At 59.6% G+C, this 56,816-nt stretch carries 50 protein-coding genes and 4 pseudogenes (1 of these 54 running past the window's edge); 42 read left to right on the top strand and 12 right to left on the bottom strand.

Annotation, left to right across the window (positions count from 1 at the left end; genetic code table 11):
* Positions 1-483, bottom strand: partial view of a hypothetical protein gene (locus J2Y56_RS23100; RefSeq protein WP_007942610.1) — the 5' portion only. 165 nt of this gene lie to the left of the window's left edge; only the first 483 of its 648 coding nucleotides appear in the window; it begins with the start codon at positions 481-483; its stop codon lies off the left edge, out of view.
* A gap of 211 nt (positions 484-694) precedes the next feature.
* On the opposite strand from J2Y56_RS23100, the gene J2Y56_RS23095 reads away from it, so the two are divergent.
* From J2Y56_RS23095 to J2Y56_RS23025, 15 genes are all read left to right on the top strand, one after another.
* On the top strand, positions 695-1,366 hold the full coding sequence (locus tag J2Y56_RS23095) for a GntR family transcriptional regulator (protein ID WP_033048642.1): 672 nt from the start codon (positions 695-697) through the stop codon (positions 1,364-1,366).
* Positions 1,367-1,480: 114 nt separating this feature from the next.
* A complete protein-coding gene (locus J2Y56_RS23090; protein WP_007942613.1) occupies positions 1,481-2,413 on the top strand; it encodes a 4-hydroxyproline epimerase in 933 nt (310 codons plus the stop codon).
* Positions 2,410-3,525 (top strand): FAD-binding oxidoreductase, encoded by a 1,116-nt coding sequence (locus tag J2Y56_RS23085; RefSeq protein ID WP_007942614.1) that lies wholly within the window; start codon positions 2,410-2,412, stop codon positions 3,523-3,525. Before J2Y56_RS23090 ends, J2Y56_RS23085 begins: the two co-directional genes overlap by 4 nt.
* On the top strand, positions 3,518-3,754 hold the full coding sequence (locus J2Y56_RS23080; RefSeq protein WP_007942615.1) for a (2Fe-2S)-binding protein: 237 nt from the start codon (positions 3,518-3,520) through the stop codon (positions 3,752-3,754). The genes J2Y56_RS23085 and J2Y56_RS23080 overlap by 8 nt, the downstream gene beginning before the upstream one ends.
* Positions 3,751-5,007 carry an FAD/NAD(P)-binding oxidoreductase gene (locus J2Y56_RS23075; protein WP_007942616.1) on the top strand — a complete coding sequence of 419 codons (1,257 nt, stop codon included), beginning with the start codon at positions 3,751-3,753 and terminating at the stop codon, positions 5,005-5,007. The genes J2Y56_RS23080 and J2Y56_RS23075 overlap by 4 nt, the downstream gene beginning before the upstream one ends.
* A 74-nt stretch (positions 5,008-5,081) precedes the next feature.
* Complete coding sequence (locus tag J2Y56_RS23070; protein WP_310352925.1) at positions 5,082-5,831, top strand: AraC family transcriptional regulator; 750 nt, start codon at positions 5,082-5,084, stop codon at positions 5,829-5,831.
* Between the two features lie 230 nt (positions 5,832-6,061).
* Positions 6,062-6,880, top strand: coding sequence for a transporter substrate-binding domain-containing protein (locus tag J2Y56_RS23065; RefSeq protein WP_007942618.1), 819 nt, complete (start codon positions 6,062-6,064; stop codon positions 6,878-6,880).
* Between the two features lie 10 nt (positions 6,881-6,890).
* Positions 6,891-8,663 (top strand): aconitase X, encoded by a 1,773-nt coding sequence (locus tag J2Y56_RS23060; protein WP_007942619.1) that lies wholly within the window; start codon positions 6,891-6,893, stop codon positions 8,661-8,663.
* A complete protein-coding gene (locus J2Y56_RS23055; RefSeq protein WP_150780984.1) occupies positions 8,656-9,321 on the top strand; it encodes an amino acid ABC transporter permease in 666 nt (221 codons plus the stop codon). The genes J2Y56_RS23060 and J2Y56_RS23055 overlap by 8 nt, the downstream gene beginning before the upstream one ends.
* Positions 9,322-9,331: 10 nt before the next feature.
* The gene (locus J2Y56_RS23050) at positions 9,332-9,982 is read left to right on the top strand and encodes an amino acid ABC transporter permease (RefSeq protein ID WP_007944312.1); all 651 of its coding nucleotides are present in this window, start codon (positions 9,332-9,334) and stop codon (positions 9,980-9,982) included.
* Positions 9,975-10,697: an amino acid ABC transporter ATP-binding protein gene (locus J2Y56_RS23045; protein ID WP_007944311.1), complete on the top strand. Its 723-nt coding sequence runs from the start codon at positions 9,975-9,977 to the stop codon at positions 10,695-10,697. The genes J2Y56_RS23050 and J2Y56_RS23045 overlap by 8 nt, the downstream gene beginning before the upstream one ends.
* A gap of 117 nt (positions 10,698-10,814) precedes the next feature.
* Positions 10,815-11,843 (top strand): trans-3-hydroxy-L-proline dehydratase, encoded by a 1,029-nt coding sequence (locus J2Y56_RS23040; protein ID WP_007944310.1) that lies wholly within the window; start codon positions 10,815-10,817, stop codon positions 11,841-11,843.
* A gap of 120 nt (positions 11,844-11,963) precedes the next feature.
* A complete protein-coding gene (locus J2Y56_RS23035) occupies positions 11,964-12,881 on the top strand; it encodes a dihydrodipicolinate synthase family protein (protein ID WP_007944309.1) in 918 nt (305 codons plus the stop codon).
* A gap of 70 nt (positions 12,882-12,951) precedes the next feature.
* Positions 12,952-14,349 (top strand): fosfomycin efflux MFS transporter AbaF, encoded by a 1,398-nt coding sequence (gene abaF, locus J2Y56_RS23030; protein WP_007944307.1) that lies wholly within the window; start codon positions 12,952-12,954, stop codon positions 14,347-14,349.
* Positions 14,350-14,375: 26 nt separating this feature from the next.
* Positions 14,376-15,956: an aldehyde dehydrogenase (NADP(+)) gene (locus J2Y56_RS23025; RefSeq protein WP_007944305.1), complete on the top strand. Its 1,581-nt coding sequence runs from the start codon at positions 14,376-14,378 to the stop codon at positions 15,954-15,956.
* A gap of 114 nt (positions 15,957-16,070) precedes the next feature.
* Here J2Y56_RS23025 and J2Y56_RS23020 read toward each other — a convergent pair whose 3' ends face one another.
* From J2Y56_RS23020 to J2Y56_RS23010, 3 genes are all read right to left on the bottom strand, one after another.
* The gene (locus J2Y56_RS23020; RefSeq protein ID WP_310352915.1) at positions 16,071-17,078 is read right to left on the bottom strand and encodes an Ldh family oxidoreductase; all 1,008 of its coding nucleotides are present in this window, start codon (positions 17,076-17,078) and stop codon (positions 16,071-16,073) included.
* 152 nt (positions 17,079-17,230) lie between these two features.
* A complete protein-coding gene (locus J2Y56_RS23015; protein ID WP_310352913.1) occupies positions 17,231-18,643 on the bottom strand; it encodes a cytosine permease in 1,413 nt (470 codons plus the stop codon).
* Between the two features lie 311 nt (positions 18,644-18,954).
* Entirely contained in the window at positions 18,955-19,968 is a 1,014-nt protein-coding gene (locus tag J2Y56_RS23010; RefSeq protein WP_310352911.1) for a LuxR C-terminal-related transcriptional regulator, read from the bottom strand.
* Between the two features lie 261 nt (positions 19,969-20,229).
* Here J2Y56_RS23010 and J2Y56_RS23005 point away from each other — a divergent pair, with 261 nt between their 5' ends.
* The 4 genes from J2Y56_RS23005 (at position 20,230) to J2Y56_RS22990 (ending at position 25,864) form a co-directional block, all read left to right on the top strand.
* Positions 20,230-21,603 carry a glutamine synthetase family protein gene (locus J2Y56_RS23005; RefSeq protein WP_310352909.1) on the top strand — a complete coding sequence of 458 codons (1,374 nt, stop codon included), beginning with the start codon at positions 20,230-20,232 and terminating at the stop codon, positions 21,601-21,603.
* Between the two features lie 7 nt (positions 21,604-21,610).
* A complete protein-coding gene (locus J2Y56_RS23000) occupies positions 21,611-23,002 on the top strand; it encodes an aldehyde dehydrogenase family protein (RefSeq protein WP_310352907.1) in 1,392 nt (463 codons plus the stop codon).
* Positions 23,003-23,005: 3 nt separating this feature from the next.
* Positions 23,006-24,166, top strand: coding sequence for an iron-containing alcohol dehydrogenase (locus tag J2Y56_RS22995; protein WP_310352905.1), 1,161 nt, complete (start codon positions 23,006-23,008; stop codon positions 24,164-24,166).
* A gap of 138 nt (positions 24,167-24,304) precedes the next feature.
* The gene (locus J2Y56_RS22990; protein ID WP_310352902.1) at positions 24,305-25,864 is read left to right on the top strand and encodes an amino acid permease; all 1,560 of its coding nucleotides are present in this window, start codon (positions 24,305-24,307) and stop codon (positions 25,862-25,864) included.
* 278 nt (positions 25,865-26,142) lie between these two features.
* On the opposite strand, the pseudogene J2Y56_RS28550 reads toward J2Y56_RS22990, so the two are convergent.
* Positions 26,143-26,304: pseudogene (locus J2Y56_RS28550) on the bottom strand (SWIM zinc finger family protein); the annotation flags it as partial.
* Positions 26,305-26,593: 289 nt separating this feature from the next.
* Entirely contained in the window at positions 26,594-27,196 is a 603-nt protein-coding gene (locus tag J2Y56_RS22985; protein WP_050550248.1) for a hypothetical protein, read from the bottom strand.
* 430 nt (positions 27,197-27,626) lie between these two features.
* Here J2Y56_RS22985 and J2Y56_RS28545 point away from each other — a divergent pair.
* The 6 genes and pseudogenes from J2Y56_RS28545 to J2Y56_RS22960 all read left to right on the top strand — a co-directional run.
* A pseudogene (locus J2Y56_RS28545) lies at positions 27,627-28,412 on the top strand (MCP four helix bundle domain-containing protein); the annotation flags it as partial.
* A complete protein-coding gene (locus J2Y56_RS28540) occupies positions 28,407-29,270 on the top strand; it encodes a methyl-accepting chemotaxis protein (protein ID WP_405046880.1) in 864 nt (287 codons plus the stop codon). The pseudogene J2Y56_RS28545 and the gene J2Y56_RS28540, both read left to right, overlap by 6 nt.
* Positions 29,271-29,461: 191 nt before the next feature.
* On the top strand, positions 29,462-29,857 hold the full coding sequence (locus tag J2Y56_RS22975; RefSeq protein ID WP_310338536.1) for a hypothetical protein: 396 nt from the start codon (positions 29,462-29,464) through the stop codon (positions 29,855-29,857).
* Positions 29,858-30,096: 239 nt separating this feature from the next.
* Positions 30,097-31,602, top strand: coding sequence for a PLP-dependent aminotransferase family protein (locus J2Y56_RS22970; RefSeq protein ID WP_310352899.1), 1,506 nt, complete (start codon positions 30,097-30,099; stop codon positions 31,600-31,602).
* A 112-nt stretch (positions 31,603-31,714) separates the two neighbouring features.
* Positions 31,715-32,785, top strand: a complete 1,071-nt coding sequence (locus tag J2Y56_RS22965) for a sugar phosphate isomerase/epimerase (protein ID WP_007949541.1) — start codon at positions 31,715-31,717, stop codon at positions 32,783-32,785.
* 33 nt (positions 32,786-32,818) lie between these two features.
* On the top strand, positions 32,819-34,084 hold the full coding sequence (locus J2Y56_RS22960) for an MFS transporter (RefSeq protein WP_007949539.1): 1,266 nt from the start codon (positions 32,819-32,821) through the stop codon (positions 34,082-34,084).
* Between the two features lie 153 nt (positions 34,085-34,237).
* On the opposite strand, the gene J2Y56_RS22955 is transcribed toward J2Y56_RS22960, so the two are convergent.
* Positions 34,238-35,428: a sodium:proton antiporter gene (locus J2Y56_RS22955; RefSeq protein WP_007949538.1), complete on the bottom strand. Its 1,191-nt coding sequence runs from the start codon at positions 35,426-35,428 to the stop codon at positions 34,238-34,240.
* A 450-nt stretch (positions 35,429-35,878) separates the two neighbouring features.
* Here J2Y56_RS22955 and phaC point away from each other — a divergent pair, with 450 nt between their 5' ends.
* A complete protein-coding gene (phaC, locus tag J2Y56_RS22950; protein WP_007949536.1) occupies positions 35,879-37,555 on the top strand; it encodes a class II poly(R)-hydroxyalkanoic acid synthase in 1,677 nt (558 codons plus the stop codon).
* Positions 37,556-37,647: 92 nt separating this feature from the next.
* Here the strand turns inward: phaC and J2Y56_RS22945 are convergent, their stop codons facing one another.
* Positions 37,648-38,295, bottom strand: a complete 648-nt coding sequence (locus J2Y56_RS22945) for a TetR/AcrR family transcriptional regulator (RefSeq protein ID WP_007949535.1) — start codon at positions 38,293-38,295, stop codon at positions 37,648-37,650.
* Positions 38,296-38,462: 167 nt separating this feature from the next.
* On the opposite strand from J2Y56_RS22945, the gene J2Y56_RS22940 reads away from it, so the two are divergent.
* On the top strand, positions 38,463-38,888 hold the full coding sequence (locus J2Y56_RS22940) for a hypothetical protein (protein ID WP_007949534.1): 426 nt from the start codon (positions 38,463-38,465) through the stop codon (positions 38,886-38,888).
* A gap of 176 nt (positions 38,889-39,064) precedes the next feature.
* Here the strand turns inward: J2Y56_RS22940 and J2Y56_RS22935 are convergent, their stop codons facing one another.
* Positions 39,065-39,922: an alpha/beta hydrolase gene (locus J2Y56_RS22935; protein WP_310352894.1), complete on the bottom strand. Its 858-nt coding sequence runs from the start codon at positions 39,920-39,922 to the stop codon at positions 39,065-39,067.
* A gap of 280 nt (positions 39,923-40,202) precedes the next feature.
* Between J2Y56_RS22935 and J2Y56_RS22930 the strand changes: the two genes are divergently transcribed.
* From J2Y56_RS22930 to J2Y56_RS22900, 7 genes and pseudogenes are all read left to right on the top strand, one after another.
* Positions 40,203-41,054: a putative selenate ABC transporter substrate-binding protein gene (locus tag J2Y56_RS22930; RefSeq protein ID WP_007949532.1), complete on the top strand. Its 852-nt coding sequence runs from the start codon at positions 40,203-40,205 to the stop codon at positions 41,052-41,054.
* Entirely contained in the window at positions 41,051-41,848 is a 798-nt protein-coding gene (locus J2Y56_RS22925; RefSeq protein ID WP_007949531.1) for a phosphonate ABC transporter ATP-binding protein, read from the top strand. Before J2Y56_RS22930 ends, J2Y56_RS22925 begins: the two co-directional genes overlap by 4 nt.
* Positions 41,842-42,669, top strand: coding sequence for an ABC transporter permease subunit (locus tag J2Y56_RS22920; protein ID WP_310352889.1), 828 nt, complete (start codon positions 41,842-41,844; stop codon positions 42,667-42,669). The genes J2Y56_RS22925 and J2Y56_RS22920 overlap by 7 nt, the downstream gene beginning before the upstream one ends.
* Entirely contained in the window at positions 42,666-43,433 is a 768-nt protein-coding gene (gene phnE, locus J2Y56_RS22915) for a phosphonate ABC transporter, permease protein PhnE (RefSeq protein ID WP_150780947.1), read from the top strand. The genes J2Y56_RS22920 and phnE (J2Y56_RS22915) overlap by 4 nt, the downstream gene beginning before the upstream one ends.
* Before the next feature lie 314 nt (positions 43,434-43,747).
* Positions 43,748-44,554, top strand: coding sequence for a lytic transglycosylase domain-containing protein (locus J2Y56_RS22910; RefSeq protein ID WP_007949528.1), 807 nt, complete (start codon positions 43,748-43,750; stop codon positions 44,552-44,554).
* Between the two features lie 166 nt (positions 44,555-44,720).
* Positions 44,721-44,972, top strand: a pseudogene (locus tag J2Y56_RS22905) (AAA family ATPase); the annotation flags it as partial.
* Positions 44,973-45,141: 169 nt separating this feature from the next.
* On the top strand, positions 45,142-45,492 hold the full coding sequence (locus tag J2Y56_RS22900; RefSeq protein ID WP_310352886.1) for a DUF2200 domain-containing protein: 351 nt from the start codon (positions 45,142-45,144) through the stop codon (positions 45,490-45,492).
* Positions 45,493-45,770: 278 nt separating this feature from the next.
* Here the strand turns inward: J2Y56_RS22900 and J2Y56_RS22895 are convergent.
* The 3 genes and pseudogenes from J2Y56_RS22895 to J2Y56_RS22885 all read right to left on the bottom strand — a co-directional run.
* Positions 45,771-45,989: pseudogene (locus tag J2Y56_RS22895) on the bottom strand (DUF6124 family protein); the annotation flags it as partial.
* Between the two features lie 339 nt (positions 45,990-46,328).
* The gene (locus J2Y56_RS22890) at positions 46,329-47,705 is read right to left on the bottom strand and encodes a GGDEF domain-containing protein (protein ID WP_310352884.1); all 1,377 of its coding nucleotides are present in this window, start codon (positions 47,703-47,705) and stop codon (positions 46,329-46,331) included.
* A gap of 925 nt (positions 47,706-48,630) precedes the next feature.
* Positions 48,631-49,503, bottom strand: a complete 873-nt coding sequence (locus J2Y56_RS22885) for a LysR substrate-binding domain-containing protein (protein ID WP_310338500.1) — start codon at positions 49,501-49,503, stop codon at positions 48,631-48,633.
* A gap of 109 nt (positions 49,504-49,612) precedes the next feature.
* Between J2Y56_RS22885 and phnD the strand changes: the two genes are divergently transcribed.
* From phnD to J2Y56_RS22845, 8 genes are all read left to right on the top strand, one after another.
* Positions 49,613-50,482, top strand: coding sequence for a phosphonate ABC transporter substrate-binding protein (phnD, locus tag J2Y56_RS22880; RefSeq protein WP_310338495.1), 870 nt, complete (start codon positions 49,613-49,615; stop codon positions 50,480-50,482).
* Positions 50,479-51,276, top strand: a complete 798-nt coding sequence (gene phnC, locus J2Y56_RS22875; RefSeq protein WP_109786203.1) for a phosphonate ABC transporter ATP-binding protein — start codon at positions 50,479-50,481, stop codon at positions 51,274-51,276. Before phnD ends, phnC begins: the two co-directional genes overlap by 4 nt.
* 2 nt (positions 51,277-51,278) lie before the next feature.
* Positions 51,279-52,097, top strand: coding sequence for a phosphonate ABC transporter, permease protein PhnE (phnE, locus tag J2Y56_RS22870; RefSeq protein WP_310338489.1), 819 nt, complete (start codon positions 51,279-51,281; stop codon positions 52,095-52,097).
* Between the two features lie 136 nt (positions 52,098-52,233).
* Positions 52,234-53,325, top strand: a complete 1,092-nt coding sequence (psrA, locus tag J2Y56_RS22865; protein ID WP_310338488.1) for an iron-containing alcohol dehydrogenase PsrA — start codon at positions 52,234-52,236, stop codon at positions 53,323-53,325.
* 127 nt (positions 53,326-53,452) lie between these two features.
* Complete coding sequence (locus J2Y56_RS22860; RefSeq protein ID WP_310352878.1) at positions 53,453-54,748, top strand: MFS transporter; 1,296 nt, start codon at positions 53,453-53,455, stop codon at positions 54,746-54,748.
* 54 nt (positions 54,749-54,802) lie between these two features.
* Entirely contained in the window at positions 54,803-55,675 is an 873-nt protein-coding gene (locus tag J2Y56_RS22855; protein ID WP_109786207.1) for a LysR substrate-binding domain-containing protein, read from the top strand.
* 87 nt (positions 55,676-55,762) lie between these two features.
* Positions 55,763-56,590, top strand: a complete 828-nt coding sequence (gene phnX, locus J2Y56_RS22850) for a phosphonoacetaldehyde hydrolase (protein ID WP_310352874.1) — start codon at positions 55,763-55,765, stop codon at positions 56,588-56,590.
* A gap of 77 nt (positions 56,591-56,667) precedes the next feature.
* Positions 56,668-56,816: hypothetical protein (locus J2Y56_RS22845; RefSeq protein ID WP_310352940.1), on the top strand; the 149-nt coding region annotated here is incomplete at its 3' end.

Raw genomic sequence — 56,816 nt, 5'->3', positions numbered from 1 at the left:
ACCTGACGTCGGCATTGAGTGGCCCGCTGCCGGATCGCTGGCATCCGGGAATGTCGCCGCTGGCGCGGCACCGGCCTTGAGAAAGCGCGACAGGCCAAAGCCCAGCGCAATGCTGCCGGCTATGAACAAGGCAGGATTGTTGCGAGCCAGATCGGCGCCGTCATGGAGCAACTGTTCGGCACTCTTGCCACGCAGGTTCCCGGCCAGGCCGCTCATGGACTCGGCCATGTCCGACAGGTAGTCGGACATGCCCAGTGTGTCCTTGTCCTGCAACTCAGCAACGAACGATTTCGCCCCGTGGGCCAGTGCCTCCATCTGGTCGGCTGCCGTATCCCGGTATTGACCAAATTGCGCATCAGCCTGCTCTCTTGCGCCGCCCAGTGCCTCTGTCACGTTTTCCTTCAAGTGTTCAAAGCCCTGCTCTGCCCCTCCGGTGTCGGGTTTATCGGGCTGACTCCCGGTTGTGCTGTCTGAAGTAATCATGTCGTCCCTCGCCTTCTGAATGAAAAAGCGTAATCAGGGTTCGCCACGAAATACCCGCAGCCCCCCTTATTCCAGATGACGGGGCGGCGGTACGGGGAGTTCCAACGGATTGATGAGCGATGCGCTCGGGTTGACACCTGAAAGGGGCGAGGGAGATCCGTTAAAGAATTTCGTATACCCTAGCGCTATCTCACTCCAAACGACCGCCGACGTGAATCTACCCAAACTCAACGCCCCCGACCTTGGCAATACGCCTTCGACCTCGGAAATCATCACCCGCCATCTGCGGGACGCGATCGTCGCCGGTCATTTTGCCGAGGATGAACCGATTCGCCAGGACGATATTGCCCGTCAGTTCAACGTCAGCAAAATTCCGGTGCGCGAGGCCCTAAAGCGACTGGAGGCCGAAGGGCTGGTGATGTTCCAGCGCAATCGCGGGGCGATGGTCACGCGGATTTCCGACGCAGAACTGGCGCAGATGTTTGAAGTACGCATGTTGCTGGAAGACAAGGTGCTGCGCCTGGCCATTCCCAACATGACCGAACAGACCTTCGCCCGTGCCGAGAGCATCTGCCAGGAATTCATCGGCGAAGACGACGTCGGGCGCTGGGCCGAGCTCAACTGGGAGTTGCATTCCTGCCTGTACGAGCCGGCGCAGCGACCGTTTCTGGTCAGCCTGATTCGTTCGGTCAACGACAAACTGGAACGCTACCTGCGCATGCAGATGAGCCTGTCCGCCGGCAAGGAGCGCGCCGATCACGAGCACCGCGAGATCCTTGCAGCCTGCCGTGCCAAGGATGTGGAACTGGCGGTGAAGCTGTTGGATGAGCACATTGCCGGCGTCTGCAAGACCCTCTTCGAGCATCTGCCCCACGCCCACTGACGGCTGCGGACACTGTGCCGATTTCGTCATCGGCACCGGTTAAATCCATCAAGCCGACACCCGCCCGCACGGGCCACTCTAGCGTTCACTCAACCGAATGGACGTGGCCCCCCCATGAAAAGCATCTCCGTCATCGACTCCCACACCGGCGGCGAACCGACCCGTCTGGTGACCGCCGGTTTTCCTGAAGTGGGTCGCGGCAGCATGGCGCAACGGCGCAAAATCCTCGCCGATCAACATGACCAATGGCGTGCGGCGTGCGTGCTGGAACCACGGGGTAGTGATGTGCTGGTGGGTGCCCTGCTCTGCGAACCCGTAGACCCGAGCGCCTGTGCCGGGGTGATTTTCTTCAACAACAGCGGTTACCTGGGCATGTGCGGCCACGGCACCATCGGCCTGGTGGCGTCTTTGGCGCACATGGGCAAGATCGGGCCCGGCGTGCACAGCATCGAGACACCGGTGGGCACGGTGCAAGCCACCCTGCATGCCGACCATTCGGTCAGCGTGCGCAATGTGCCCGCTTATCGTTACCGCAAGGATTTGGCATTGCAGGTGCCGGGGATCGGTCAGGTGATCGGCGATGTCGCCTGGGGCGGCAACTGGTTTTTCCTGATCGCCGACCACGGCCTGCGGGTGTCAGGCGACAACCTTGAGACGCTGACCGCTTATACCTACGCAGTGCAGCAGGCACTGGAAACCCAGGGTATTCGCGGTGAAGACGGCGGCCTGATCGACCACGTCGAACTGTTCGCCGATGACGATCGCGCCGATAGCCGCAACTTCGTACTCTGCCCGGGCAAGGCCTACGACCGTTCACCGTGCGGCACCGGCACCAGTGCCAAACTGGCGTGCATGGCGGCTGACGATAAGTTGCAGCCAGGGCAGATCTGGCGCCAGGCCAGTGTCATCGGCAGCGAGTTCGAAGGCTCCTTCGAATGGCAGGGTGAGCGCATCATCCCGACCATTCGAGGCCGCGCCTTCATCAGTGCCGAAGCCCGTCTGATCATTGAACAGGACGATCCTTTCGCTTGGGGCATTCGCCCATGAGCCAGGGCCGTGTGGCCGATGTGATCGTCATCGGCGCCGGCATCATCGGCGCGGCCTGTGCCCAGGGCTTGGCGCGTCGCGGCTTGCAGGTGCTGGTGCTCGATGCCGGTCTGCACAACGCGACGGCCGCGGGCATGGGCCACCTGCTGGTGCTCGACGACAACCCGGCAGAACTGGCCCTGAGTGACTATTCCCTGCAGCGCTGGCGCGAGCATGCGCCGGACTTGCCCGACGGCTGCGCTTACCGCAACAACGGCACGCTCTGGCTGGCCGCCAACCCCGAGGAAATGGCGGTGGCCCACAGCAAATACCTGAACCTGCAAGCTCAGGGAATCGCCTGTGAGCGGGTTGGTGCCAGTACCTTGCGCCAGCGTGAACCGGAGTTGCGCGAGGACCTTGAAGGGGGACTGCTGATCAAGGGTGACGGCATTCTCTATGCGCCCGCCACGGCCAACTGGATGCTCGACACGCCGAACATCCACCAGCGCCGGGCACGGGTCACGGAGGTCGATGGCCATCGGGTACGCCTCGATGACGGCCACTGGTTGAGTGCCGAAGCGGTGGTGCTGGCCAACGGTGTCCAGGCCAGTGAACTGTGCCCTGAGTTACCCATCGAGCCGAAAAAAGGTCACTTGCTGATCACCGACCGCTACCCCGCCACCGTCACCCACACGCTCGTGGAACTGGGTTACGTCACCAGCGCCCACAACGCCAAGGGCCCGTCCGTGGCCTGCAATATTCAACCGCGTCCGACCGGGCAATTGTTCATTGGTGCCTCGCGGCAATTCGGCACGACCGATCCGCAGGTCGAAGGCTGGATGCTGGCGAAAATGCTCAAGCGTGCAGCCCACTACATGCCGGGGTTGGCACGGCTCAATGGCATCCGCGCCTGGACCGGTTTTCGTGCCGCCAGCCCCGACGGCTTGCCGCTGGTGGGCCAGCACCCACAACGCCAAGGCTTATGGCTGGCGGTCGGTCATGAAGGATTGGGGGTGACCACCGCCCCAGGCACGGCGGATTTGCTGGTCGCGCAACTGTTCAACGAAACCCCGCCACTGGCCGCTCAACCCTACCTGCCCCAGCGTTTCCTCGGAGAACCTGTGTATGCCTGAATTGATGCTCGACGGTCAGGCCCTGAGGGTCGCCGACGGTACCAGCGTCGCCGCGGCCCTGGCGTTGGGTGGCAACGGTTGCAGTCGCACCTCGGTCAGTGGACAACGGCGCGCACCGCTGTGCGGCATGGGCATCTGCCAGGAATGCCGGGTGACCATCGACGGTCGCCGTCGCCTCGCTTGCCAGACCCTCTGCCGTGACGGCATGCAAGTGGAGACACAGGCATGAACGAATACGCCGACATCTTGATCATCGGTGCCGGCCCCGCCGGCATGGCCGCCGCACTGGCAGCGGCCCCCAGTGGCGCCCGCGTTGTCATGCTCGACGACAACCCGCTGGCGGGCGGCCAGATCTGGCGCGACGGCCCGCAAGCCAGCCTCCCCGCTCAGGCCCGTCAGCTGCGTGAGCGCTTGCAGTCCCACGCCAATATCCGACATCACAGCGGCACTCGGGTGATCGCCAATCCCGGCACGAAACAACTGCTAGTCGAAGACGACGATCGCGGCTGGCTGATCAGCTATGAAAAATTGATCCTGTGCACCGGTGCCCGAGAGTTGCTGCTGCCCTTCCCCGGCTGGACACTGCCTGGGGTGACAGGGGCCGGGGGTTTGCAGGCACTGATCAAAGCTGGCCTTGCGGTGCGTGACGAGCGCGTGGTGATTGCCGGAAGCGGCCCCCTCTTGTTGGCCAGTGCGGCTACCGCCAAAAAACACGGTGCCACAGTGCTACGCATCGCCGAGCAAGCTTCACTCGCGTCTGTCGCCGGTTTTGCCGCGCAACTGCCGCGCTGGCCTGAGAAATGGCTACAGTCGTTCAGCTTGTTCAACCGTCATTACCGTGCAAGCACTCATGTCATCGCAGCCCTTGGCACTGACCGACTGGAAGGCGTGCGCCTGCAACAGCAAGGCAAAATCAACGAACTGGAATGTGAGTGGCTGGCCTGTGGGTTCGGCTTGATCCCGAATATCCAATTGGGCCAGGCACTGGGTTACGCCATCGAAGGACAAGCGTTGGCGGTGGATATCTGGCAGGCCAGCCACCGCGCCGATCATTACGCAGCGGGCGAATGCACCGGGTTCGGCGGCAGTGAACTGGCCTTGGCCGAAGGTTCGATTGCCGGATACAGCGCTGTGGGAGATCTGGAAAAGGCCCGCCAATGGTGGCCACGCCGGGCACGCTGGCAAGGTTTCGCCAAGGCACTGAACCGGGCCTTCGCCCTCGACCCGCACCTCAAGTCCCTGGCCCGCCCCGACACCCTGGTCTGTCGCTGCGAAGACGTGCACTACGCCACACTGACTGAACACAGCGACTGGCGCGAGGCCAAGCTGGCCAGCCGTTGCGGCATGGGTGCCTGTCAGGGCCGTGTGTGTGGCGCCGCCGCTCAGCATTTATTTGGCTGGCAACCCTCGGCGTCGCGCCCACCGTACAGCCCGGCGCGGATCGAGACGTTGATGAGCCTGGACGACACCCCGCCAGGGTGATGCCCGTGCCTGGGGTTTCGGTCATGCGGCCGAGCCTCTATGATCCGCAGGTCGCCCTCGGACCTCCCAGCGCTATGTACCCCTCACTCACCACCTTCAAACCCTGCGACCTGCCGACACTGCTCAGCAACCTTCAGCCCATCGCGCCGTTGCTCGACACCCTTTCGGACGTGGTGTTTTTCATCAAGGATTGCGAAGCTCGTTACGCCTTCGTCAACCAGACGCTGGCGCGGCGTTGCGGTTTTAAACACAGCGAACAATTGCTGGGACTGACCGCCGAGCATGTCTTCCCGGAAAACTTCGGCCCCCTGTACACCGAACAGGATCGGCGGGTGTTATCCAGCGGCCGTATGCTGGCCGACCAACTGGAACTGCACCTGTATTTCGGTAACCAGCCGATCTGGTGCCTGACCCACAAACTGGCCCTTCACGACGAACAGGGTCGCATTGTCGGCCTGGCCGGTATCTCCCGGGATTTGCCAACACCCCAGTCCACGCACCCGGCGTACCTGAAGCTCGCCGCCGTGGATGCGCATATCCGCAGTCATTTCGCGCGTCCCATCAGCCTCGCTGAATTGACGGCCATTGGCGGTTATTCTGTCGCGCAACTGGAGCGTCACTGCAAACGGGTGTTCCAGCTCACACCGCGGCAGATGATTCACAAGGCGCGACTGGAAGAAGGCTCGCGCCTGTTATTGCACACCGACCTGCCCGTCACCGAAATCGCCCTGCGCTGCGGTTACACCGACCACAGTGCCTTCAGCCGGCAGTTCCGTTCACTGACCAGTTTGTCGCCAAGTCAGTATCGCGATAATCAGCGCTAGGCCGGTCACCGGTGTTCCCTAAAGGGGCGCCCGCACAACCACTGCTCCCATCTGTAACACCGACCTGCATCACACCGAACCGGCGTTGCGCCGCTGCAACACTTCTACTTCAAGGGCTGACGGTCATTTCACCGTTCTGACTGGAAAACGGCACGTTGATTGCTATTGTTAATATCGTATACGAAATCCCCAATACGATATTCAACAGCACTTCACTCACCGAGGCCTCTATGAAAAACCCCGCATTTGCCGTAGCCCTCAGCGCTGTTCTCAGTACCCTCGTTGTCGCCAACGCCCAGGCTGACAAGCTCGACGACATCATCGGTGCAGGCAAGCTGCGCTGCGCCGTGACCCTGGACTTCCCGCCCATGGGTTTTCGTGATGCCGCCAACAACCCGGCCGGCTTTGACGTGGATTACTGCCGCGACCTGGCGAAGATCCTCGGGGTCGAGGCTGAAGTGGTCGAGACGCCATTCCCGGACCGCATTCCGGCGCTGGTCTCCGGGCGCGCCGATGTGATCGTCGCCTCTACGTCCGACACCCTGGAACGGGCCAAGACCGTCGGCCTCACCGTGCCCTACTTCGCATTCCAGATGGTGGTGCTGACCCGCGACGATACGGGCATCAACGGCTTCGACGACCTCAAAGGCAAACCCGTGGGCAACACCAGCGGCACCTATGAGGCCATCGCCCTTGAGAAAAACGTGAAGAATTGGGGCACTGGCAGCTTCCGTGCCTATCAGTCGCAGAACGACACCCTTCTGGCCGTTGCCCAAGGCCACATCGACGCCACCGTGGTCACCAACACCGTCGCCGCCGCCACCCTCAAATCGGGTAAATACAAAAACCTCAAAGTCGCCGGTAACGCCCCGTACGTGATCGACTACGTTTCCCTCGGCGCCAAGCGCAACGAGTACGGCCTGCTCAACTACCTCAACCTGTTCGTCAACCAGCAGGTACGCACCGGTCGTTATCAGGAGCTGTTCGTCAAATGGGTCGGCACCGATATCTCGCCGGCCAACCTGACCGTGCCACAGGTTTACTACTGAGATGTCCGGCATGCCTGGGTCCGTTTCTCTGACCGGTCGCAGCCTGGTCGCGGGCGCCGCTCAAGGTGCCCTGCTGTTCGCCGATGTCGGGCTGAGTTTCTGGGGTGGGGTTGACGCCAGCAGTGGCGAAGTCATCGATCGCCACCACTCGCTCAGCGGCGAATATCTGTCGGGGTGTGTGCTGGCGATTCCCAGCGGGCGCGGTTCGTGTACCGGCAGCAGTGTGTTGATGGAGCTGATCAGCAACGGCCATGCACCGGCGGCACTGGTGCTGGCCGAACCGGATGAGATCCTGACCCTGGGCGTGCTGGTGGCGCAGACCATATTTGCCCGTTCCCTGCCGGTGCTCTGCATCGGCCGGGAGGCGTTCGCGACCTTGGGCGATCACGCTTTCGCCCGGGTCGATGGCGCCACGCTGAGCCTGTTCGAGTACCTGCCCGGTGATACCTGGCAGGCGCTCGACAAACCTTGCACCGACAGGCGTGCTTCCATCGAGCTCACCGAGTTTGATCAGGCGTTGCTCGACGGTCAGCACGGTCAAGCCGCGCAAATGGCCATGCACATTGTTCTGCGCATGGCCGAGCTGCAAGGGGCGCGAAGTCTGGTGGACGTCACCCAGGCGCACATTGATGGTTGCATCTACACGGGGCCTGCCAGCCTGCGCTTTGCCCAACAGTTGGTGCAATGGGGCGCGAAAGTGCGGGTGCCCACCACCCTCAATTCGATTTCCGTGGACCAGCGCCGCTGGCGCGAATTGGGCATCGACCCGGCCCTCGGCGAGCCGGCCAGTGCCTTGGGCGATGCCTATATGGCGATGGGTGCGCATCTGAGCTACACCTGCGCGCCTTACCTGCTCGACACTGCGCCCAAGGCAGGCGAGCAGATTGTCTGGGCCGAATCCAATGCCGTGGTGTACGCCAACAGCGTGCTCGGCGCACGCACCCTGAAGTACCCGGATTACCTCGACATCTGCATCGCCCTCACCGGCCGCGCCCCATTGATCGGCTGCCATCTGGACGAGCAACGCAAGGCCCGCTTGCAGATCGAGTTGCCCGTACTCGGTGAACTGGACGATGCCTTTTACCCGCTGCTCGGATATCACATCGGTGCCCTGGCCGGCAGCCGCGTGCCGCTGGTACTGGGCCTGGAAAACCGTCAACCGAGCCTCGACGATCTCAAAGCCTTCGGTGCGGCCTTCGCCACCACCTCGGCGGCGCCGCTGTTTCATATCGCCGGGGTTACACCGGAAGCCCTCGACCCGACACAGGTACTGGAAGCGGATGCATTCATACCCGTGGAAAAAATCCGCCTCAAAGACCTGCTGAAAAGCTGGCGCGAGCTCAACACTGCCCGTGACCACCGGGTGGATGTGGTGTCGCTGGGCAACCCGCACTTTTCCCTCAGCGAATTTGCACATCTGGCGCGGCTGTGCCGGGGCCGGCACAAACACCCGAACGTGGTACTCGCCATCACCTGCGGTCGCGCGGTGCTGGAGCAGGCACGCCAGGCCGGGCATATCGCGGTGATCGAAGTCTTCGGCGCCACCCTGGTCACCGACACCTGCTGGTGCATGCTCGGCGAGCCGGTGATTCCACCGGCCGCCACCACCCTGATGACCAACTCCGGCAAGTACGCCCACTACGCCCCTGGGCTGGTGGGTCGCAAGGTGCATTTCGCCAGTCTTGCCGAGTGCGTCGATACCGCGTGCAACGCCATCGCCAGCGGGCGTCTGCCGGCCTGGCTGCAACCCGCCGCCCAACTGGAGAGCCCCGCGCATGTTTGACTACACCTTCCAATGGCGCTCAGCCCTGCGCGCCTTGCCGGACATGCTCGCCGGCGCCGTGGTCACCTTCGAGACCGCGGCCCTGTCGATGATCTTCGGGGTGCTCATCGCCCTGGCCCTGACGGTCATGCGCGAAAGCAAAAACCCGCTGTTGCGCGGTATCGGCAACGGCTGGGTATCGATTGCCCGTAACACGCCGTCGTTGTTCCAGATCTACATCCTTTACTTCGGCCTCGGCTCGCTCGGATTGCATGTCAGCTCGTGGCTCGCATTGCTGGCCGGGATCACCTTCAACAACGCGGGCTACCTGGCGGAAAACTTTCGCGGCGGGCTCAAGGCCGTGCCCCAGACCCAGGTGCGCGCCGCCCGCTCATTGGGCATGACTGCCTTTCAGACCTACCGCATGATCATCGTCCCGCAGCTGTTGCGCATCGTGTTCTACCCGCTGACCAACCAAATGGTCTGGGCGGTGTTGATGACGTCGCTGGGGGTCATCGTGGGGCTGAACAATGACCTGACCGGGGTGACCCAGGACTACAACGTCAAAACGTTCCGCACCTTCGAGTACTTCGCGATTGCGGCGGTGCTGTATTACGCGATTGCCAAGGCGATTGTCGCGAGCGCCCGGTTGATGGCCTGGCGGTTGTTTCGTTACTGAGGAGCTGTCCATGTTCGCCACCGGTTTTTCCTCCAATGACCTGCTGTTCCTGCTCAATGGCGCCTGGGTCACGCTGCAATTGACGTTCTGGTCGATCATCCTCGGCTCCATCGCCGGGCTGCTGTTCGGCTTGCTGCGGGCTCTGTTGCCACGGGCCAGTTTGCCGCTGGCCTGGGTGCTGGACGTGTTTCGCAGCGTGCCGTTGTTGATCCAGTTCGTGCTGTTCAACTCCCTCAAAAGCATCGTCGGCCTGAACATCAGCGCCTTCAGCGTCGGTTGCATCGTGCTCGGTGTGTACACCGCCGCCTACTTCACCGAGATCGTGCGCGGCGGCGTGCTGGCGGTGCCCTTCACGGTGCGCCGGGCCAGCCGCTCACTGGGCCTGAGTTTCTTGCAGGACCTGCGCTGGATCGTCCTGCCGATGGCCACGCGAGTCGCCTTCCCCGGCTGGCTGAACCTGGTGCTCGGCGTGATGAAAGACACCGCGCTGGTGATGTGGATCGGCATCGTCGAACTGCTGCGCGCCTCGCAAACCATCGTCACCCGCATCCAGGAACCGTTGCTGGTGCTGTGCATCGCGGGCCTTATCTACTACGTCATGAGCCTGGTGGTTGCACGCCTCGGCGCTCGTCTGGAAAGAAGGTGGCAGGAAAATGATTGAGATCGATAACGTACACAAATCCTTCGGCAACCTCGAAGTGGTCAAGGGCGTAAACCTGACCGTGAACAAGGGTGAGGTGGTGTCGATCATCGGCGGCTCCGGCTCCGGCAAATCCACGCTGTTGATGTGCATCAACGGCCTGGAGCCGATCCAGAAAGGCAACATCCGAGTCGACGGGGTCGAAGTTCATCACAGCACCACCGACCTCAACCGCCTGCGCCAGAAGATCGGCATCGTGTTCCAGCAATGGAACGCCTTTCCGCACCTGACGGTGCTGGAAAACGTCATGCTCGCCCCGCGCAAAGTGCTGGGCAAAACCAAGGCCGAAGCCGAAGAACTGGCCGTGCAACAACTGACCCACGTCGGTTTGGGCGACAAGCTCAAGACCTTCCCCGGCAAGCTGTCCGGCGGTCAACAGCAACGCATGGCCATCGCCCGCGCCCTGGCGATGTCACCGGAATACATGCTGTTCGACGAAGCCACTTCAGCCCTCGACCCGCAACTGGTGGGCGAGGTACTGGACACCATGCGCATGCTCGCCGAAGACGGCATGACCATGGTGCTGGTGACCCACGAGATCCGCTTCGCCCGCGATGTGTCCGACCGGGTGGCGTTCTTTCGCAATGGGTTGGTGCATGAGATTGGGTCACCGGATCAGGTGATTGGTAATCCGGTGCATGCGGAGACTGCGGCGTTTTTGAAATCGGTGAAATGACAAATGGCCCCATCGCCAGCAGGCTGGCTCCCACAGTGGATCTGAGTTGGACACTGAACCCTGTAGGAGTGAGCCTGCTCGCGATGAGGCCCCAACAGACACAACAAGGATCAAACCATGCGCTCATCAAAAGTAATCCACGTCGTCAGCTGCCACGCCGAAGGCGAAGTCGGTGACGTGATCGTCGGCGGTGTCGCCCCGCCGCCCGGTGCCACCGTGTGGGAACAGTCGCGCTGGATCGCCAAGGATGAAACCCTGCGCAACTTTGTGCTCAACGAGCCGCGCGGTGGCGTGTTTCGCCACGTCAACCTGCTGGTGCCGGCCAAGGACCCGCGGGCGCAGATGGCCTGGATCATCATGGAGCCTGCGGACACGCCACCGATGTCCGGTTCAAACTCACTGTGCGTGGCCACCGTGCTGCTCGACAGCGGCATCCTGCCGATGACCGAACCGCAAACCCGAATGGTGCTGGAGGCTCCCGGCGGGCTGATTGAGGTGGTTGCCGATTGCCGTGACGGCAAGGTTGAACGGGTCGAAATCAAGAACGTGCCGTCCTTCGCCGATCGCCTCGATGCGTGGATCGAAGTCGAAGGTCTCGGCTCGCTCAAGGTGGATACCGCCTATGGCGGTGACAGTTTCGTGATCGCCGATGCCAAGGGTCTGGGTTTTTCAATCAGTCCGGACGAGGCTGCCGATCTGGTGAACGTCGGACTGAAAATCACTCGGGCGGCCAATGAGCAGTTAGGGTTTGTGCATCCGCTGAACCCCGAGTGGTCGCACATCTCCTTTTGCCAGATCGCGGCGCCTATCGTCCATGAGAACGGTATCGCCACAGGCGCCAACGCGGTGGTGATTCAACCCGGCAAAATCGACCGCTCACCCACTGGCACTGGCTGCTCGGCGCGCATGGCGGTGTTGCAGGCCAAGGGCTTGATGCATGTTGGCGAACGTTTTATCGGTCGTTCGATCATCGGTTCCGAGTTCCACTGCCGCATTGATTCAATAACCGAAGTAGCCGGCCGCGCCGCTATTTACCCGTGCATTTCCGGGCGGGCCTGGATTACCGGCACCCACCAATTGCTACTCGATCCGAGCGATCCATGGCCACAGGGCTATCGCCTGTCCGACACCTGGCCGGGTGCTTAATCCCTTAACACCCAGACCAACGGCTACTAAATCTCCCCAAAAACCCGAAAAAAACACTGGCCGAAACTTTTCATTTTAAATATCGTATACGAAATACAATTAACGATCCGGAGGCAACAAATGAGCAAGCGTATCAACTGGAGTGGCGTCTTCCCTGCGGTAACCACTCAATTCAACGATGACTTCAGCATCAACCTGGATAAAACCCACCAGGTGATCTCCAACGTGATCCGCGACGGTGTGTCAGGCCTGGTGGTGTGTGGTTCCGTCGGCGAAAACACCTCGCTGACCGCCGAAGAAAAAATCGCCGTCACCGAAGTCGCTGTCGATGCTTCTCGCGGCCGGGTGCCGGTGATTTGTGGCGTGGCTGAATTCACCAGTGTGCAAGCGGCCAAGGTCGCCAACGCAGTACGCAAGGTCGGCGTCGATGGCGTGATGCTGATGCCGGCTCTGGTCTACGGCTCCAAGCCGTTTGAAACCGCCGAGCACTATCGCTACGTGGCCAAGAATGCCGACGTGCCGCTGATGGTCTACAACAACCCGCCGATCTACAAAAACGACGTGACCCCGGACATCCTGATTTCCCTGGCCGACTGCGACAACGTGGTGTGCTTCAAGGATTCCTCCGGCGATACCCGCCGTTTCATCGACGTGCGCAATGAAGTCGGCGACCGCTTCGTACTGTTCGCCGGCCTCGATGATGTGGTGCTGGAAAGCATCGCCGTGGGTGCCGAAGGCTGGGTCTCGGGCATGTCCAACGTGTTCCCGAAAGAAGGCGAAACCATTTTCCGTCTGGCCAAGGCCGGGCGCTTCGCCGAAGCCATGCCGATTTACGAATGGCTGATGCCAATCCTGCACCTGGATGCCCGTGCCGACCTGGTGCAGTGCATCAAGCTGTGTGAAGCCATCGCCGGTCGCGGCAGCGCGCTGACCCGTCCGCCACGCCTGGCCTTGCCGGAAGCGGATCGGGTGTTCGTCGAACAAATCATGGCCAAAGCCCTGGCGAACCGTCCGCAACTGCCGGACGTCGGTCTCTGAGTGATTGCCGGGCGGGCCTTCACGGCCCGACCCGGCTGCCTGTTTTTGCGCCTCTACAGGAAACGTCAGCATGCCAAATCTTCAAGACACTCAACGCGCAACCACCCCCTCCGGACTCAAACGTGTCGTGGCCGCCGCCATGGCCGGCACTGTCGCCGAGTGGTATGAATTCTTTCTCTACGGTACCGCTTCGGCATTGGTCTTCGGCCAACTGTTCTTTCGACAGACCGACAGCCCCATCGACGGCATCATTGCCGCGTTCGCGCTCTACGCTGTAGGCTTTCTCGCCCGCCCGCTGGGTGGCTTGGTGTTCGGTCACTACGGTGACAAATTTGGCCGCAAGCGCCTGCTGCAACTGAGCCTGGTGGTGGTCGGCATTACGACATTCCTGATGGGTTGCCTGCCCGGATTCGACCAGATCGGTTACGCGGCGCCGGTGTTACTGGTGCTGTTGCGGCTGATCCAGGGTTTCGCCTTTGGCGGTGAATGGGGTGGCGCGATTCTGCTGGTGTCCGAACACTGCCCGGATAATCGCCGTGGCTTCTGGGCCAGTTGGCCGCAAGCCGGTGTGCCGGCCGGGAATCTGGTCGCGACGGTCGCCCTGCTGCTGTTGTCATCGAACCTGTCGGAACAAGACTTCCTCGCCTGGGGCTGGCGCGTAGCGTTCTGGTTCTCGGCGGTGGTGGTATTGATCGGCTACTGGATTCGCACCAGTGTCGATGATGCGCCGATTTTCAAGGAGGCTCAGGCTCGTCAGGCTCACACCAAGCAGCAACAACTGGGCGTGGTCGAAGTGCTGCGTCACCACTGGCGTTCGGTGCTGGTGGGTATCGGTGCGCGCTTTGCCGAAAACATTCTCTACTACACCGTGGTGACGTTCTCGATTACCTACCTCAAGTTGGTGGTACACAAGGACACCTCAGAGATTCTGTTTCTGATGTTCGGTGCACACTTGCTGCATTTCTTCATGATCCCGCTGATGGGTTATCTGTCCGATCTTGTCGGGCGCAAACCGGTCTACCTGGTTGGCGCGGTACTTACCGCATTTTGGGGGTTCGTCGGCTTCCCAATGATGGACACCGGGAACAACTGGCTGATCATGGCGGCCATCACCCTGGGCCTGGCCATCGAATCGATGACCTATGCACCGTATTCTGCGTTGATGGCCGAGATGTTCCCGACTCACGTGCGCTACACCGCCCTCTCGCTGTGCTACCAGGTGGCGCCGATTTTCGCCGGTTCCCTGGCCCCGCTGATTGCGATCACGCTGCTCAACAAGTACCACAGCTCAACGCCCATCGCCTGGTACCTGGTCGGCGCTTCGCTGATCTCTGTCGTTGCCGTCGGGCTGACCCGGGAAACCCGTGGCAAGTCGCTGCACGCGGTGGATGCCGAGTCCGCCGCGCGGATCGCGGCGCAGGGCAACGCCGCTCCCGCGTCCCCGCAACGAGGCGATTCGCTGGCCTGAGCCCACTATCCCGACAGGAGTTTTTCATGCCCCAGATCCTCGGCCACAACTACATCGGCGGTACACGCAGCGCCGCCGGCAGCATCGTTCTGCAAAGCCATGACGCCAGCACCGGCGAGGCGCTGCCCTTCTCTTTCATACAAGCCACCGAAGCCGAAGTGCACGCCGCCGCACAGGCCGCTGCCGCGGCGTTCCCGGCCTTTCGCTCTATGCCAGCAACACGCCGTGCGGATTTTCTTGAAGCCATCGCCGCACAACTCGATGCCCTCGATAACGAGTTCGTCGCCCTGGTCACCCGCGAAACCGCTTTACCGAGCGCACGTATACAGGGTGAACGCGCACGCACCAGCGGCCAGATGCGCCTGTTCGCCCAAATCCTGCGTCGTGGTGACTTTTATGGAGCACGCATCGATCGTGCCCTGCCCGAACGTCAACCGCTCCCCCGCAGCGACCTGCGTCAGTACCGGATTGGCGTCGGCCCGGTGGCGGTGTTCGGCGCCAGCAACTTCCCGCTGGCGTTCTCCACGGCCGGCGGCGATACCGCTGCGGCCCTGGCCGCCGGTTGTCCAGTGGTGTTCAAGGCGCACAGCGGACACATGGCGACCGCCGAACGGGTGGCCGATGCCATCATCCGCGCCGCCGAGCAGACCGGTATGCCCAAGGGTGTGTTCAACATGATCTACGGGGCGGGCGTGGGGGAAGTCTTGGTCAAGCATCCCGCGATCCAGGCCGTCGGCTTCACCGGCTCACTCAAAGGTGGACGGGCGCTGTGCGACATGGCGGCTGCAAGACCACAACCGATTCCCGTGTTCGCCGAAATGAGCAGCATCAATCCGGTCGTGGTATTGCCTGAAGCCCTTCACGTTCGCGGCGAGAATATTGCCCGGGAACTGGCCGCCTCTGTCGTGCTTGGCTGTGGCCAGTTCTGTACCAACCCGGGGTTGGTCATCGGCCTGCGCTCGGCGCAATTCAGTGCCTTCACCGAGTCCCTCACTGCGCTGCTGGCTGAACAACCGGCGCAAACCATGCTTAATGCCGGCACCCTGGGCAGCTATGAAAAAGGCGTGCAGGCCTTGCTCGACCACCCCGGCGTGACCCACCTGACCGGCCTTGGCCAACACGGCAATCAGGCGCGCGCGCATCTGTTCAAGGCCGACGTCAGCCTGCTGCTCGACGGTGATCCCTTGCTACAGGAAGAAGTGTTCGGCCCGACCACCCTCATCGTCGAAGTGGGCGATACAGCCGAACTGCGCCAGGCGCTGAACAGTCTGCACGGTCAACTCACCGCGACCCTGATTGGCGAACCCCAGGAGCTGCATGAACACGCAGAGCTGCTGGCCCTGCTGGAACAAAAGGTCGGTCGGGTACTGTTCAATGGCTACCCTACCGGCGTCGAGGTCTGTGATGCGATGGTGCATGGCGGCCCCTACCCGGCCACCTCCGATGCCCGGGGCACCTCAGTCGGCAGCCTGGCCATCGAACGTTTCCTGCGCCCGGTGTGCTACCAGAATTGCCCGGACGCGCTGTTGCCCGAGCCACTGAAAAATGCCAATCCACTGGGTATTGCCCGACTTGTCGACGGCAACAGTCACCGAAATCCGATCTGAAAAACACCGAAAACCCCTGTAGGAGCGAGCCTGCTCGCGATAGCGGCAGTACATTCAACATCCCTGTTGGCAGACCCACCGCTATCGCGAGCAGGCTCGCCCACAATTATTCAATCAAGCCAGCAATGCCTTGAGGTCGTTATACAAAGCCTCGGGTATCTGCACCCCTTCCACCAGGCTGCGCGCCCGCGCTTCATAGCGGCGTTGGGAGGGCAACCGTGCACCCTGCCCTTCGATCCCCTGAAACAACGCTTCGGCCCTGGCCAGATGGTTTTCCATCGAGTCCCCCAAAAAGCGTCGTGGATCAAGAGCAATGATCAATTCGCCATGGTAGGGCGAGGACTTGCTGCCCGCGTCGTAAGCCAGTGACTCGGCGCTGGTGAGGTCACCGATCAACGGCCCGGCAATCAACTCCACCATGGCCGCCAGCGCCGATCCCTTGTGGCCGCCGAACGTCAGCATCGCGCCGCTGTCGAGCACGACGTTGGCATCGGTACTCGGCTGCCCCTGCGCGTCGACGCCCCAGCCCTCAGGGATCGCTTTGCCGGCACGTCGGTGCAGTTCGATGTCACCACGGGCAATGGCGCTGGTGGCGAAGTCGAACACAAAAGGATCACGTCCCTGACGGGGCCAGCCAAAGGCAATGGGGTTAGTGCCGAACACTGGCAAACGCCCACCGGCCGGTGCCACCCAGGCATGACTCGGATTACATGCCAGCGCCACCAGGCCGGCAGCGGTCAACTGCTCGATTTCCACCCACAGCGCCGAGAAATGCACGCAGTGATTGATCGCCAGTGCCGCAATCCCGTTGGCCCGGGTTTTCTCCGTCAACAGCGGCAAACCTGCCTGAAACGCCAGCTGGGAAAAACCTCCGCCGGCATCCACTCGCACGATCGAGGGTGCCTGATTGATCACCTCGGGTTCAGCCGTGGCCGACACCTTGCCGGCGCGCAGGGAATTGACACACCCCAGAATCCGGTACAAGCCGTGAGAGGCACAGCCGTCACGCTCGCCGGCAATCACCGTCGCCGCCACCGCACGCGCATGGGCCAGGTTAAAACCGTTGTGCAGCAGGATCGATTCGGCCAACGCGTGGGCTTCGATCAGGGTCAGTCGGATCATGGTCATCTCCTTGAACAGACCGGTCAGGGTGGTCTATTCAAGGCGATAGGGCTTGATGGGTTTGCACGGAGGGAGTGACGAAATCAGCACAGGCGCTTCATCAACGACCAGCGACAGTGCAATGACGAACAATGCACTGTCGCCCCTCTCGGTCAGGCCTTCGTGCTTCGTGCAACCGGCACCGTCAGCGCTGACTTCTTGGCCAGCAGGTAATAAAGAGCGCCCGGCACTACCAACCCGACAATCCAGGAAATATCCACGCCGCCGAGCTGCGCGACCATCGGCCCGGAGTAGAAGCTCGTATCGACAAAAGGCAGCTGGATCAACACGCCGCTGACGTACACGCTGATCCCCAACACGTTCCAGCGACCGTAACGCCCCGCCGGGTCGGACAAGGCCGGGATGTCATAACGCTCCTTGTTGATGAAGTAGTAGTCCACCAGGTTGATCGCGCTCCACGGGGTAAAGAACGTCAGCAAAAACAGAATGAAGTACTTGAACGAGTTCAGGAACGAGTACTGCCCCAGCAACGCGAGCGTGGTCGATGCCGCGACTATCAACATCACAAACAGCATGCGCTGGCGGGCGGTGATTTCCAGGCGACTGCGGAAGCCGCTGATGATGGTGGCCACGCACATGAAGCTGCCATAAGCGTTAAGCGTCGACACCGTGACCTTGCCGAAGACCACGCTCAAGTACAGCAGCGACGCCATCACTCCGGTACTGCCTAGGCCGACGATGGTCGCCACTTCGTGACCGCGAAAGGTGGCGCCGGCCAGTGCGGCGACGAACACCCCCAACACCATGGAAGCCTGGGCGCCAAGCACGGTCCCCAGGCCAACAGCGGTGAAGGTTTTCCACGACGAAGTTTTGCTCGGCAAATAACGCGAGTAGTCGGCCACATACGGGCCAAACGCAATCTGCCACGACGCCGACAGCGACACCGCCAGCAGGAACGTGCTCCAGGTAAAGTGGCGGTTTTCCAGGAGCAGGCCAATGTCGTTGAGGGTCATCAAGCGGGTAAACAGGTAGGCGAAGGCGATGATGCCCAGCACGCTGGCCACACGCCCCACCAGGTGAATCACCCGATAGCCGAAGATCGTCAGGAACGCGATGCACGCGGCGAAAATCAGGATGCCGGTGCTGTCGCTGACGCTGATCAACTGGGCAATAGCCTGCCCCGACAACACCGCGCCGGTGGCACTGAAACCGAGGTACATCAGGCACACCAGGACTATCGGGATAGCCGCGCCGTAGACCCCGAACTGCACACGACTGGAGATCATCTGCGGCAGACCCAGTTTCGGTCCCTGTGCAGCGTGCAACGCGACGACCGCGCCGCCGAGCAACTGACCGATCAGCAAGCCAATCAATGACCAGAACACATCACCGCCCAACACCACGGCCAACGCGCCGGTGACGATTGCAGTGATTTGCAGGTTGGCACCCAGCCACAGGGTGAACTGACTGTAGAGGCTGCCATGACGCTCGGACTCGGGGATGTAATCGATGGAACGGGTCTCGATCAGGGGACTTCGTTGTTGATAATCTCGGAGCTCAGTCATTATTTTTTTCTCTTCCAAGGTAGAACGGATTCACGCAATCCCCTGTGGGAGCGAGCTTGCTCGCGATGGCGGACTGGCAGGCGACGCAAGTGTTGACTGTGCCGCCGTCATCGCGAGCAGGCTCGCACCCTGGGTTTGCGCAATGGCGACAAAAAGCCTGGAAAATTTCAACTACCCACCTCTGTTTTTATAGTTTTGGAAGAGGCCCGAACAGCCTGCGCGCAAGCCCCTGATATGCAAGGCATACCCTATCGCGCGCGGCCGCTGGATGGACCTCTACAAATGAGGAGGGGTCAGTGAATGAGTGGGCGTCACCGGGATTCGCGGCGGGTTGTCTGCGCAGACAAAACAGAACCCAACTCGACCTTGCTCTTCACGCCAAGCTGCAAGTAGCAGTTGCGCAGATAGGTGCGCACGGTCGCGGGGCTCAAGGTGAGGATTTTCGCGATCTCTTTATACGAGTGACCGGCCGCGAACAGCATCGCTGCCGTCCGCTCCCTTGGCGCCAGCACGGCACCGCGTGACTGGGTTTCGAGGGACAGAATGACGTGCCTGGCATTCAGACTAAGGGTCAGCGCACAGCGTCCCAGGCGCATGACGCTCGGCGCTTTTGGCAGTTGGGCGATTACCTGCGCCGGCAATATCGAACCGTCCCACCCCGGCACTTCGCGCTGTATCGCCGCGCACAGGCTGGCGCCCACGTACAACAACGTGCCGTCCATGCGCGCGACCCCGAAGTCGCTGGCGCCGTTACCGGTGTCGAACCGAATCATGTCTTGCACCTGGAATCGCCACAGCTGCAACAGGTGATCACAGAACGCCGAAAACAACGCGGCCTCGCTGTCGTTGAAGGCCAGTGCTTGTTCGCCGCGATAGAGGCAGACAAAGAACATCAAACCGCTTTCGGGCAGCTCGAAGGTGATGCACATCGGGTGGTAGAGGTCATGACGACGAGCGAAGGCGTCGACCTCTTCATGGGGGTCAGTGAAACCGCTGTCGCGCACCACTTCACCGGGTTGGCTCAAGGTGTCGTGGGAGAACCGGTCGCTGCCCGCGCTCTTGTGCCATTCGGCGGCAAACGATTCGGGCAGGTCGATGCGCCCGTGCATCCAGCTTTTCGGCGCTACCTGGGCGTCTGACGTAGACATCTCGCCCCACCACGCCGAAGCAAACGGCACCAGTGGGCGAAAGGCTTGCAGCCCGTCTTCGATGAACTGCGAGGCACCACGTTCCCGAGCCAGTCGCCCGAGGTGCAACACGCAATGATTGAATGCCTTGAGCGTCGCCATCGACGGTGTGCCGCAGAGATGATCCCCCTCCTCCATTTGCTGAATCCTGTTGGCTGCGTGGTATTTTTTCGACCATGCCATAGGGGCAGCGACGGCGTCCAGAAACACGTTGAATCGCCAAATTCCAGGCTGATTTATCAGGCAGCAAGCAGCAAAACTTGCACAAAGCCGCATTAGGCTAAGCTAAGGATCAGCTTATTGCGCACGATGCTCGCTCCGGCAGGGTTTGGGTTTTTCTGAAGAGCGTCTGCAACAGCTATTTCAGACTGGCCCACACTTTCACGCAGGACTGACGTGATGACCGAGCCCCTCCTCAGCTTTGATGAATTGAAGCGTGCCGCCGTGTCCGGCGAAATCGATACCGTACTGGTCTGCATGGTCGACATGCAGGGACGTCTGGTCGGCAAGCGATTCCAGGTCGAGTTTTTTATCGACAGCGGCCATGAAGAAACCCACTGCTGCAACTACCTGCTGGCCGACGACATCGACATGGAACCCGTACCGGGTTACGCCGCCGCCAGTTGGAGCAAAGGCTATGGCGACTTTGTGCTCAAGCCCGACATGTCCACCCTGCGGCGGGTGCCGTGGCTGGAATGCACGGCGCTGGTGCTCTGCGATGTGCTCGATCACCACCATCGCCGCGACTTGCCGCACAGCCCCCGGGCCATCCTGAAAAAACAGATCGAACGCCTGCGCGAGCGTGGCTATACCGGCATGTTCGCCTCGGAACTGGAGTTCTATCTGTTCGACGAGAGCTACGAGGCCATCCACGAGCGCAACTACCAAAAGCCCAAAACCGCCGGCCATTACATCGAGGACTACAACATCCTGCAGACCACCCGCGAAGAGCCGGTGCTGCGGGCGATTCGCAAGCATCTGCAGGCCAGCGGCATTCCCGTGGAAAACTCCAAGGGTGAATGGGGGCCGGGACAGGAAGAGATCAACATCCGCTATGCGGATGCGCTGACCATGGCCGACCACCACGTCATCATCAAGCACGCCTGCAAAGAGATCGCGCAACTGCAAGGCAAGGCGATCACCTTCATGGCCAAGTGGCGCTATGACGCCGCAGGTTCCAGCAGCCACATCCACAATTCGCTGTGGGACAAGAACGGCAAGAAGCCGTTGTTCTTCGACGCCAAGGCTGAATTCGGCATGTCGACACTGATGCGCTCATGGGTCGCCGGGCAGCTCAAGTACGCCAACGACATCACCTGTTTTCTCGCACCCTACATCAACTCGTACAAGCGCTTTCAGGCCGGCACCTTTGCGCCGACGCGTGCGGTGTGGAGCCGGGACAACCGCACCGCAGGCTTTCGCTTGTGCGCAGAAGAGAGCAAATCCATCCGCATCGAATGCCGCATCGGCGGTGCCGACCTCAACCCGTATCTGGCCTTCGCGGCCCTGATCGCGGCGGGCCTGGCCGGGATCGACGAGAAGCTCGCCCTCGCGCCGCCCTTTGAAGGCGACGCCTACCTCGACGAACACTTGCCGGAAGTTTCCAAGACCTTGCGCGAAGCCTGCGCCGCACTCCAGACCTCCGGCATGTTGCGCGAAGCGTTCGGGGATGAAGTGATCGACCACTACGTGCACACCGCCGAATGGGAGCAGAAGGAGTACGACCGGCGCGTCACCGACTGGGAACTGCAACGCGGCTTTGAACGCTATTGAGGTCACCATGACGGCAACCATTCAACTCATCTCCCCGGTCGATGGCCGGGTTTACGCTGAGCGCAGCTACTCCGACTCGACGCAGATCGAACAGGCACTGACGGCTGCCACCACCGCCCAGGCGCAATGGAAACGCCGGCCACTGAGCGAACGCGCGGCTTTTTGCAGTGCGGTGGTGGACGCGATGCTAGCGATGAAGACTGACATAGTGCGAGAGCTGGCTTGGCAAATGGGTCGCCCGGTACGGTTTGGTGCGGGCGAATTGCGCGGTTTTGAAGAGCGTGCGCGGCACATGATAGCCATTGCGCCTGAAGCGCTGGCAGCGATTGAACCCACGCCAGTCAGCGGTTTCCGCCGGCACATTCAACGTGATCCATTGGGGACAGTGCTGGTCATTGCGCCATGGAACTACCCGTACCTGACCGCCGTGAACACGATCATTCCGGCGCTGATGGCCGGCAATAGCGTCCTCCTCAAACACGCGTCACAAACGCTGCTGGTGGGTGAACGATTCGCCGAGGCCATGGCCCACGCCAACCTCCCGGCCGGACTGTTCCATAACCTGCTGCTCGATCACAGCCAGACCGCCGCAATCATTGGCTCCGGACGTATCCATCAAGTCAATTTCACGGGTTCCGTCGGCGCGGGCAAGGTCATGGAAACCGCCGCCACCGGACGTTTCCTTGGCATCGGCCTGGAGCTCGGCGGCAAAGACCCGGCCTATGTGCGCGCAGATGCCAATCTCGACCATGCGGTAGAAAACCTGGTCGACGGCAGCTTCTTCAACTCCGGGCAAAGTTGCTGCGCCATCGAACGCATTTACGTCGACAAAAAAATCTACCCGGCCTTCATCGAGCGCTTCGCGGCCCTGACCCGCCAATACGTACTGGGCAATCCGCTGGACGAAGCCACCACGCTCGGCCCAATGGTCACCCCGGCCGCCGCTGATTTCGTACGCGGCCAGATCGCCGCAGCGCTGGCCCAAGGCGCCAAGGCACTGATCGACCCGCAGGCGTTTCCCGCTGATGTACCGGGCAGCGCCTACCTCGCGCCGCAAGTGTTGGTCGACGTTACCCATCAAATGTCAGTCATGCGCGAGGAAAGCTTTGGCCCCGTGGTCGGCATCATGCCGGTGGAAGACGACGACATAGCCCTCGCCTTGATGAATGACAGCGAGTTCGGGCTCAGCGCCTCTATCTGGACCCAGGACCTGGCCGCCGCCGAACGCCTGGGCAATGACATCGACACCGGCACTGTCTTCATGAACCGTTGCGACTACCTCGACCCGGCCCTGGCCTGGACCGGGGTGAAGAACAGCGGGCGCGGCGTCACCCTGTCACGCCTCGGTTATGAACACCTGACCCGCGCCAAATCCTTCCATTTGCGCCACGAGATTTGAGCCATGAGCCTGACCGCGAACTGGAACTACCCCACGAGCATCCGCTTCGGTGTCGGCCGCATCGCCGAACTCGCCGACACCTGCCGCAGCCAGGGCATCGAGCGCCCTCTGCTGGTCACCGACAGTGGCCTGGCGCGTGCGCCAATGACCATCGCCACCCTGGAAGCCCTGCGCGCCGCCGGCCTGCGCGTCGAATTGTTTTGCGACCTCAAGCCCAACCCGGTCGAAGCCAACCTGGCTGGCGGCCTTGATGCCTGGCGCGCCGGCAACCACGATGGCGTGATCGCCTTCGGTGGCGGCAGCGGCCTGGACATGGGCAAACTCATCGCCTTCATGAGCGGCCAGACGCGTCCCGTCTGGGATTTCGAAGACATCGGCGACTACTGGACCCGCGCCGACGAAAGCCGCATCGCCCCGGTGATTGCGGTGCCGACTACCGCAGGCACGGGCTCTGAGGTGGGCCGTGCAGCGGTGATCATCGACGAGGCCACCCACACCAAACGCATCATCTTCCACCCGAAAATGATGCCGCGCGTGGTCATCAGCGACCCGGTCCTGAGCGTCGGCATGCCGGCCAAAGTCACCGCCGGCACCGGCATGGACGCCTTGGCCCATTGCCTGGAAGCCTACTGCGCCCCCGGTTTTCACCCCTTGGCCGACGGCATCGCCGTGGAAGGCATGCGCCTGGTGGCCAACGCACTGGTGCGCGCCGTGCACACACCGTCCGACCTTGATGCCCGCGCGCACATGCTCGCGGCGGCGGCGATGGGCGCCACTGCGTTCCAGAAAGGCCTGGGCGGGATGCATGCCCTTTCCCACCCGGTGGGCGCGCTGTACGACACCCATCACGGCATGACCAATGCGACCTTCATGCCCTACGTCCTGAAATTCAATCGTCCGGCCATCGAAGAACGCATCACGCGCCTGGCTGCGTATTTACGGCTGCCCTCCCCCGGCTTCGAGAGTTTCCTGGCCTTCATCCTCAAGCTGCGCAAAGACATCGGCGTGCCACACACGCTCGTGCAGCTGGGGGTGGATGACCAACAGGCCGACCTGATCGCGGACATGGCCGTGGTCGACCCTTCTGCCGGCGGCAATCCGCTGCCACTGACCAAGGCCGGTGCGGCAGAGATTTTCGACGCGGCGTACCACGGTCGCCTGTAGAGCAGTTGCCTGCCTGTGCTCAGCGCACGGGCAGGTTGTACCGGTTGAAGACAGGAGCAGTACGACATGGGGTTGAAAGCCAGCCCGTCCGGGCCTTCCGGATGGATGCGTATCAAAACCTGATGGGGCACACACAACATGAATCCAGCAAGCCAGCCCGGCGCCGACGCGTCGCATGACGACGACGTCAAGGCGCTGCACAGCATGGGCTACGCCCAGCAGCTCTCGCGACGAATGGGCGTTTTTTCCAACTTCGCCATTTCCTTTTCAATCATCTGCATCCTCTCCGGGGGCATCAACTCCCTTGCACAGGGCACCTCGGGTGCGGGCGGCGCCTCCATCGGCATCGGCTGGCCGATTGGCTGCCTGATCTCCGGGGTGTTCGCCATGGCCATGGCGCAGATTTCCTCGGCCTACCCCACCGCTGGTGGCCTGTATCACTGGGGTTCGATTCTCGGCAACCGCTTCACCGGCTGGCTGACCGCATGGTTCAACCTGTTGGGGTTGGTCACCGTGCTGGGGGCGATCAACGTCGGTACTTACTACTTCTTTTTCGGTGCCTTCGGCCCGGCTCTGGGCATGGAAGACACCACCACGGTCCGGGTGATTTTCCTTGCGGTGCTGACTGGCCTCCAGGCTTTGTGTAACCACTTAGGGATCGGCCTGACCGCCAAGCTCACCGACTTCTCCGGTTACCTGATTTTCGCCACGGCGCTGGCGCTGACCATCGTCTGCCTGATCTCGGCACCCAGTTATGAATTTGCGCGGTTGTGGACTTTCAGCAACTACTCCGGTGAGGCGGGTGGCAGCGTCTGGCCGCAGGTGTCGAACGGCTGGATTTTCATGCTCGGCCTGCTGTTGCCGATCTATACCATTACCGGCTATGACGCCTCCGCACACACCTCCGAAGAAACGCGCAATGCGGCTATGTCCGTGCCGCGTGGCATGGTCATGTCGGTGGTCTGGTCGTTGCTGTTTGGCTGGGTGATGCTCAGCTCGTTTGTGCTGATGCTGCCCAACATGGACGAAGCCGCGTCACATGGCTGGACGGTGTTTTTCTGGGCGATGGACACCCAAGTCAATCCCACCGTGAAACTCGCGCTGTACGTGGCGATTTTCATCTCGCAGTTTCTCTGCGGGCTGGCGACCGTGACCTCGGTGTCACGCATGATCTTCGCCTTCTCCCGCGACGGCGGCCTGCCCTGCTCCAAAGCGCTGGCCTCGGTCTCACCGACCTTTCGCAGCCCGGTGGCCGCGATCTGGACCGGCGCCACCCTCGCGGTGTTGTTCGTCTGGGGCTCGTCGGTGATCTCGATCGGTGAAACGCCGGTCTACACCATCGTGGTGTCCTGCACGGTGATCTTCCTGTTCTTTTCTTTCGTCATTCCCATTGTGCTGGGCCTGTTTACCTTCGGGACCGCGAAATGGCCGACCATGGGGCCGTGGAACATGGGGCGCTTCTGGTACACCGTGTTTGCCCTCCTCTCGGTCCTCTCGATGGTGATCATCTTCATCATCGGCATCCAGCCACCGAACGATTGGGCGCTGTACATCACCATCGGATTCCTGGTGCTGACGGCCATCGTCTGGTTCGGCTTTGAAGCGCGACGCTTTCAGGGGCCGCCGGTGGGCGATGTGATTGCTCAGCGTCAGGCGCAAATTGCGGCGGCTGAGGCGGCGTTGGATAAGCGGGTTTGAAAAAGATCGCGGGACGCTGAGCGTACTGCCGATCAGTTAAGGAGCAAAAACCTGTGGGAGCGAGCCTGCTCGCGATGGCGGACTGTCAGGCAATGCAAGTGTTGACGGTGCCACCCTTATCGCGAGCAGGCTCGCTCCCACAAAGTCGGCATTCGACGGGAAATGGAAGTTGAGGGCGCGTTCGGCGGCCTCGTTGAGTTTTTTTGAATCGGGTTCGTACGGGGACACTGGATCGGTGTCTGGTGGGTTGGGTGTTACTTTGAACATTGGCTCAGACCTCATATGAGTGAGGCTGCAACCCGCTCGCGACTAAACGAAATGGAGGCAGCTGTGCACAGGTTAGTCGACCGATGAGCCAAGAAATCGGCGCGCCGAAGCGCCCTGCGCACAACCGCCATCAAGTGCAGGCATGGGATACCTGACTGACAGAGACATTGTGCGTCTTGACATCAACGGGCGACTAAACCCGATCACTGATGGGCAGTGACGGGAATCAAGTTACCGAGCAGCCCCAAGGCGCACAAGCCGGCGGATTCTGGCGTAGCGGTAGGCAACGGCGCAAGGTCTTGTAGCTTTCAGGACGTAACCTTGAAGGTGTTTAAACACGAACCCTCAAGAGTTGTTGAATGAGCCGACATGCGCTTCCTACAGACGATGAAACCGGGAAAGCCTCCAGGAAACCACCATAAATAAACGATGTTGACTCCTTATTGAGTGCAGCCAACAAATTTAATCCTGATCAACAGTCAGATCGCGAGTGGTAACGAAGCCGACGGCCGCCAACGGGACCTGGATCGTGACCGTGTCTGTGGATGCCTTGAGCTCATAGCCGGGAGAATCGATATACAACGGTACGCCTGGCCATGTGGCTGGCATCTTCGGCTTCATATCCTTGGGAATGTCTCGAACCTTGAGGCCGCTGGGCCCGCAACTGGCTTCCTTGGTCAGAACGACCCAATGGGAATGCCATAACCCACCATCGTTGTCTTTTTTACCGTCCTTGTTTTCATCCAGCTGGGGGGTGTCGTCGAAATCGGGGTGGGAGGTCAATGCCAGGGCCAGGATGCCGGACTTGGGCTCGAACCCGACGACGTCACTGTCCAGACTGGTTGGCCAGACATAGCTATAGACGTCTGAGCCTGCGAATTTGCCCGTGGGTTTGGGCGTATTGACGCCCGCTGTGCCAGCGACGATTTGTTGAAAGACCAGCTTGTTGCCATCACGATAAATGTGCGTATGAACCAGATCAAACGCGGCATCTGTCTGACTTTTAGCGCTGTTGATTCCTCCGGGCTCATGGGCTAATGAAGGAAAGCTCACCGCCGAGGTCATGACCAAACACATTAAACGTCGCATGCCCCGCCCCTCGAACAAAATGGTCAAAAGTTCAGTGCACGTGGGGCTTACGCGTCAGTTTCGCCAGCGTTATCGAGTCGATTAACCACTGGCGGCGCTCAGCCGTTGGGCACCTTCCGAATCATGTGAAGGAACGCATAATCCAGAAATGCCAACACGCGGGCTACGTAAAATCGGCAAATTGCGAGCCGGTGCTGTGTTGTGACGGACAAGTCACTGGGCCTTGCTGAAATGCTGGAACTCTGCGACGCGGACCAGCGCGCAAGAGACGTAGCACCATCGATGAATTTTTATAAGGTTAGCTTATGAAAATGCCCTGATATCGATAATTATTTTGTAGGCAAAAGCTCTTAAAGTCGACTCTGTAATACGATTGCCCCCAGTGCGGGCGTTTCCCAGAACAATAATGAATGGACAAATTATGTTGCTTCGCAAATTAAGCCTTGCCCCTCGTTCCGCTTTTTGCTTTGGTTTCTTTTGCCTTCTTATAGTGGGACTTGGTTTTCTTTCCGCCCGACAAGCATCAATACTGAATCAGGCTGAACAAAAAGTTGAGCTGAATATAGTCCCCAACATTTCACTCTGGGGCTCAATTCAACTTGACCTGATGAGTTTGCGTAACAGCAACTCGAAACTGCGAAACCCTGTAGAGCCCGAAACAGTTAAAACTGAAAGCTTGAAAAATGTTCGCCTGGTTATAGAGAGCCTGCATGGAACCCTGGCGAGCATGACCCCGCTGGCCGTCACTCCAGACGGCAAAGCTGCCTTGGACTCGATTAAAGAGAATGTTTTGGCCTATGAAGCAGTAGAAGAAAAATATTTGGCCATCGTCGCCTCAAAAGACTTCCCTGCCGCCACAGTCTTTTCCGACGTAGAAATACGAGCTGTTAATGTGAAAGTCATGTCCTCCCTCCAGGCACTGAAAGAGATTAACGAACGAAACGCCAGAGAGATCGGAAATGAGGCTGCCGAGGCATACAGTCGGGCGTTAACCCTGGTGTTCACTGTGGTCATCGTGGCTCTGATTACTTCAGTTCTGTTTGCCTGGTTGTTTACTCGAAGCCTGATTGTTCCCGTCAATCATTCGCTGAACATTGCGGGGCGCATTGCCAATAACGACCTCAGCGAAGAAATCAAAGCTGACGGAAAAGATGAAATGGGCCGTCTTGTAGTGTCATTAAGCGTGATGCAAGCCAATTTACGCACCGCAATGACGAAAATCAGTGACTCAGCCATTCAATTGGCGGCAACGTCGGAAGAAATGCATGCGGTCACCGAGGACGCTTCCAGAGGGCTGCTGCGACAAAGCGATGAAATCGAAATGGCAGCGGCGGCAGTCACACAGATGAGCTCTGCCGTCGACGGAATGGCCAGCAACGCTGCACAGGCCTTCAATGCAGCAACGCAAGCAAACACGACAGCCCTGGATGGACGGAACAAGGTAGATGCCACGGTAGAGGCAATCAGCCTGATGGTGTGCAATGTTCAATCGACTTCTGACGACGTCAAAGGGCTGGCAGCAATGGCCTTCGACATTAGCAAGGTACTTGATGTCATACGCTCCATTGCCGAGCAAACAAATCTCCTGGCGCTCAACGCTGCTATTGAGGCCGCCCGAGTAGGTGAAGCGGGTCGAGGCTTCGCCGTGGTTGCAGACGAAGTTCGCGCATTGGCCCACCGTACTCACGAGTCGACGAGGGAGATCGAGCAAATGATCTCCGATATACAGTCGGGTACCACTGACGCGCTCAGATCGATGGACCAAAGCAGCCTGCAAGCTGGAAAAACCCTGACATTGGCGCAAGAAGCAGGGGCTTCACTTGTCGAAATTACGGAGTCAATCAAGCAAGTGAACGATCGCAACATGTTGATCGCTTCGGCAGCAGAGGAGCAATCACACGCGGCTCGAAAAGTAGACCAAAGCCTGGTAAGCATCCGAGATCTGGCGACCCAGACAGCCGCTGGCTCGCATCAGACAGCTTCCTCCAGCGGTGAGCTGTCGATGCTGGCGGTGGATCTCACTCAGTTAGTCAAGTCCTTCAAGATGTAGCACTGGCAGCCTGCCGAAAACGTCCATTCGGCAGGCTCGGTTAGTCAGCAAATTCGAGGAAACCAAATGACGGACCTACGTACGACCATCGGTCGCATTCACTGAGCACAGGTAGCAAACGATCAGAAACCCGCTATTACGTTAGTAACGGCCACTTCATTCATTGCTGATCGTCACAGGAACGTCCCACGATGGGAAATCAACTTAAGCATTCGAGACTTCGTTTTGGTTTTTTACTGAGTGTTATTTCATTGGGATTGATCGCCTGTTCCAGTGATAAAACAACTAAAGAAATTACTCAGCCCCCTATCGATGACAGCAAAACTTCGTCTGTGCGTGTAACGACTAGTTGGATCCGACACTCGCTTAGCCAAACAGACTGCCTGAAGCACGCTAGAACGGCTCTTACAAAAGCGAGATACTTTGTTGATGCAGGAGACCGATCAGTCTTTGGATTTCGTGAAGGCATGACTGTCTCGATTCGCTGCGACTACGAAGGCGTTGCTTTTTTCGCAGTGGCGTATCGCAACAGACCCAGTGCTCAAATGCAGGATCGGATTTTGAACGAAGTCACCCGACTATTTTAAAAGGAAGAACAAATCGAAAAATAAATCCATCTCCTTTTTCTCTTTTTGCTCTAATTTCTGCGGTGCATTGCGTGGTCCCCGGCAGATTGGCGCTTTTCTCGACAGCTTGCCCGCAACGTCTGAAACCCGTCCTGAATTAACCTCAACCCCAGACAGATGACTTATCGGGCATCGATCGATACCCTTCCCTCTCCGTTACGGTTCCCAGATAAACCCCATTCCCCCCAAACGAGCATGTCATGAAATCCCCCGCAGGTTTGCTGCTGTCGGCTATCGAGCTGGACCGTGCCAGTGCCATCCCCCTGTACCGCCAACTGTATCTGCAGATTCGCAAACAGATACTCAACGGTCGAATCCAGGGGGGCGTGCGTCTGCCGTCGACCCGGACCTTGAGCAACGAGTTGGGGTTGTCGCGGATCACCATTCTCAATGCGTTCGATCAGCTGATTGCCGAAGGTTTCCTGGCCTCACGCACGGGCGCCGGTACGTATGTCGGCACAGAGTGGGAAAGCCGGGGTAGCGAGGACGAGCAACCGCGCCAGCCACCGCGCCTGTCCGACCTGAGCCAGTCGATGCTGTCACTGCGCAGCGATCATTTTCGCGGGGTGTCCTATGCCGACTGGGACCCCGCGACCCCGACGTCCTTTCTGCCCAGCCACAGCACCTATGACGCCTTCCCGCAGGCGATCTGGCGGCGCCTGATGAACCGTCACCTGCTCAAGCCCACCAAGGCCATTCTGGGTTATGGCGAGTTGCAGGGCTTGCAGGCGTTTCGCACCGCGATTGCCGAGTACGTCTTCGATGCGCGTGGCATCGACTGCGATGCCGGGCAAGTGGTGATCGTTTCCGGCGCGCAGCAGGCGTTCAATCTACTGGGCATGCTGCTGCTCAATCCGCAGGACAGTGTCTGGATGGAGGACCCGGGGCACATCGCCGCGCGTATTGCGTTGCAGGCTCAGGGGGCTCAGGTAATTCCGTTGCGTATCGATGAACAGGGGATCGATGTCCAGCAAGGCCTGACCGAATGCCCTGATGCCCGCCTGGTGTTTTGCACGCCTTCGCGCCAGCATCCGTTGGGCGTTACCCTGAGTTATGCGCGGCGCCAGGCACTCATCGACTGGGCTGCAAAGCATCAGAGCTGGATCATCGAGGACGATTGCGACAGTGAGTTTCGCTACAGTGGCCGCCTCCTCCCGGCACTGTATGCCATGGATCAGATGGCCCGGGTGATCTACGTCGGCACGTTCAGCAAAGTGCTCTTCCCGTCACTGAGACTGGGTTACGTGATTCTGCCCCAGGCCCTGATCGAACCCTTCTGCACCCTGCGCGCGGTCATGGATCGCAGCCCACCCACGCTGCTTCAGGCGACAACCGCGGACTTCATGAGCGAAGGCCACTTTCTGGGGCACATCCGCCGCATGCGTGCGCTGTACAAGGCGCGCCAGCAGGCATTGATCGAACAGCTTGAAAAGCAGATTGGCGGCTTCTTCAGGATCACCCCGGCGGATGCCGGCATGCACCTGATCGCCTGGTTGCCCCCCGAACTCAGTGACACTGACATCGCCCGGCAACTGGCCCAACACAACATCCACACCTACGCCTTGAGCGACTACCGCATCAAGCATGCCCTGCCGCCAGCCCTGTTGATCGGCTTTGCCGGCACGCCGGAAAACCTGGCCCGGGAGCGGGTCGAGGCGTTGGCCAATGCCTTGCGCAATTTGGGTTATCTGCCGTCGCCCCCTTGATGCGAGGCAAGTGGTCTTATCAAATAACTGATAGTGGATCTATCGAGAGTTCCTGACTGGCGCGATAAAGGCTGCGCCGGTAGACCCGGTGTCTGAACCAGGAACGACTCTAATGAACAATAAGATCCAGGAACGATTCAACGCCTTGCTGAGCCATAAGGTGGTCGAACACGGGGCTGTTCCCGTGCTGACGGACGCACTGGCCCGGCGGTTGCTTGAGCGTCTGGGGCAATTGCGCCTGTTTGCCCACGCCTACCCACTACTGACTAACCTCACCCACGGTCGTGTCACCCCGGCCGACCTGCTGGACTTCGCCTATCGCCACGAACTGCAAGGCCTGAGCCTGCATTTGCTCGACGGCGAAGAAAACAGCCTGAGCCAGATGTCACCCGCGCAGCTCCAGGCGTTTGCCGCCAAGGCCAAAGCGCTGGGGCTGGATGTGCACCTGGAAATCAGCAGCACGCTGAAAAAGGATGTCGATCAGGTGATCGCCATCGCCCTCGCCCTGGGCGTGCGCAACATCCGTGTTTACTCACGTTACGAGGGCACGCTGTCGCGGGTCATGGACGTGATCGAGACCGACCTGCACTACCTCGCGCAACAGGCTGACGCACACGATCTGTACTTCGATTTCGAGCAGCATGAAGAACTCAAGAGCGGGGAAATTGCGCAACTGCTCAACCGTCTCAACCACCCTCGCCTGCATGCCCTGTTCGACTTCGGCAACATGATCAACGCCTGCGAACAGCCGCTTCAGGCCCTGCGCAACCTGGCACCGCACATTCGCCAGACTCACCTCAAGGGCGTGCGCATCGTCCCCGAACACAACGGCTTCGGTCATTACGGCGTCTTGCAAGGCAGCGACGAAGACGACCTGCCCAGCGCCCGCATGCTGTTCGAACTGTTGATGCTGGGTGAAGCAACCCCACAGGTGATCGCCTTCATTCTTGAGCAGGAAAACCACTACGTGGCCCCGGCCTTCCGCCAGAGCCTTGAGGCGGCTGACCCCTTCATTGCTTACCGGGAGATGAGCGACACGCCGCTTCCGAACGGCTACTCGCTTGAGCAAATGCTGGCCGATGAACACCGCTGGGCGAACAACCAGGTCGCCTATGTCCGCAGCCTGCTGGCCGAGTTTCGCACCCTGGCCGAACTGACCCTGGCCAACCCTTCCAACGCCTGATCCTGACGACCCGATTACGCCCGGAGAACAATAATGACAATTCAAAACAAGGCCAAATGGCTCAGATTCCTGATCCTCATCCTCGGTGGCGGCACCATCTACAAGCTGGCGAACCTGAAAGACGCCTTCTATGTCCCCATGCAGGAATTCATGGGCCTGAGCCACACTGAAATCGGCATGCTGCTGAGCGCCAACGCGATCATCGCGACCGCGCTGTTTGTGCTTGGCGGGCTGCTCGCCGATCGCTACGACACACGTAAACTGATCCCCCTCGGCCTGATCGGAACTGGTGGCCTGGGGTTGTACCTGGCAACCTTTCCGCCCTTCAGCAGCTTGCTGATCGTGTTCAGTCTGTTGGCCGTCTGTGCCGACTGCCTGTTCTGGCCATCGCTGCTCAAAGCGATCCGCAACCTGGGTGACGATCAGGAACAAGGCCGGTTGTTCGGCCTGCTCGAAGGCGGTCGTGGCGTGGTGGATACACTGGTGGCCTTTTCCGCCTTGGGCGTGTTCGTCGCCATGGGTTCGGGCGAAACCGGCCTTAAGTCGGCAATCCTGTTTTATTCGGTCATCGATATTCTGGCCGGCACCCTGACCTGGTTCCTGCTCAAGGGTGGCAACACGCAATCGGCGGCCAAACCGAAGAACGGTCTGGCGAACCTGATGGAAGCGATCAAGGTTCCGGGCATCTGGCTGGTCAGCCTCAACGTGTTTATGGTCTACATCGTCTATTGCGGCCTGACCTATTTCATTCCCTACCTCAAGGAAATGTACGGGCTGCCCGTGGCATTGGTGGGCGCCTACGGCATCATCAACCAGTACTTCCTGAAGATCCTCGGCGGGCCTGCCGGCGGTTTCATTGCCGACAAGCAGTTCAAGAGCACCAGCCGCTACTTGAAGTGGGCATTCCTGGCGCTGTTGCCGCTGATGGGCGTGATCATGCTGATTCCGAAAAGCCCGGACTTCATCTACGCGGGCATGGCCGCCACACTGTCCTTCGCCCTGATCGTGTTCTCCATGCGCGGCGTGTTCTGGGCCCCCATGGGTGAAGTCGGCATTCCCCAGCACATCACCGGCTCGGCCTTCGGCATCGGTTGCCTGATCGGCTATGCCCCCGGCATGTTTGCCTACGTCATCTATGGCGCGATCCTCGACCACTTCCCCGGTGAACAGGGTTACAACTATGTCTTCACCTTGATGAGCCTGCTGGCCATTGCGGGCTTCATGGTGTCCAGCCTGCTCTATCAAGCGGTGCGCAAAAAATCCACGGCCACGGGCGGGATGAGCGCGGCTCAAGCCTGATCATCGGTATGGAATCCATGGAGCAATCCCCGCAGCAAAACCTGTGGGAGCGAGCCTGCTCGCGATGAAGGTGGCACAGCCAACACTTGCGTTGCGTGACAGTCCGTCATCGCGAACAGGCTCACTCCCACAGGGAACGTATCCAGGTAAATATCAATGACCACGACTGGCCAGCCGTGCAACCCATGGATTGGCACTCAGACCATGTAATAGCACGCTGAGTAAAACGGTACAGACAACAGTAGCCACCAAGGTACGACTTGCTTCCAGAGGGGAGGCCAATATCATGACGGCGAAGACAATGCTGGCCAGACCTCGCGGGCCGAACCAACCGATGAACAGGCGGGTTTCGAAATCGAAGCGGGTTCCCACCAGACTGATCAGCACGGGCAGTATGCGAATCACGGTCAGACTGAGCACCGAGTAAAGCCAGATGTTCAGGGTGAGACTGCTCCAGGCCCAAGGGATCACCAGTGCGCCAAATACGAGCCAGGTAATGACCGATAACAGGCTGGCGAACTCTTCGCTGGCCTTGAGCATCTGGTGCTTTTGCTCGGTAAACAGAAAACTTGCGAGCAACCCACCGACGAACGCGGCGATAAACCCGCTACCACCTAGTGTTTGCGCTGTGGCAAAGCACAGAATGGCGAGCCCGGGCAGGGTCAACTGTGACCACATGGGTGTTTGCCACTTGTGCTTTGCGGAGTAGCGCTGCAACTGCCAGGCGATGAACGTAAAAGTAATACCGATCAATGCACCGATGCCCAGCTCCTCGATAACCAACTCTAATGCCAGTGAGATAGGGGACTGTGTCGGCTGTTCGACCAGCAATGCCAAAAACAAAAGCAACACTGGAACGCAGATTCCATCATTCAACCCACTCTCAACGTTTAACCCTTCACGCACAGGCGCGGGAACTTTGGGATTGCTCACAACAGCTTTACCGAGCGCAGCATCAGTGGGAGCCAGAAGGGTTGCCAGTATTGCCAATTCCAACGGTGGGACCTGTGGGAACAGCCAGATGCCGACTAGCCAACCACCTGCGATGGTCAGTGGTAGCCCTATCATCAGCAAGCGCAGCGGTAGTCCTTCATTAGCCCGCAGGACCTTCAGGCTGGCGTTGGCCGCATCGCTGAACAGAACAATCGCCAACGTCAGCTCCGCCAGGAGCTTGAGGCCATCCTTGTCAATCCGGGGTTGCAGAATGCCCAGAAATGCCGGGCCGAGAAACAGACCGGCAAGCATGAACATAAGCGGGCCATTGAGCAGACGTGACTCGAAGCGCCCCGCAAATATGCTGTAGGTAAGGAGAAAGGCGGCAAGCAGCGCTAAGTTCTGATACATCGATGACCTGCCTGATCAGGGTGGGCACCTGGAACACGCAGCCTTGATGCAGGCAACTTGAAGGGGGCGGGTTTCAGGCATGGGAGGTGACGTCTAATGAGAGGTGCGCTAAGCATAGGTGGTGTCCTTTGGGTGCGCCTCTCCTTCAGGTGTTTACCGGTAGCACCGACAAAAAAGGGGACACCCATTAGCCGGTCTCGAGTCAGCACCGCCTCATCTTCACAGCATCTTCGACAGGCAATCCCGGACCAAAGGTCATGGATTGTCATGAAGTGAAAAAGCGTTGTCGTCAAATGAAATGTTGGCCGCCCTCCCTTCTATATGCTCCTCAAGATCTGCGTGGCAAGCCCCGCCTTTCTGGTGCTCGCCCGACCGCGCTATTCCCGGTCGCATGCCCTCAGCCATATAACTACCGAGCGCCTGTCTTGGTTGCCTTACCGGAACATCACAATGAACAAGAAAGATAAAGAGATCTCCCAACAAGCGGCGATGCACACGTTGAGCCTGAACCCGGCGTTCGGTCCTCGCGGGCGCGACCTGCTCGGCAGCGCCCGCATGGTCCTGCGACAAGTGTTGAAGCAACCCGTGCATAGCGCTCGGCATATGGCTGCATTCGGCCTTGAGCTGAAAAATGTCCTGCTCAACCGCTCGCAGCTCGAGCCAGCGGCGGGAGACAAGCGCTTCGACGAGCAGACCTGGCAGAACAACCCGCTATACCGTCGCTACAAGCAGACTTACCTGGCCTGGTGCCAGGAGATGAACGACTGGATCAGCACCAGCAACCTAAGCGAACAGGACGCTCAACGTGGTCAGTTTGTCATCAGCCTGCTGACCGAGGCGATGGCGCCGACCAACACCCTGGCCAACCCGCTAGCGCTCAAGCGCTTCTTTGAAACCGGCGGCAAGAGCGTTCTGAATGGCTTCTCGCAGCTGACCCGGGACCTGATCGAAAACGGCGGCATGCCCAGCCAGGTGAACAAGAAGGCTTTCGGGGTCGGCCACAATCTGGGCATCACCGAAGGTGCGGTGGTGTTTCGCAATGAGGTGCTGGAGTTGATCCAGTACAAGCCGCGTACCGAGCAGGTGCATGTGCGTCCGTTGTTGGTGGTGCCGCCACAGATCAACAAGTTCTACCTGTTTGATTTGACGCCGGAGAAGAGCCTGATCCGTTTTCTCCTCGACAGCGGTATCCAGACCTTCGCTATCAGCTGGCGCAATCCGGGCAAGGCACAGCGTGAATGGGGTTTTTCCAGTTACATTGAAGCCCTGAAGGAAGCAATCGACGCGGTTCTTGCAATAACCGGCAGCGCCGACCTGAACACCTTCGGCGCCTGTTCTGGAGGCTGCACCATGTCCTCGCTGCTGGGTCACTACGCCGCCCTGGACGAGAAAAAGATCAATGCCTTTACCCTGGCGGTCAGCATGTTGGACATACGCCCCGACACCCAGGTCGGGCTGTTCGCCGACGAGAAGACCCTGGAGGCGGCCAAGCGCCGTTCCTATCAGAACGGCGTGCTGGAGGGCCGCGAGCTGGCCAAAGTCTTCGCCTGGATGCGCCCCAATGACTTGATCTGGAGTTACTGGATCAACAACTACCTGCTCGGCAAAGAGCCCCCGGCATTCGATGTCCTCTACTGGAACAACGACACCACCAACCTGCCCGCCACGCTGCACGGCGAATTCATTGATATGTACCAGACCAATCCGTTCGCCCGCGCCGGTGCCATGGAGGTCTGCGGCACACCGATAGACCTCAGTCAGGTCACCAGTGACTTCTACTGCATCGCAGGCCTGACCGACCACATCACCCCGTGGGACGCCTGCTACCGTTCCATGCATCTGTTTGGCGGACAGGGCGAGTTCGTGGTGTCCAACAGCGGGCATATCCAGAGCATCCTCAACCCGCCGGGCAACCCCAAGGCGCGTTTCATGACCGGCAGCAACCTGCCTGTCGAAGCTCAGGAATGGATGGAAGCTGCCAGTAAACAGGCGGGCTCCTGGTGGCCCCACTGGCTGGCCTGGCTGCAGACACGCTCGGGCGATCACAAAAAGGCTCCCCGTAAACTGGGCAACAGGGCTTATCCCGCTGCTGAGGCTGCACCGGGTACCTACGTGCACATGCGCTGAACCTGCAGTCATTAAAAAAGGACTAAAAAAGGGGACAGATTTATTTTTCTGGAAAATAAATCCGTCCCCTTTCCTTGCCTTTCCTTTTCAGCCTAGCGCTTTCGCCGCACCTGTTTGTCCTCCGCCAGCGCCTGGCGGACGAGCGCCTGCGCTGCCCACACGGCGGTGTCGAGTGATTCTTTGATGCTTGCGCCACCGATATCGCGCACAGCGATCAACGCTTCGGTGCCCATCACGATCGACAACGCCTGCTTCAGTCGCTTGCGAGCACGGGGTGAGAGCGCATCCTTCAGCGAGTCGACAATCGGCTCGATGTAGCTCATGCGTCGCCCCGGCCGCAGCGGCTCGTGGGACTCATTTTCCAGCCACACCGTCATGAACGAACGCTCCATCACGTGCAGGCCTATCTCGTCGTCGATCAGCAGTTTATGCAATGCGTTCGCCGCCAGACCTATGCCCTTTACGGGATCGTCTCCCGGCTGCCAAAGATTCTCCAACGGCGTCATGTCGCGATCGGCCGCCGTCTCGCTAATCAACGCCTCCGACGAGGGAAAGTAACGATACGCCGTGGCCCGCGACACCATCGCGCGTTCGGCGACTTGTGCGACAGTCGGGTTCTGGCCCTCATCGCGCAAAGCGGTGGCCGCATCGATCAACGCTTGACGCGTTCGTTGCCGCTGGTAAGCGCGGCCTTGCCGATCCACATCATGGACAGGCGGGCTTGACTTCGAAGTCGACATGGAATAAATGATACTCCGTCTTGTAATGAGACTTGAGTCTCATAATAGGCACACAGCACAGGATATGCCACTGGCACGATGCACAGCACAATCGGCGCGCCGGGCATAACGATTCCACATCGCTTTTGCGCAACTGAGCGCGCCTCAGGGCGCATGAGGTGAATGCCATGAATCACAATCCCCGTTCGCGAACCTGGTTTCGGCTCGCTGTCATCTACTTTGCCCTTGGCGTGATGTTGGGTGTGACGATGGGCGCTACCGGCGACCACTCACTCTTCGCGGTACATGCCCATATCAATCTGTTGGGATGGGTGTCGATGGCACTGTTCGGACTCATCAGCACAATGCACCCGTCAATCACTCAAGGGCACATCGCTACAGCACAGTTCTGGACATACAACGTTGGCGTACCGGTAATGCTTGGAGCACTGACATTGCGTATGAAGGGTTTCCCGTCAGTTGAACCCTTGATCGCTGTCGCATCAATCCTCATCGGTTTCAGTGTGCTGCTCTTCGTGTGGCAGGTGTTCTCGCGCATCGGCGTAACGTTCGAACATTTGAACCGCGCGCAAAGTGAGTCGCATCTGTCATGACGGGTTCTGCCAATCGCCGTTTTGGGGCCGCATATCGATGCAGGGAGTGATCCACCCCGGATTGAAGGCTGTCCTTTACAACTGGTAAATCAAAAAACAAGACGGATTTACTTAAAAAAGGGGGACGGACAAATGGAAAAATAAATCCGTCCCCTTTCTGCTGTCCTTTCTGCTGATCAGGTCGGTTGGAGTTTCTGCTTCTTGCCGTTTGCTGCCTGTCGCGAAGCTAACCTGCCGTTGGCGATCATCGGCGCGAGCTCTTCATCGCCGTGCGGCTGGCAGAGGAATTCGCGTATCGCTTCAGCGGTTCGCCTGGCGCTGGTGACCACGAAAAAATGCCCCTCGCCCTGCAAGACGTGCAGTTCGGCACGGCGAATGGTGCGGCGCAGGATGTGCGCGTTGTACAGCCGCACCAGGGTGTCGCGTTCGCCGGTGAGGATCAGCGTGCGCTGGCGCAGGCGGAACAGCCGTAGCAGGCTGGTCCAGCCGACCAGGGCGGTGAGCTGGTGGTAATAGGTTCGCGGGTTGGCCGTGAGCATGCCGTTCACCACACCGAAGCGCAGCAGCGTCTGTATCGAATTGCGCGAGCCTCCTTGCTTGCGCGATTTGGCGCTTTTGCTCCTGCCAAAAAAATCCAGGATGTCGGCGGGCTTCACCAGCATCGCCGGGCCGGCCGAGGTCGCCGCGAGGATCAGCCGGCGCACCATGCTCGGGTAACGCAGGGCGAATTCTTGCGCCAATGCACCGCCCCAACTCACGCCGAACACATCGACCTGGTCGACTCCCAATTGCTTGAGCAGCTCGGCGATCAGGTCGGCATGGCGCGGCAGACGCATCGGCCAGCGTGGCATTTGCGATTTGCCGACCCCGGGCACGTCCAGCGTAATGGTCCTGTAGTCCTCAAGTTCATCGCGCAGGGGATCGAAGGTACGGATCAACCCACCCAGGCCATTGAGCAAGAGTAGCGGTGAACCTTGGCCGCGGATTGAAACGTTCAACTGCAAGTCTTGAACGGTTAATTTGTGCGTTGTCATGGTTTCCCCCTTGGCCTGCCCACTGCTAAGACAGCGTCTGGCGTTTGCGGTGCAAAAAACATTTGCTGGCTTGGCACTGCGAATCTTCGAGCCATCGTTGCTGTCCGTCCCGGCTGCATCCACGTACCATGGCGGGTCGAAATGATGAGCCCCCCTTATGAGGACACAGCCAAAAGCAGTCAATTTCGCACCTTTTCGTCTACCCTCACAATGCGCCAGGCAGCAATCAGCTTGTGCCCGACGCCTCGACATTCTTTCGTAAATGCACCGGAGAAGTTCCATGCTCAAGCGTACCCTGGCATTGGCCGTCGGCTTGACCCTGTCATTTGGCACCCTGTTGGCGCAGGCCGCCGACACCCTGAAAGTCAGTGCGATTCCCGATGAAGCCCCTACCGAACTGCTGCGCAAGTTCCAGCCGCTTGGCGCCTATCTGGAACAACAATTGGGCATGAAAGTCGAGTTCGTGCCCGTGAGCGACTATCCGGCCGTGGTCGAGGCGCTGGCAACCGACCGAATCGATATGGCCTGGCTGGGCGGCTTCACGTTCGTGCAGGCGCGTCTTAAAACCGGCAATGCCATCCCGCTGGTACAGCGCGAACAGGACGCTCAATTCACCAGCAAATTCATCACCGCCGACCCAGCCGTCAAGTCTCTCGCCGACCTCAAGGGCAAGACCTTTGCATTCGGTTCGGTGTCCTCCACGTCGGGCAGTCTCATGCCGCGTTATTTCATGCTGAAGGACGGCATCAAGCCTGAAACTTACTTCAGTCGAGTCGGCTACTCCGGCGCCCATGACGCCACTGTCGCCTGGGTCCAGGCCGGCAAGGTGGACGCCGGGGTACTGAACGCCAGCGTATGGGAAAAACTGGTCGCCGCCGGCAAGGTCGACACGACCAAGGTAAAAGTGTTTGCGACCACCCCGGCTTACTTCGACTACAACTGGACGGTGCGCGGGACCCTCGACCCTGCGCTGGCGGCCAAGATTAAGGCAGCCTTCCTTGCTCTCGATCCGGCGAACCCCAAGGACAAGGAGATTCTGGACCTGCAGGCCGCCAGCCGCTTCATCGAAACCAAGCCTGAGAACTACAAGGGCATCGAGGAAGCCGCACGCGCCGCCGACCTGCTCAAATGACGTTGCATCTGACCCAAGTCAGCGTTACCCACGCCAACGGTGTCCAGGCGCTGCGTGGCGTGGACCTGCACATCAGTGCCAGCGAACAGGTCGCCATCATCGGCCCGTCCGGCGCGGGTAAGTCGAGCCTGCTCAACCTGCTGGCCACTGCCCTGCGTCCGGGCAACGGCGAGCTGCAGGTACTCGGCGAGCGAGCCTGGCAGCTTTCTGCCCGTCAGCGTCAGCGTCTGCGCGCGCGCATCGGCCTGGTTCACCAGTCGCCACCCCTGCCACCGCGCCAGCGCGTGGTCACCGCGGTTCTGGCCGGAAAGCTGGGTCAGTGGGGGCTGGGCAAGAGCCTGCTGAACCTGCTGCATCCACTGGATATTCCAGGTGCACGCGCGGCATTGGCCAGGCTGGACCTGAGTGACAAGTTGTTCGCGCAATGCCAGCAACTGTCCGGTGGACAGCTACAGCGCGTGGGCATTGCCCGCGTGTTATACCAGGCGCCCGAGGTGTTGCTGGCCGATGAGCCGGTATCGGCCATGGACCCTGTGTTGGCCCAGCACACGCTCTCGGTACTCTGTCGCCATGCCCGGCAGCACAACGTCACCCTGGTCGCCAGCCTGCATGCGGTGGAGCTGGCCCTGGCGAACTTTTCGCGGATCATCGGCTTGCGTGATGGGCAGATTCTGTTCGACCTTGCGGCCAGCGAAGTCGACCGCGAGTTGCTCGACAAGCTCTACGCCAACGAACAACTGCAATCCCCACCGATTGTTCCGCCGCCCTTGAGTGTGCAGATTCCCCGATGCTGACCCGTGATACCCGAGACCCGGCCACCCGGCCCCGCCTGCTGATCACCTTGCTGGCCCTTGCCTTGCTCTGGCCGGGCATCCGCTACAGCGAGCTGGACCTGAGCGTACTGGTGGCGAGTGACAGTCAGAGCGAGATCGGCCGGTTTGTATCAGCCTTCTGGCCACCGGCCCATGGCGAAGCGTTCATCGAACTGTTGTTGCAAGCCACCCTGCAGACCCTGGCCATCGCCACGGCCGGCATGGCCCTGGCGTTGCTGTTGGCAGTCCCCGCCAGCCTGCTGGCCAGTCGTGCTCTGTCGCTGTCTGCGGCCTCCCATGCCGGCCACCCGAGCTATTGGGGCCAACTGCTGCGCTGGCCTGTACGCGGTTTACTGATCTTCCTGCGCAGCGTGCCGGAAATCGTCTGGGCCCTGCTGTTCGTGCGCGCCGTCGGCCTCGGCCCGACTGCCGGTGTACTGGCCATCGCCATTACCTACAGCGGCATGCTGGGCAAGGTCTACGCGGAAATTTTCGAGTCGGTCGACCAGCGCCCGGCCCATGCGCTACTGCAGTCCGGCAGCGGTCGGCTCGCAGCCTTTTGCTACGGGATCCTGCCCAATGTCGCTGCGGAACTGCTGTCATACACGGTGTACCGCTGGGAATGCGCAATCCGCGCCTCGGTGGTGATGGGCTTCGTCGGTGCCGGCGGTCTGGGCCAGCAAATGGATCTGTCGTTGCGCATGTTCGCCGGCGGTGAAGTGGCCAGTTTGTTACTGACATTCCTTGTACTGGTGCTGCTCGCCGATCAACTCAGCCGCCTGCTGCGCTGGAGGCTGGCATGAATCGCCTGATCAACCTGGCATTGTTGCTCTGCATTGGCGCAGCGGTGGTCGCCTCGTTCAGCTACTTGGGCATCAACCTCGGCGAACTCGGCGACACCGGCAACCTGCATCATATGGGCGCTTATGCGCAGCGTTTCCTCAGCCCGGACCTGAGCGCGGGCCATCTGCAAGCCATCGGTCACGGGGCCCTGGAAACCATTGCCATGTCCGCCCTGGGCACCCTGCTCGCGGCGGTACTCGGCCTGCTATTGGCATTGCCCGCGGCCGGGCGCTTCGGCTGGCCACTGCAGAGCGCGTCGCGCCTGGTGCTCAACGCCTTGCGCGCGGTTCCGGAACTGGTGTGGGCCGCGCTGATGGTCCTTGCTGCCGGCCTGGGCCCCAATGCCGGTACCCTGGCATTAGCCCTGCACACCACCGGCGTGCTCGGCCGGCTGTTCGCCGAAGCGTTGGAAAACACCCCACCAGAACCGGCCGACGCCATCCGCCTGCAGGGCGGCAATGCCGTATGGGCTTTCTGTTACGGCACCCTGCCCAACCTGTTGCCACAGCTCCTGGCCTACATCCTGTACCGCTGGGAAAACAACATTCGCATGGCCAGCGTGCTCGGCTTCGTCGGTGCCGGTGGTTTGGGGCAAATGCTCTATGTCAGCCTCAGCCTGTTCCAGGAAGCTCAAGCCAGCACGGTTATCCTGGCCATGCTGCTACTGGTATTGGCCGTCGATACATTGAGCAGCTGGAGCCGTCAACGCTGGGTCAAGGCCTGAGTGCTTTCGCAGAATTCAGTTGTGTTGTGCCATCGCCTACCTGAGCCTGCCCCGCCCTGCCCTGCCCTGCCCCGCCCCGGCTCCGTCACCTGCGGATCGGACTTGCGCCCGGCCCTGACAAGTCGAGACGACGCGTCGTGCGAGCACCTCGGCTTGGAACGCCGGCAGCCCGTACGTCAACGCAAGTTCCAAGGCCGGTTACAAGGGGTATAACTATCAGAACAAAAGGCGGCTCACCCAGATAGGCCCTCCAATGGCAGCGCCCGGGCCAGGCGCCCCAGGCCTGATCGGCGCCTGCGACGCGGAGCGATGTGATGAATTCCAGAGCATGGCGATGGGCTCGCAAGAGCCTTCTTGGCTGCATCGAACTGGCCTTGCTGGTCGTTCCACTGTGCGCCAGCGCCATGTTCAAGTGCCAAGCCAGGGACGGAGCCATCAGCTACACCAGTCAAGCCATCGCCAGCGCCCGCTGCACTCGCCTCAATGACATGGCGGGCGCCGGTGTCGGCGCCAAGGCAATGGCCCGGCCACGGCTTGTGCGGGACGACGACTCAGACGCGGTGCGGATTCGGGTGTTCACCTTCATTCACAAGGGTGTTCGTCAATATGTAAGCCGGCGCCCCGTCGGGATCTCCGCACGGGTCGATGTCCTTGAGCTCTATTACATCAAGGGCTGCTATCTGTGCACGGCGCCTAAGAATTTCAAGGTCGCCTCACTGCACCTGGACACCCTTTCCTATCGGCGGGAGATCGAAGCCGCTTCGGGTCATTATGGTGTCGACAGGGCGCTGGTCCGCGCAGTGATACATGCCGAATCGGCGTTTCGCCCCAACGCCATTTCCGAAGCCGGCGCCCAGGGGCTGATGCAGTTGATGCCCGCCACCGCTGAGCGCTTCGCCGTGGACGATCCGTTCGACGCACGACAGAACATTCGTGGCGGCGTGCGCTACCTGGCCTGGCTGCTCAAGCGCTTCAACGGCAACCAGGTGCTGGCGTTGGCAGGTTACAACGCCGGCGAAGCGTCCGTGGTCGAGTACAACGGGGTGCCTCCCTACGCCGAGACGCAATCCTACGTCACCCTCGTGCAGTCCTTGACCGAACGCTATCGCAACCATCGCTAGTACCGTAGGGCGCATAACCCGCAATAGGTAAGACGCCGGGCGGGGAATGGCTCAACCGAACTTCCACGTTCACCGGTTGAATCCACAGTCAGCCACACATCAGCCTTTAACTGAAGCCCCCAAACCGGCACAATCGCCGGCTTTTTTCGCGACAGGAAGTCCGACCATGCAACGGATTGTGATTCTGGGCAATGCCGGTAGCGGCAAATCCACCCTCGCCCGCGCCCTCGGCATGCGCCTTGGCTTGCCCGTAGTGCACCTGGACACCTTGATCTGGGAGCCCGACTGGGTCGAACCCGACGCTGAGCAATTCCGCGCTCGGGTCAGTGAAGCGGTCGCTCCGACTGCGTGGATCTGTGAAGGCAACTATGCCCGGCGTACATTCGATCTTCGCCTGCCCCGTGCCGACTTGATCATCTAATTCAACCTCCACCCCAGTCAGATGACTTATCGGGAATGCACCGGGCATGTTTGCCTGCGTCGTCTATGGTGCGATCCTCGACCACTTCCCCGGTCAAAGCTGTGATCAAACACAATAGGAAGACCTCCCATCATCCGCACTCCTTTGCACACCAGGAGAAACGCAAATGTCCCGACATCGAATCTTCTCGACACCCTTTGCGGCGGTTTATCCACTGTACGTAGCGAAAGCCCAGCGCAAGGGCCGTACCCAAGAGGAAGTTGACCGCGTCATTTGCTGGCTCACGGGCTACGACCAGGCGGGCCTATTGCAACAGCTCAAGCTGAACGTCGACTTCGAAACCTTCTTTGCTCAGGTGCCGGAGTTGCATCCGAACAGCAGCCTAATTAAAGGCGTGGTTTGCGGTATCCGTGTGGAGGATGTTGAAGATCCACTGATGAAACAAATCCGCCAGCTGGACAAGCTTGTGGATGAACTCGCCAAAGGCAAATCCATGGAGAAGGTGCTTCGACAATAAATCCCGTGGGCAAAACGGAGGGGCGAGCGTAATAGTCGCAAAACCTTTGGGAGCGAGCCGGCTCCGGGCGACGTTCCGACGATAGCGGACTGTCAGGCAACGAAAGTATGACTGCACCACCCTCATCGTCGGAACGCCGCCCGTAACCGGCTCGATCCCACAAAGACTGCGGCATTCAACACCTTAATTGATCGGCATTAAATGCTCAGAGTCCCGTTATTTTAGATCGACGAGCAACCTGTGGCGAGGGAAATGCTTCCCCCGCCACAGGCCAGCGACTACACGGATGGCTCAACCTTATCCAACACCCCATTCGCCGTAATCTCCGCCACCATGATGCTGTTGGAAATACCCAGCAGCGCATAACGCGACTCCCCCTCCAAATGATCCACCAACTGATGAACCATCACATCAACCGACGCCAGCGTCTCTACCAAAAACACAGGCAGGGTTTCGACTGTGGCTTCTGGGTCGACGGAGAACAACGAGTTCGCAGTAGCGTTCGAACACCTGCTTTACATGATTAACAGGCCACCGCTCGTTGTTGGGTAATTGCACTGACTTGACCAGCTATTTGCATAGGACCTGACCAGCTGCTTGCATGGGACTTTCCTCAGAGCATGAGAATTTTGCTCTCGGCCATTTTTAGATCATAGTTGGGTACCTGCACGGACTTGCCCCCCCCATTTGCATTCGACCTGACCAGTCATGTGCACCGTATTTGACCAGCAAGATTCGTGGAGACATGACCGGTAGCGAACGGCCAAAAGCTGACGTAACCGTCGCATCATTGTTCTTGCTGAAGGCAGTGCTCCTCAATAAGTAGCAGATTAGCGTTAGTCACTCACATATCGGTCTCGGCCTTGTTGTTTGGCCTGGTAAAGCAAAAGGTCGGCACGGATAAGCATGGCCTGAATGTTGTCTTCAGGCCCACGCCAAGCTGTGACACCTATGCTGCAGGTGACGCCAATACGTGTTCCGGCATAGTCCAGCGTCGAGTCGCGCAGGATCTGCAACAAGCGCTCGGCCATCGTATGTGCGCCCGTCAAATCGGTATTTGGGAGCAGAATGAGGAACTCTTCCCCGCCGATGCGGGCGACCAGGTCATGTTGGCGTACAGTCTGGTTAAGTAGCTGGGCAAAAAACTTCAGCACCTCATCTCCGCCGTCATGGCCGTAGGTGTCATTGACCCGTTTGAAGTGGTCGATATCCAGCAATAATATGCACAACGAACTGGGCGTGCGGATTACCCTGGCCAACTCCGCCTCTGCCAGTGCCATCGCCTCCCGTCGGTTGTACAACCCGGTAAGAAAGTCGCGGGTCGCCGCTCGATGCTGTATCCCGTAGGCGTCAATCAATTTCCCCGACAGCCAAATGATCAACAGCACACTGGCAAGCATGCCAACCAGCATCGACAACCCGAGACCATTCCAGCTCAGGAACAGTGACAGGAAACTCGGTGTCAGGATTTCACTATAGAACTGCAGGTGCAGGGCATGTTGTGGGTCCTCTATGTCCCGGACAAAACGCTCCTGGCCTTGCTCCTCTGAAATGTGTGTCGTGGGCCAGTTGGCGGCTGTGGCAGGTAGCAGGTCTGCCTTGTCGCCGGTGAAACGAATGTCGACATACAAGGGGGGGGTATGGCCGTGGCTCACGGCGACATGCACGACAAGCGCATCGACAAACGCCGGCCCGATCGCCGAACGCGGCGGCAGCGGTAACGGCTGTAACCGAGTCTGTGTTTCCCGTATCACTGCGTTACGCCCGCTGCAGCTGTAGCCTAGAAGTTGTCGACTGGTCATCTGAATGCCGCCCTTCATCAGACGCATTTGTGGTGCCAGCGGACTGGGCAAAGCCGCTACTTGATTTATGGGTACTCGCGATGTGTACTGAGTCAGCTCTTCGATACCTTCAGTCAGGGTCTTTGTAGCGCGCTGCTGCTCGGCAATGGACTGGTCTGGCAGACACCCGGTCGGTAGGGGATTTGCCCGAAGCAGTGAAAGTTGCAGTTCATGGGTCGCCAGCTGGCGTACCAGAGTGTCATAGCCCCAGCTGCTTCGATGAGCCAGCAATGCTTGCTGCCCCTCCAGCAGCAGAGCGCGCTGACGGTGATAGCGGTCAGCTACCCCGAAAACGGCAATCACGATCAAGATTGCCCCTATAATCCAGCTGCCAACCTTGACGGCGCGCGCATACTCGACCACCCACCTCATGATAGTTTCTCCAAAATGGCATTTGGGGAAACCTGTCTTGCGCTTCTGTTACCAAGCATCCGACCTCCTGCTCTCGCCAATGGGCTCATTGGTTGCAGCATAGGCACAGCGCAGGGCTCTCACTTCAAATTATTGTCCTTTGGCTGTACCCAACGACAACACGCAGTAGATGTCTCAACTGACGAACCACTTGGCCGGTTACAGTTGAGGCAGGCCTCGCCTTGCCGGGAGCGGGTCGACGATGTATTGGCGAAACTCTATAAGGTGATCCAGTTGTTGCAGGACCTCAGCAGTGAGATTCGATCACCGACTCTTTCCGCGTAACGGGCATCCGACTCCCGGAATTTGACGACCAGTGACCGGCCGTTTGTGGACGGTAGAATTCAACCTGATGCGACAGGGCAACTTTGGGTCGACTGCAGCGCTTCGCGAAGGCAACAAACAGCCAATAGCGCCACGCTCGTTGTTTACATCCCATGTTGGGGGCTGCCGCAGCTTAACCTATTGTTTTTAAACGAATACAACCACTTCAAAATGTGGAAAAACACCCGCTTTTCTGTGCTTATGCAAACGGAAACTCGCGGCATCCAGAGGAAGTTTTGCGCACAACCCTCACGGCGTCCTGCCGACCGAACACAATCAACCTTTCGCAGTAGTGAATCACTAATGCATCGCTGGTATTTTCGCCGCCACGTTCGCCAGACATTAAGGGATGGAGGCGAAAATAGAAGCCCCGAAGCCGCGAACCTTCGGGGCTTTGCATTTCTGTACGAAATAGCACTCCACTTGACCACCCGATTGCATTCGGCCTGACCAGGTATTTGCATTCGTTCTGACAAACGATTGCATCGGATTTGACCAACACGCTTTATCACCATGATCGGCAGAGAACGGCCAATAGCTGCCACTTAATTGCCTGCGTGGCTTAAGCCTTTAGGTTTGTATGAAGCACTACATCAAAGAACGATGTGATCAGCCGACTGGAGCGACGCTCGGTCAGGCAATAGAGATAGGTTTCCGTGTAAAGCGGATCACCGTCTATCCGGATCGTTCGGATGCGGGGATCGGGGATGAACTCCGCCTCGGACACAACACCCAACCCGATACCACGCACCACGGCTTCGCGCAGTGCTTCACGGCTGCCGATTTCCATTGCGATACGCGGGACAACTCCGGCCGCCGTTAAAGCCTGCTCAAGTACCAGGCGAGTTGTAGAGCCGGGCTCTCGTTGTAGCAGCCGCTGCCCCTCCAGCTCTTCGAGTCGTACTGAATCGCGTTCCGCAAAAGGATGATCATGGTGGGCAAACAGGATGATGGCGTGACGCGCGTAGTGAACGGCGCACAGTCCTGGATCATCGTGCCGTCCGGCAAGTACCGCGATATCCGTCACGTAACTCTCAAGATCGGCAAGCACCTGCGCCGAGTTGCCAACGCGTATCGAAACATCGATGCGCGGATGCTGCTGAAGGTAGTTGTCGACCATCTCGATCACATGAAAAGGCCCCACCGCCCCTAGCTTGAGCTGGCCACTGTCAAGCCGGCCTGAGTCGCGCAAAAGGTTGTGCGCATCCAAATCCAAGGCAGCCATCGCTTGGGCAATGGGTAGCAATTGGCGACCGACATCGGACAACTCAATGCGTCGCCCGCGACGATGAAACAACTCAAGATTGTATTGCCGCTCCATGCTCTGCACTTGGGTGGTCAGCGTAGGCTGGCTGAGCCCCAAGGCGCGCGCGCCAGCGCTGAAACTCCCATGGCGTGCCACCGCGAGGAATGCACGCATTTTGGCGGTAGACATCCATAGACTCCTTCAATAGTTAGCACCGAAAACCCATATTGAATTGATCGTATGACTGTCACGTGACATTTCTAACCTTGGGCAACTCCAACCCGACTCCGGAAATGCCATGAAGAACCTGTCCCGATTTTTGCGTGTCGCCGCTTTGACCTGCCTCTCAATCAGCGCTGCCAGCTACGCGGCGGCGAACGACAAACTGCGGATTGGCCTGATCCCGTCAGAAGATTCCCAAGCCATGATCGAGTCTAGCAAGCTAGTGCTCAGCGGCCTTGAAGCCCAACTGGGCATGCCCGTCGAACCTTTTGTCGCAACGGACTACAACGGAATCATCGAGGCACTGCGTGCAGGCAAGCTGGACGTGGCCTACCTCGGCCCGTTCTCCTATGTGCTGGCAACGTCGGTAGCAGACGTTGAAGCGTTCGCGGTAGCCGTCACCAAGAAAACCGGTCAGAGCGCCTACAAGAGCTTGATCATTACCCGTAAGGAAAGCGGCATTCATCAATTGTCCGACCTGAAGAATCACACCTTCGCGTTTGTCGACCCAAGCTCTGCTTCTGGCCATCTGTTCCCCAAAGCCGGACTGGAACAGGCTGGGTTTGATCCCGCTACATTGTTTTCGCGCGTGATTTTCTCCGGCTCCCATGACGCCAGCATCCTCGCAGTAGCCAACCAGAAGGTGGATGCCGCCGCCGTAGCCGACCGCATTCTGGCCAACGCCGTGGCCAGGGGGCTAGTGAAGCAGGATGACTTCCAGGTGGTGTGGACTTCTCGTCCGATCCCGGAGTCGCCAATGGTCTGGCGCAAGAACCTCGACCCGGCACTCAAGCAAAAAGTCGCTGCCGCCCTGGCTTCGATCAAGGACGTGCCATGGGGTGACCAGGGCCAACTGGATGGCTTCCAGCCTACTTCCGATGCGAATTACGACGTCGTCCGCGACACCGCCAAGGTGCTCGATCTCGATTTGCGGAGGTTCAAATGATCAGTATCCGCCAACTGACCAAGCACTACGGATCAAACCCGGTTTTGCGCGGGATTGATCTGGACGTGGCTGCGGGAGAATTTGTGGTGGTGCTGGGCCAGTCCGGCGCGGGTAAATCGACGTTGCTGCGTTGCATCAACCGACTTGTCCAAGCCGACTCCGGGACGCTCTCGGTGGCAGGCATTGACGCACTCGCCTGTCGCGACACCAGCGTTCTGCGACGTCAGGCGGCGATGATTTTTCAGCACCACAACGTCGTGCCGCGTCTGAGCGTACTGAAGAATGTACTCACCGGATGCCTGGGCGCAGTGCCAACGCTCACCTCGATCCTGCAGTTGTTTCGGCGCGAAGAAGTGGCGCTGGCCATGCAGTGCCTGGAGCGCGTCGAGCTGGCACATAAAGCCGGCGAACGCACCGATGCACTTTCCGGGGGGCAGATGCAACGCGTGGGCATCGCTCGTGCCTTGGCGCAACGCCCAAAAGTGATTCTGGCGGACGAACCGGTGGCCAGTCTCGACCCAAAGACCGCGCGCCTGGTGCTGCAATATTTGCGCGATGCCACGCGGGAGCTGGGTATCACGGTGTTGTGCAACCTGCATCAGGTTGAGTACGCCCGAGAGTTCGGCGACCGGATCGTCGGCCTGGCCCACGGAAAACTGGTGTTTGACGGTACCGCTTCCAGCATGACCGAAGACGACTTGCAGCGCATTTACCCCGGCCAGACAACCCAAGCCCCAAGCACCTCCGCGAAAGCGGACGAACTGATAATCCCTTGCGCGCAACTGAGGGTTTGAGCATGAAACAGCAAAGTTATCTGTGGACAGTAGACCTGCCTCGCGGACCGCGTGGCTGGCTGTCCACTGGCGCAATCGTGCTGGCGGTCATTCTGACACTGCAGTGGAGTGCCACGGGCGCGCAACTGAGCCTGGGCGAACTGGCGGCAGGGTTGCCACAAATTGGTGATTTCCTTGCGCGGACCTTCCCGCCCGACCTGAGCATTCTTCCTAGACTGATGGCGCCCGCGGTGGAAACACTGCAAATCGCCATTTGGGGCACACTGCTCGGCGTCTTGATGGCCATACCGCTGTCATTTCTCGCGGCCCGTAACCTGAGCCGAAACCGCTTGGTCTTCAACACGACCCGGCAATTTCTCAATTTCACTCGCAGCATCAACGAACTGATTCTGGCCCTGATATTTGTCTCGGCGGTAGGCCTTGGCCCCTTCCCCGGTGTGCTGGCGCTGGCGTTGCACGGCGTTGGCATGCTTGGAAAGTTCTTTGCCGAGAGTATCGAAGAGATCGACCAAGGCCCGATCGAAGCGCTCCAGGCTACCGGCGCACGGCCCTTGCAAGTGATCGTTTTTGGGGTACTGCCACAGGTCATCACCGCCTGGATTGCAGTGGTGCTTTACCGCTTCGAAGTCAATTTACGCTCGGCGACCGTGCTCGGCATGGTGGGTGCCGGCGGGCTTGGTTTTGAGCTGGTGAGCAGCCTGAAACTCTTCAAGTACCAGGAGACTGCTACCTGCATCATCGTCATCACCGTCATGGTGGTCGTTGCTGACGCGGTGTCAGGCAGACTGCGCAACGCGATCCAGCGTGGCACTCACAACTAAAAACTCCTTCAGCAAGCATTCACATTGAATCAAGTATCGGCTCAGCCGATTCACGCCTGCGAATTATCGATTTGAGCTGTTGTTGAAGCGCCCCGAGTATGGGGCCAACTCCAACAACAAAAACAAAGGACCCGCCATGAGTGCCCGATTCCACAATCCAGTTGACACACGATTCGGCTGGGGCAGCCTGCAAGAACTTGCCGACATCACCGAAAACCAGACAGTCGCCCTTGTGACCTTTCCCGAGGCGCGTGGGCTGGGTTTGGTTGATCGCATTCAAGACCTGCTGGGCGAACGCCTGGTGTATGTGATCGAAGACGTCCAGCCTAATCCTGACGTGGCCCAACTACGTGAAACCTATGAACGATTCTGGCAGCAAGCCGGCGACTGCCAAGCAGTCATCGCCGTCGGTGGCGGCAGCGCGATCGATACCGCCAAGGCCTTGATCGTGGGTACTGAGTCGGGGCAATTTGATGAATTGCTCGCGTTGCTGGCGACCGGCAAACCCTTCGTCCCTGCGCGCAGCAAACAACTGATCGCGGCGCCCACTACGGCGGGTACCGGGAGCGAAGTGACACCTTGGGCAACGATCTGGGATTCGGCCAGCCACAAAAAATACTCGCTGCACCTTGAATGCACCTGGCCCAAGGTCGCCATTGTCGACCCGGAGCTGATGCTGACCGTTCCGGGCGGCGTTACCGTTTCTACAGGGCTGGATGCCTTGTCGCATGCTCTGGAGTCGGTCTGGAACATCAATGCCAATCCGGTTTCGGACACCTTCGCCATCTCCGCTATTGCTGACATCCTGGAATGTCTACCTCTACTGCGTCGTGATCTCTCCAACAAGGAACTGCGTTCTCGCATGGCATTGGCCGCCCTCAAGGCAGGATTGGCGTTTTCCAACACCAAAACCGCCCTCGCCCACTCCATCTCCTACGAGATGACGCTGCACTATGGCCTGCCGCATGGCATCGCCTGCTCCTTCACATTGCCGCTGGTGCTGGGCTTGGCCTGGGGTCACGACGCAACGCGCGACCGTACCCTGCAACGAATTTTCGGCAACGACCTGGATAAAGCCCAGGCTCAGCTGCGTGAATTCCTGCATAGCCTGGGCGTGAAAACCGAGTTTTCCGACTATGGCGTAACGGCGGAGCAAGCCGAGCAAATGATTCAGTTCGCCATGCAGGGCGCACGGGGCAAAAACTTTATCGGCTCTCAAGCTGCGTAGACCCTGCCAACACCCAACAAGCACTGTCAGCGGCATGATCAGCCGCGACGATTTCCTGCTGCCCTCACAAAAAGAGGGCACCGCCCGACGCCAACTGGCGTAAGCGAACAATAATAAGGAAAAGATCATGAATCGTGCCCAAACCATGCCTGCCCTGGCCACACACGCAGCCTCATTCCGAGTCGCTCAATGGCGCATGTTGCTGGCGGCAATGTTCTGTTATTTGTTTTTCTACACCGGTCGGCAAACCTTCGGTTTCGCCATCCCGGGCATCCAGGCCGAATTCGGTTTTACCAAGGAGCACCTCGGATGGGCATCGGCCGCCATGCTTTGGGCGTATGCCATCGGCCAGGCCATCAACGGTAACCTTGCCGATAAATTCGGCGGCCGCCGCATCATGACCGCCGGTGCTGTGTTGTCCTGCGCCGCCAACTGGGTGACCAGTTTCGCAGGCAACTTTGCCGCGCTGATCCTGCCTTGGGGCATCAACGGTTACTTCCAGGCTTTGGGCTGGGCGCCGGGCAGTCGGCTGATCTCCAACTGGTGGAGTGCCGGCGAGCGCGGCAAGGTGTATGGCCTGTACGTGTTTGCCGCCGGTTGCGCCTCGGTCCTGTCGTACGTGACCTCCATCGTGGTGCTGGAGGTGATGCATCTGGAGTGGCGCTGGATCTTTCGCTTGCCCGTGCTGCTGATGTTGGCGGGCGGAATCATCTTCTATCTGGTGGCGCGCGAACGGCCGCAGGATTTGGGCTTCGAGCCACTCGCCGACACCGGGGTCGCCAACGCAGATGACAAAAATCACGAAGTGGCCCACGGCGAAGTCGAGACCTCTGCGCAACGCTACAAAGCCGTCCTGAAAAACTTTCGCCTGATCATTGCCGCAGTGTCCCTGGGTTTCCAGAACGCCGCTCGCTATGGCCTGATCGTCTGGGTACCGGTGCACTTTCTTGGTGCCGACTGGAAGAGCGGCGACAGCATGATCGATCCAAAGTGGATCACGGTTGCCCTGCCGGTAGGCATGGCCATCGGCGCGCTGAGTAATGGATGGATATCGGACAAGCTGTTCGGCTCCAAACGTTACCTGGCGATCATGCTCTACATGGTGCTTGGTGCCGCCACCAGCCTGTGGATGTGGACCCTTGCGCCCCACAGTGCCACCGGGCTTATCGCGCTGTTCCTCTGCGGGTTCTTTGTCTACGGCCCTGCGTCGTGTTTCTGGGCGCTCTGCCCTGACCTGGTCGGCGCAAAGCGTGCGGGCACGGCAACCGGCGTGATGAACTTTTCGTCCTATCTGTTTGCGGGCCTGGCGGAACCATTGATCGGCGGTATGCTCGACAGTACCGGCAATACCTCGTTGATCTTCATCGTGGTCACGACGGCGTGCCTTTGCAGCGCGGTGGTTGCGCTGTTCATCCGGCGTTGAGTACAAGGTTCAGAGGCTTGAATCACAGGCTTCGGCTCAGGAACAGGATCTTTTATGTACCAGTACCACAAGTGGCTACGTTCTTTTCATGCAGTCGCGAAGACCGGCAGTTTCACCCTTGCTGCCGAGTACCTGAGCGTCGGCCAACCGACGGTCAGCGAGCAGGTCAACGCACTGGAAAAGAAGTTTTCCGTGGAACTGTTCCACCGTCGCGGCCGCTTTATCGAAATGAGTTCGGCGGGACACAAGCTCTATTCGATCACCCAGGGCCTGTTCGGCCAAGAGGATGAAGCCGTGCAACTTTTACAAAGTTTCAAGCAACGCAAGACCGGCATGTTGCGCTTGGGCGCGGTGTCCCCGCCCATAGCGATGAACCTGACGTACGAATTGATGCAGCGCCACCCGGACATCGAACTCGAAACCTCGTTTTCTCCAGAAAAGGAGACACTGGACCGGCTCTTCAACTTCGACATTGATGTGGCGATTCTGGCGCTGTCCGAATTCGACCAGCGCTTTGATACACAACTGTACCGGCGCTATCCGATCATTGCCGTCGTGCGCGAAGACCACCCCTGGGCAAGTCAAAAAGAGGTCCACGTCGAGCAGATCAGCAACGAGCGGTGGGTGCTTAGGGAAAAAAGCTCACGCACTCGACAGTTGGTGGAGGAAAGTTGCAAGCGCCTCGACGTCTCGCTGAACTGTGTGATGCAGTTGAACAGCCGCGAAGCCATCGTGCATGCCATCGCCAAGGGCATCGGCATAGGTTTTGTCTCTGCCGTCGAGTACGCCGAAACCCCAGGCACAAAACCGATCACCTTTGTAAATCATCCGTTTTCCATCGACTACCACTTGTGCTGCCTCGGTATTCGCAGAAACCGTCCAATGATCGCGGAGTTGTTCGAGGCCAGTTCAACGCCGGTTATCTGATTCTGTAACGCACTTTAACTATCGATAAGCCTACTTCTCACGGGTGAGAGGGACGGCCTTCCCCTACCAAAAAAGTGGAGATTCACCATGCATTACAAACAACCTTCCCAACTGCAAGCCGTGGTCCTGGACTGGGCAGGCACCGTCGTTGATTTCGGTTCCTTCGCCCCTACGCAAATTTTCGTCGAAGCCTTCGCCGAGTTTGGCGTGGCGGTTTCTCTGGAGGAAGCACGCGGTCCCATGGGCATGGGCAAGTGGGACCACATCCGCACGTTATGCAACCAGCCACAGATCGCAGAACGTTACCGTACGGTGTTTGATCGCTTACCGACCGATGAAGACGTCACAGCGCTTTATGAGCGCTTCATGCCACTACAAATCGAGAAGATCGCGCTGCACTCGGCGCTGATTCCTGGCGCCTTGAACGCCATCGATGCGCTGCGTGACCAAGGTTTGAAAATAGGGTCCTGTTCAGGCTATCCGGCTGTCGTCATGGAAAAAGTGGTGGAACTGGCGCGCCACAATGGCTACGTCGCCGACCACGTGGTAGCGACCGACGAAGTGCCCAATGGCCGCCCACATCCAGCCCAGGCTCTGGCTAACGTGATCGCCTTGGGCATCAGCGACGTCGCCGCTTGCGTCAAGGTCGACGACACCTGGCCCGGCATCCTCGAGGGCCGCAGTGCCGGCATGTGGACAGTTGCGCTGACGTGCTCCGGCAACGCCCTGGGTTTGACTTACGAACAGTACAAGGCGTTGCCCTCCGACAAACTGGCAGAAGAACGCGCCCGCATCATCAAGATGTTCGAAGGCTCTCGCCCGCACTACCTGATCGACACCATCGTCGAGTTGCCGGCCGTCATCGAAGACATCAATGCCCGCTTGGCACGCGGTGAAACCCCTCAAGGCTCCTGACCCCACCCGGCTACTGAAGCGACAGTGGTCGTCCCGCGGACGACCACAACCAACAACAACAACAAGAGAGACTCGCCATGATCTACGCCCCTCCTGGCACCCCCGGTGCCCTCGTATCCTTCAAGCACCGCTACGGTAACTACATCGGCGGCGAGTTCGTCGCGCCTGTCAAAGGTCAGTACTTCACCAATACCTCGCCAGTGAATGGCCAACCGATTGCCGAATT

This window comes from Pseudomonas sp. BE134 (genome assembly GCF_031456105.1).
GTDB lineage: Bacteria > Pseudomonadota > Gammaproteobacteria > Pseudomonadales > Pseudomonadaceae > Aquipseudomonas.
Note: the sequence above shows the minus strand (reverse complement) of the source record. Positions and strands in the feature narration are given on the sequence as shown.

Bases quoted from the DNA above. Each gene is read 5' to 3' on its own strand.
- J2Y56_RS22910 (WP_007949528.1), top strand. From the start codon at position 43,748: ATGAATTCCAGAGCATGGCGATGGGCTCGCAAGAGCCTTCTTGGCTGC.
- J2Y56_RS23050 (WP_007944312.1), top strand. From the start codon at position 9,332: ATGTTCGCCACCGGTTTTTCCTCCAATGACCTGCTGTTCCTGCTCAAT.
- J2Y56_RS23085 (WP_007942614.1), top strand. From the start codon at position 2,410: ATGAGCCAGGGCCGTGTGGCCGATGTGATCGTCATCGGCGCCGGCATC.
- J2Y56_RS22935 (WP_310352894.1), bottom strand. From the start codon at position 39,922: ATGACAACGCACAAATTAACCGTTCAAGACTTGCAGTTGAACGTTTCA.
- J2Y56_RS23010 (WP_310352911.1), bottom strand. From the start codon at position 19,968: ATGGAGGAGGGGGATCATCTCTGCGGCACACCGTCGATGGCGACGCTC.
- phnD (WP_310338495.1), top strand. From the start codon at position 49,613: ATGAAGAACCTGTCCCGATTTTTGCGTGTCGCCGCTTTGACCTGCCTC.
- J2Y56_RS23040 (WP_007944310.1), top strand. From the start codon at position 10,815: ATGCGCTCATCAAAAGTAATCCACGTCGTCAGCTGCCACGCCGAAGGC.
- J2Y56_RS22965 (WP_007949541.1), top strand. From the start codon at position 31,715: ATGAACAATAAGATCCAGGAACGATTCAACGCCTTGCTGAGCCATAAG.
- J2Y56_RS22900 (WP_310352886.1), top strand. From the start codon at position 45,142: ATGTCCCGACATCGAATCTTCTCGACACCCTTTGCGGCGGTTTATCCA.
- psrA (WP_310338488.1), top strand. From the start codon at position 52,234: ATGAGTGCCCGATTCCACAATCCAGTTGACACACGATTCGGCTGGGGC.
- J2Y56_RS23045 (WP_007944311.1), top strand. From the start codon at position 9,975: ATGATTGAGATCGATAACGTACACAAATCCTTCGGCAACCTCGAAGTG.
- phnC (WP_109786203.1), top strand. From the start codon at position 50,479: ATGATCAGTATCCGCCAACTGACCAAGCACTACGGATCAAACCCGGTT.
- J2Y56_RS22925 (WP_007949531.1), top strand. From the start codon at position 41,051: ATGACGTTGCATCTGACCCAAGTCAGCGTTACCCACGCCAACGGTGTC.
- J2Y56_RS23005 (WP_310352909.1), top strand. From the start codon at position 20,230: ATGACCGAGCCCCTCCTCAGCTTTGATGAATTGAAGCGTGCCGCCGTG.
- J2Y56_RS22855 (WP_109786207.1), top strand. From the start codon at position 54,803: ATGTACCAGTACCACAAGTGGCTACGTTCTTTTCATGCAGTCGCGAAG.
- J2Y56_RS22960 (WP_007949539.1), top strand. From the start codon at position 32,819: ATGACAATTCAAAACAAGGCCAAATGGCTCAGATTCCTGATCCTCATC.
- J2Y56_RS22885 (WP_310338500.1), bottom strand. From the start codon at position 49,503: ATGTCTACCGCCAAAATGCGTGCATTCCTCGCGGTGGCACGCCATGGG.
- J2Y56_RS22940 (WP_007949534.1), top strand. From the start codon at position 38,463: ATGAATCACAATCCCCGTTCGCGAACCTGGTTTCGGCTCGCTGTCATC.
- J2Y56_RS23000 (WP_310352907.1), top strand. From the start codon at position 21,611: ATGACGGCAACCATTCAACTCATCTCCCCGGTCGATGGCCGGGTTTAC.
- J2Y56_RS28540 (WP_405046880.1), top strand. From the start codon at position 28,407: ATGCAAGCCAATTTACGCACCGCAATGACGAAAATCAGTGACTCAGCC.
- J2Y56_RS23060 (WP_007942619.1), top strand. From the start codon at position 6,891: ATGCCTGGGTCCGTTTCTCTGACCGGTCGCAGCCTGGTCGCGGGCGCC.
- J2Y56_RS23090 (WP_007942613.1), top strand. From the start codon at position 1,481: ATGAAAAGCATCTCCGTCATCGACTCCCACACCGGCGGCGAACCGACC.
- J2Y56_RS23020 (WP_310352915.1), bottom strand. From the start codon at position 17,078: ATGATCCGACTGACCCTGATCGAAGCCCACGCGTTGGCCGAATCGATC.
- J2Y56_RS22890 (WP_310352884.1), bottom strand. From the start codon at position 47,705: ATGAGGTGGGTGGTCGAGTATGCGCGCGCCGTCAAGGTTGGCAGCTGG.
- J2Y56_RS23015 (WP_310352913.1), bottom strand. From the start codon at position 18,643: ATGACTGAGCTCCGAGATTATCAACAACGAAGTCCCCTGATCGAGACC.
- J2Y56_RS23035 (WP_007944309.1), top strand. From the start codon at position 11,964: ATGAGCAAGCGTATCAACTGGAGTGGCGTCTTCCCTGCGGTAACCACT.
- J2Y56_RS22970 (WP_310352899.1), top strand. From the start codon at position 30,097: ATGAAATCCCCCGCAGGTTTGCTGCTGTCGGCTATCGAGCTGGACCGT.
- phnX (WP_310352874.1), top strand. From the start codon at position 55,763: ATGCATTACAAACAACCTTCCCAACTGCAAGCCGTGGTCCTGGACTGG.
- J2Y56_RS23065 (WP_007942618.1), top strand. From the start codon at position 6,062: ATGAAAAACCCCGCATTTGCCGTAGCCCTCAGCGCTGTTCTCAGTACC.
- J2Y56_RS22930 (WP_007949532.1), top strand. From the start codon at position 40,203: ATGCTCAAGCGTACCCTGGCATTGGCCGTCGGCTTGACCCTGTCATTT.
- J2Y56_RS22920 (WP_310352889.1), top strand. From the start codon at position 41,842: ATGCTGACCCGTGATACCCGAGACCCGGCCACCCGGCCCCGCCTGCTG.
- phnE (WP_150780947.1), top strand. From the start codon at position 42,666: ATGAATCGCCTGATCAACCTGGCATTGTTGCTCTGCATTGGCGCAGCG.
- J2Y56_RS23075 (WP_007942616.1), top strand. From the start codon at position 3,751: ATGAACGAATACGCCGACATCTTGATCATCGGTGCCGGCCCCGCCGGC.
- J2Y56_RS22945 (WP_007949535.1), bottom strand. From the start codon at position 38,295: ATGTCGACTTCGAAGTCAAGCCCGCCTGTCCATGATGTGGATCGGCAA.
- J2Y56_RS22975 (WP_310338536.1), top strand. From the start codon at position 29,462: ATGGGAAATCAACTTAAGCATTCGAGACTTCGTTTTGGTTTTTTACTG.
- J2Y56_RS23070 (WP_310352925.1), top strand. From the start codon at position 5,082: ATGTACCCCTCACTCACCACCTTCAAACCCTGCGACCTGCCGACACTG.
- J2Y56_RS22955 (WP_007949538.1), bottom strand. From the start codon at position 35,428: ATGTATCAGAACTTAGCGCTGCTTGCCGCCTTTCTCCTTACCTACAGC.
- J2Y56_RS23055 (WP_150780984.1), top strand. From the start codon at position 8,656: ATGTTTGACTACACCTTCCAATGGCGCTCAGCCCTGCGCGCCTTGCCG.
- phnE (WP_310338489.1), top strand. From the start codon at position 51,279: ATGAAACAGCAAAGTTATCTGTGGACAGTAGACCTGCCTCGCGGACCG.
- J2Y56_RS23025 (WP_007944305.1), top strand. From the start codon at position 14,376: ATGCCCCAGATCCTCGGCCACAACTACATCGGCGGTACACGCAGCGCC.
- J2Y56_RS22990 (WP_310352902.1), top strand. From the start codon at position 24,305: ATGAATCCAGCAAGCCAGCCCGGCGCCGACGCGTCGCATGACGACGAC.
- J2Y56_RS22985 (WP_050550248.1), bottom strand. From the start codon at position 27,196: ATGACCTCGGCGGTGAGCTTTCCTTCATTAGCCCATGAGCCCGGAGGA.
- J2Y56_RS23080 (WP_007942615.1), top strand. From the start codon at position 3,518: ATGCCTGAATTGATGCTCGACGGTCAGGCCCTGAGGGTCGCCGACGGT.
- abaF (WP_007944307.1), top strand. From the start codon at position 12,952: ATGCCAAATCTTCAAGACACTCAACGCGCAACCACCCCCTCCGGACTC.
- phaC (WP_007949536.1), top strand. From the start codon at position 35,879: ATGAACAAGAAAGATAAAGAGATCTCCCAACAAGCGGCGATGCACACG.
- J2Y56_RS22860 (WP_310352878.1), top strand. From the start codon at position 53,453: ATGAATCGTGCCCAAACCATGCCTGCCCTGGCCACACACGCAGCCTCA.
- J2Y56_RS22995 (WP_310352905.1), top strand. From the start codon at position 23,006: ATGAGCCTGACCGCGAACTGGAACTACCCCACGAGCATCCGCTTCGGT.